Raw genomic sequence first — 57,498 nt, forward strand, 5'->3', positions numbered from 1 at the left:
ACCGCTGCAGCGTCGCAATGTCCCGCTCATTCACCGCAATCCGCCCCGTGGCCGCACTCAGATCCCGACGCACCGCATCCAGATCCGCCCGCCGAACCTCCGGCGGAGGCGGGGTCGGAATCGCCTCGATCCGCGCAATGATCCGAGCTACCACCATCGCCATCTCGTACCGCGTCAGAGGTTGATTCCCCTTGAACGTCCCGTCCGGATACCCCTCAATCAGACCCTTCGCCGCCAACTCCGCAATCGCGTCGTACGCCCAGTGGTTCGTCGGTACGTCCGCAAAGGGCTGGGCCCAAAGCGCACCTCCCCCGACCCCGGTGAGGAGGAGCCCCACCAGCGCCGCGACCCAGCAGATGCACCTGAGGAAACGGGCACGCATCGCCGATCCTCCTTCGTTGTTGGAGTCTTCACGAGCCCAGAAAACGGGGCGCGCCCCAGCACCGCGCGGCGCCGGGGCGCGCCCACTTCCTCAACTCCGCCGGGCTACCAGCTGGTGGAGATGTACGCGCCGTAGGTCTGGAACGTATTCGTCCCCGCAATTTGGGTATTCGCGTAGTACAGCATGAGGGGCGTCCGCGGCGCGATCTCCCAGCGGGCCCCAGCGAACCAGAGGTTCCAGCTCTGGCTCGTGCTCTTGATGCTGCCGAACTCGCCCGCGACCCACACGCCTACATTTTCGAAGAGCGTGAGATCAAGTCGGGCGCCGAAGGTGTTGAGGTCATCCCGGTTGCCGATGGTCACGAAGGGCCATCCGTACGCGGTGAAGTTCCCAGGAGTAAGCCCAGGAGCGGGAGCCGGGAGACGGTTGAAATCGTAGTTCTTGTACCACACAGTGATCACGGGGCTGAACGTCTCGATTCCAGCCATCTGGGCCAGGTTCAACGTGAGATCCGCATAGAGGTAGTTCCCCTGCTGCGCCAGGGTGGTATTGTCGTAGAATGCATACTCGGCCCGTAGTCTCAAGCCGGGAGCGAGGGATGCCACCAGATCCGCACTGTAGCCCTGGCCCTGCTGGGTTGTCCCTAAGACGTTCCGGTCCCACCGACCGTTCACGCCCAGAGTCCAGCCCGGCAGGAAATCGAAGGACAGGCGGCCTCCGTACACGGTGGGACCGAAGGCGTTGGTGGGGTCCGCAAACTGGGTGAGGGCCAGGAAGCGGAAGGGGCCAAGACTCCCCGTCAGGCTCACGCCGGTACGGTGTGCAGCATCGTAGCTAGGCTCACTCAGGAGGAGCCCCACCACTCCGCCGAGGGTCAACCGATCCCGGCCGGCCCGGAGGGTAAGGCCTTCCCATCCGAGCAGGTTCCGAACCTCGAGATAGCCCAGATCGAAGTCTAAGACGAACTGATTCCCGGTGTTGGAGAACCACCGGGGCCGGATGAACACACTCACGTCCGGGGCCACGGTGCCCGTGAACTGCAGGCGGAACCGCGGCCAGATGGGGATGGAGTTGGTGCCCGCAAGCTGGTTCACCACGTACCACGCGTCAAACAGCCCCGTCACCCGGGTGTTGTCCAGGCGGGCCCGCAGGGCCTGCAACTCCTCCTCCAGCGCCGTCACCCGCACCCCCAACGCCTGCAACTCCGCCCGAAACTCGTTCACCAACCGCTGCAGCGTCGCAATGTCCCGCTCATTCACCGCAATCCGCCCCGTGGCCGCACTCAGATCCCGACGCACCGCATCCAGATCCGCCCGCCGAACCTCCGGCGGAGGCGGGGTCGGAATCGCCTCAATCCGCGCAATGATCCGAGCTACCACCATCGCCATCTCGTACCGCGTCAGAGGTTGATTCCCCTTGAACGTCCCGTCCGGATACCCCTCAATCAGACCCTTCGCCGCCAACTCCGCAATCGCGTCGTACGCCCAGTGGTTCGTCGGTACGTCCGCAAAGGGCTGGCTGAAGCCAGGGGCGACGAGGGCCAGGACAAGCGCCAGAACCACTGCACCCGCGGTCTTCCTCGTCATGTAGGACCCCTCCATGTTCCGGAGTTTGGTCAGGACCGGGGCTTGCAGGGCCGGTCGCGCCGCAGAGTCTTCCGGTTTCCTCCCACGGCGAACCCGACACATCCCAAGCCCCAGGACACCCCTCCGGCGGCGTGCTGGCGCAGCTCCAACCTCACCCCCTTCCCTGCCTTCCGCCCTTGTCCGGAGAAGCCGGTGCCCGTTCTCAAGATTACATTCCGAATCTTCGCGCCGTCAAATGGATTTCCTCCTCCCCGCCCCCAAAAACCGCTCCGCGAGGAGGACTGCCACGTAGTCATCGTAGGGCCGGTCGGGCACCCGGAGGAAGGAGGGGAGCAGCCGGCGCCAGCCCCGGGGCGGGTGATCCTGGAGGTAGCGGGCCCGGGCCAGTAGGGTTGTTCCCTGTTCGGAGACCTGCACCACCCGCCGTCCCAACCGCTCCGCGAGGGCCGTGACCTCCCGAGCCCCCGTCTGGTCCCCCACCACCACCACCTCTACCCCGTAGCGCGTCACGAGCTCCCCCAACCGGCCCTCCAGGTCCTCCCGGGGCACCACCTCCCGGTGGAGGACCCGTTCCTCGCTGCACACCGCGATCCCGCACTTGCCCCGACCCGGGTCCACCGCGAGGACCACCACGTCACGGCTCCACCCGGAAGGTCACCCAGACCACGTAGTACGCGGGGATGGGCGTCCCGTCCTGCCGGGCGGGCTCGAAGTGCCAGGTCTTCAGGGCCTCGAGGGCCGCCCGGTCCAGTTCCGGAACCCCGGAGGAGACCAGGATCTCCACGGATCCCACGGTCCCGTCCGCTCGGACCAGCAGCTTCAGCCGCACCCGGCCCTCCGGCAAGAGCAGGGCGGCCTCCGAGGTGAGTTCGGACCGCCGGACGGAAACCTCGAAGGTACCCGGGTAGGTGGGGTGGGGCCTGAGAAGGGGCCGAGGAGGAGTAAGGACCGGAGGGGAGGGCTCCGAAGCGGGAGGGAGTTCCGTGGGGGATGGGGAAGGAACCGGCTCGGGTGTCATGGGCTGCGCGGGGGAAGCGGGCCCGGGCGTCTCGGAGGGGGGTTCGAGGACCCTTATGGGTGGGGATTCCCGGGCCAGGTCCGGACGGGAGGTCTCGCCACCGTTGGCCGGTGCCCCGACCTTGGCCGCCGCAGGGCTCGGAGGTCCCTCGGAAGGCCCCGTGGGATGCGGGATGGATGGGGCCTGCTTCGTGGGGAGGGCCTGCCCGGCCCGCCCACGGGGCTGAGACGTCCGGTTCTCCGAGGATTCCCGGGCGCGGACACGGGGCCGGGGGCGGTGAGAAGTCAGAGGGGGAAGCGGCTTGGGGGTCCGGCGCTCCTCTGGACTCCGGATCCCGGGGACGAAGGCCTCCCCTTTCAGGTCTCCTTCCTCCTCCGCGGTGGGGCCCTCGAGACGGACCTGTGATCGCGCCGAGGGCTGCGGGGGCGGGGATTGCCGGGCCCCGGAGCACCCCACGCCTAACAGGAGGAGGAGCGCGAGGAGGGCAACCCGACGCATCAGAAGCTCCCGGAGAACCGCACGTACACGGACCGCCCGGGCGCGGGATATCCCCGCAGGGTCTCGTAGCGGGTATCGAGGAGGTTATCCAACCCCGCCTGTACGGTCCAGCCGGAGATCCGCATCTCGTACCGGAGGTCCAGGTTGAGGTAGGCGGGGAGCACTACCCGGGCCGGGGGGGATACGGAGTAGTCCAGATCCCCGCGCTCCCCCACGTAGCGGGCCACCAGGGCCACGGAGCGGTTCTCGGCCAGGGCATAGCGAAGGGCCAGGTTCGCGGTCCACGTGGGCAGACGCAGGAGCGCAAGACCTGTGGTACGGTCCAGCCCATCCGACCAGGTGAGGTTTCCGAGCACCGACCACCGATCCCCGAGCCGTCCCACCGCCTCCGCGGAGAGTCCGGTGATGCGGGCGGAGCCCACGTTCTGCGGGGGACAACCGCCCGCGATGAGATCCTGGGCGTCCGTGTAGAAGCCGTTGAGCCGCGCCACGAACCCCTCCCGCACCTCCGCCTCCACCCCCAGGTCCGCGGACCATGCGCTCTCGGGCTTCAAGAGGGGGTCGCTGCACCCCGGGAAGAACCGCTCCCCGAAGGTGGGACCCCGGAAGGTGCGGCCCAGGCCACCCCGAATCCGTACGCGGGGGCTCAGGAAGTGCACGAATCCGAGTCTCGGGTTGAGCTGAGCGCCCCAGGTGGAGTGCAGGTCGAGGCGGGCGCCGAGGCCCAGGAGCGTCCGGCCTCCCAGGGGAAGGTCGTACTGCGCGTAGCCCGAGAGGGTGGAGTCTTCCACGCGGTAGCCGCCGAAGGTGTCCTGGTAACGGTAGCCCGATCCCTGCCACTCCGCGCCCACCGTGAGGAGGGCTCCCGAGCTCAGGCGCAGCACCCGCTGCCAGTTCGCGCCGTACGCGTTTCCTTGGGCATCGGATCCGTACCCGGGAGAGGTGTACGCGAATCCTTCCCCGTACCACCACAAGCGGATCAGGTGCTCCGGCAGGCTCGGGTCTCCCCGTCGCCACGTGAGGCCCAGCACCGTGCGCCGATCGGACTGCCGGTCGGAGGGCGTGGGCATGAAGGAGGGTCCGGGAAGGCCGTAGCGGCCGTCCGTGTGGTGGAGACCGAGCTCCAAGCGGGTCTCCGAACCCCGGGAGAGGAAGAGCCGTCCGGTGAGGGTGAGGCGCTGCGCATCGCCGTTGGGCAGGAATCCGCCCGTGGTGAGGAGTTCGGCTCCAAGGCCGTACCGAAAGGCTTCAGAACCCCCTCCCACGCTCAGGCGGGCCTGCGCGGTGCGGAAGCTCCCGTAGCCGCCGGAGATCTGCGCGCGTTCGGGTCTCCGGGTGATGACGTGGATCACGCCTCCCAGGGCCCCGCTCCCCCACAGGGCGGAGTACGGGCCCCGCAGGACCTCGATGCGTTCCACCTCCCCGAGGGAGAGGGTGGCGAGGTTCACCCCGAACTGAGCGGTGGGGTTGAGGGGGACGCCATCTAGGAGCACCAGGACCTGGAGAGGGCTGGTGCCCCGGATGCTGGGCTGGAGCAAACCGCCCGGCCCCCCGTAGTTTTCCCGGACATACATCTCCGCCAGCAACCGCAGGGCCTCGCCCACGGTCACGAACCCGAGCCTTCGCAGCTCCTCGCCCTGCAACACCGTCACGTACGCAGGGGTACTGACCACGGGTTGGGGCCGGCGCCCGGCCACCACCACCTCCTCGCCCTCAAAGACGGGTGGGACCTGGGCCGGAGCGGGCAGGGCAAAAACGGACGCGAGCAGAAGGGAAAGCGAAAAGCTCAGGAGAAGAGGGCAAGCACGCACGAGCCCACCTCCACTTAACCCCCGAAGGGGGTGGGTCTGCGCGCGGGCAGGTCTTCTGGCTCCGGATCCTCACCTCGCCCGCCCTTCCCAGGCCGGCGGCTTACACCCACCCGGCCCAGTGGGTTTTCATGGGCTTAGCTCCCCGGTTACAGCGGCGGGAACCGCGCCGGACTCGGGGCCCAGGCCCCTGCACCGGACTTCCCTTGGCCCGCGCGGTCCCAGGATAGCGCGCTCCTTGTGGTCCTGTCCACCGTAGACCAATGGGCGGGGACTCACGGAGGCGTCCGCCCGAGCTCGAACCCAAGCCAGAGCGGGCCTTCCGTGAAGGCGTCCCGGAGCACCACCACGCGCACTCGGGTGGGCACCCCGCGGCGGAGGATCTGGTCCGTGATCCGCCGACCCGAGTCCCCGTCCACCACCACGTAGGGAGGGCCGTTCACGCGGGCCTGCGGGGCGCTCAGGATGCGGCTGCGGCCAGGCGGTCCCGCCCGCTGCGTCGCCACCTGCACCAGGGCCAGCAGGACGTCCCGCACCTGCTCCCGCGGACCGGGAGGGACAACACCCTCCCCCAGGACCTGCCCCTTCCGGAACACGAGCTCATTGTTGACCAGCTGCACGGCCACGGGCACCGGCTCTCCCGCGAGCACGTTCTTGGTGCTGACGATGCGGACCACCACCTCCTGCCGACGGCGCCGGATGAGGCGCTCGATGGCCTCCCAGGAGATCCCCGGCTCGAACGGCACGATCACGTTTCCGTTCGCATCGGGTCCTGCTCCCTGACCCGTGGCGAACTCCACGGCCCGCTGACGCAGCCGGAAGAAGGCTTCCCGAACCTCGGAAGGGCTGAGGCGGCCGTCCAGCACCTCCCGGGCGAGCTCCTGGTCGCTGAGCACGGCGATGGTCCCCCCTTCCAGCCGGGCGATCTCCCGCCGCAACTCCTCCGCGCGTCCCTCGAGCTGGCTCACCGTCTCCCGAAGCCGGAACAGGGCCGTGCGGGCGTCCCGGGAGAGCCCCAGGACGGTTCCCACGGTGAGGAGGTGGATGAGCATCCCGGTGAGCACCGTCACGATGTGGGCCGTGGTCCGGGGACGCAGTCCCCACAGGCTCAGGCGCTGCTTGCCGACCCGGCGGCCCACCACGTTCCCCACGTAGGCGATGAGGCCGCTGATGAGGAGCAACAGGGGCAGGAAGAGGTAGCCGATCTCCATCTCCATCCAGCATACCGCACACCGCCCCCGAGGAGGTGGAGCCCGCTCCCAGGAGTGATAGACTTAGAGGTGGTATGCCGTTTACCGTCCGGGACTTCCCCAGTTTGATCCGGGCCCTGGAGAGGGCGCCGGAGTGGAAAGCCGAGCTGCGCCGTCTGCTGCTCACCGAGGAGCTGCTGCACCTACCGGAGTTGGTGCGGGAGATCGCCCGTCACGTGGCAGAGCTCGGCGCGGCCCAACTCCGGACCCAGGAGCACCTCGCCAGACTCGGAGAGGCCCAGATCCGAACCGAGGAGCGCCTCGCCAGACTCGGAGAGGCCCAGATCCGAACCGAGGAGCGCCTCGCCAGACTCGAAGAGGCCCAACTCCGGACCCAGGAGCACCTCGCCAGACTCGGAGAGGCCCAGATCCGAACCGAGGAGCGCCTCGCCAGACTCGAAGAGGCTCAGATCCGAACCGAGGAGCGCCTCGCCAGACTCGAAGAGGCGGTGGAGGAGCTGGTTCGCACTCAGACCCGGATGGCCCGTCAGCTGGAGGCGATGCAGCGGACCCAGGACCGATTCGCCCAGGTGGTGGGAGCCACCGCCGAGGCCCGCATGCGGCCCGTGGTGCGGGCATGGCTGGAATCCCGGGGGCTTCGGATCCTGGATCCCATCCTGGCTTGGTCCCTCAATGGGCTGACGGAGTTGGACGGAGTGACCCGGGCGCAGGGACCCGGTGGGGTGGTGTGGGTACTCGTTTCCGCGAAGGCTCGGGTTACCCCCGGAGACGTCTCCGACCTTGCGAGTACCCTGAGGAGGCCTGAGGTTCAGGGACGGCTGCAGGCGGAGGGGATCTGCGGGGAAACTTGGCCGGTGGTGTTCGGGTTAACCGCGGAGCGGAGGGTCCTGGAGGAGGCCCGGCAACGGGGCGTAGGACTCCTGATCGAGGGTGAGGGCGAGGTCGTCCCCCCTCAGCCTCTGGTGCTCTGAGACCGGGAGGAAACGCACCGCGGGGTAGGCTTTCCCGCGGGCTTCTCCAGCACCAGGTGATTCCCCACCTGCCGCACCACCCGCAGGCCGGAAAACAACCCTGGATCGTAGAACCGCTCCGGCACCACCACCACGGCCCGCCGGCGGGAGGGGACCGCGCAGAGCATCTCCCGGAGCGAGGCTCCATCTTCCGCGTACCGCCAGTGCAGGCCGCTGTACGTGATGAGGCTGTTGGTGGTCCGGTAGCCGATCCGAACATCCCCGGGCCGCACCACCGAGGCCACGGTCCGTCCCAATTCCGGGCCATGGCGGTAGCGATCCACCTGGGGCAGGGTGATGCCGGTGGCGAGGGCGAAGAACAGCAGGCTGCTCCCGCCGAGGGCCAACACCGCGGGCCCGGCAGAACCGCGCAGGCCCAGCCATGACGCGATCCCCCCGCCCACCACCAGCGCACCCACGGGCGGGATCAGGGCGGGAACCAGGGTTCGGGTCTGGAAGGGATAGAGCAGGAACCCGTAGATCGCCACCGCGGCCGTGAACAGCGCGCACAGGCCGAGGAGAAGCCTCCACCCGTCCCGCAGCGCCCCCTCCTCTTCCCCGAACACCCCGGCTTCCAGCACCCGACCGATGAGGATGGCCGCCGAGGGGTACAGGCCCAGCACGTAGTTCGGGAGCTTCGTGCCCGCCAGGGAGAAAAAGGCAAACCCGAAGCCGAGCCACGTGAGGAGGAAGAGCGGACGGGGGTCCGTCCGTGCCCGCACGGCCTCCGAGCAGGCTCTCACCAAAAAGGCGGTCCACGGCACGAGACCCAGGATGAGCACCGGCACGTAGTACCACACCGGGCCGCTCTGCCCTTCCACCACGCCCACATACCGGTTCAGGGTGTAGTAGCCGAGTGCGGTGCGCAGGAAGGGCTCTCCGTGCAGAACGGCCTGCACCGCGTACCACCCGCATCCCAGCACCGCATAGCTCAGGAGTCCGGGGAACCACGGAACCTCCCGCAGGCGACCGAGCTCCCGGCGGAGCGCCAGGAACAGGAGCCCCACCGCGCCCGGCACCACCGCGGCCACGAACCCCTTCGTGAGAGTCCCCAGGCCCGCGGCCACGAAGGCCAGCAGATACGCTCCGCGCTCCCCACGCGCGTACCCGCGCCAGAAGCCGAAGAGGGAGAGGAGCATCCAGAGCACGAGGAGGGGGTCGAAGACCGCCAGCCGCGCCTGCGCCCACCACTGGAGGGTGGTGGCAAGCACGAAGGCCGACAGGAGGCCGCAGCCGGGGCCGAAGAGCTCCCGGCCGAGCAGCCCGGTGACCCCCACCCCGAGCGCGCCCGGTACCGCGGACCAGAACCGGGCCACGAACTCGGTCACCCCGAGCCACTTCCCGGTGGCGGCCAGCAGCCAGAAGTAAAGGGGCGGATGCACGAACCACGGCTCCCCGTTCCAGTGGAGGGTAATCCAGTCCCCGGTCCGCAGGATTTCCCGGGCGATGCCCGCGTACTTCGCCTCGTCCTGATCCCAGAACGGGGAACTCCCCAGGCGCCAGAACAGGAGGACCAAGGAGAGGACGACCCCCGCGTGGAGCGCGCGCCTCACCGCCTGCGCCACAGGAGAACGACCCCACACCCCCCGGCCACCAGATTCGGAAGCCAGGCTGCGAGGGTTGGCGGGAGGTAGCCCGCCTGTCCCAGGAGGGTGCTGGCGGTGGTGAGGACGTAATAGCCGATGAGCGCCAGCACCACGATCCCGAAGGCGATCCCCCGGCCGCCCCGTGGGTGCACCAGACCCAGGGGAAAACCCAGGAGGGCGAAGGCGAAGGGGGTACCCAGCAGTGCGTACTTCCCGGCCAGATCCACTTCCAGCGGTCGGGTGGGCTGTCCCTCCCGTGCGAGCCGTCGTAGTTCCTGCCGGATCTCCTGGATGCTCATCTCCAGCACCGTCCTCTCGGGGGGAGCCACCTCCTGGGGAGAGCGGGCAAGGCGCAGCCGCAGCACCTCGAACCCGCTGAACAGGCCCCCGTCCTCCAGCACCACCATGCGGCCGCGGTGGAAGGTCCACCCCTCCGGTCCCCAGGTGGCGCGCTTCGCTTCGATCACCCGCACGAGCCGCCCGTCCCGGTGCTGCTGCACGGTCACCCGCTCCAACGTCCCGGAGGAGAGGTCGAGCTTGCGGGCGAAGACCACCACCTCGCTTCCGTCCTGCGTCCGGTCCCGGAACAGCACGTTCCACCGGACGTCTGGCACGAGGGGGCTTCCCACGGCCCGGGCCCAGGCCCGCCGGTACCGCAGTTCAGCCCAGGGCACCACGCCTTCTCCCAGGCCGTAGCTCGCCGCGCTCACCAGCGCGGCCACCAGAACGCCCGGCAGGAGGACGCGCTCGGGGGGGATCCCCCCCGTCTGCATGGCCTCAATCTCCCTTCCCTCCGCCAGGCGCCCGTAGCCCAGGACGGTGCCGAAGAGCACCGCCATGGGAAGGGCGAACCCCAGGAGCGCGGGAAGGCGGTAAGCCACCAGCTGAGCGAAGACTCCGGGGGGCAACCCGTACTGCACCGCGGACCGGGTGACGAAGAAGAAGTGGTTGGCCACGAGCAGGGTGGTGAACACCCCGATCCCGAACAGGACCGCGCCCAGCACCTCCCGGCCCACGTACCGGTCGAGCAGACACATCCCTCACATCTGGAAGCGCTCGCCCAGGTAGAACCGCCGCACCTCCTCGCTGGCCGCGAGGGCATCCGCGGTCCCCTCGAACAGGACCTTTCCCTCGTACAGGATGGTGGAGCGATCCGTGATGGCAAGCGTCTCCCGTACGTTGTGATCGCTGATGAGGACCCCGATCCCCTGGGCCCGAAGAGTCGCGATGATGTCCTGGAGCTCCTGGATGGACTTCGGGTCCACTCCCGTAAACGGTTCGTCCAGCAGCAGGAACCGGGGGCGGGTGGCGAGAGCCCGGGCGATCTCCACCCGTCGCCGCTCCCCACCTGAGAGGGTATAGGCGGGCTGGTGGCGGAGGTGCGCGATGTGCATGGCCTCCAGGAGCTCCTCCACCCGCGCCTTCCGCTCCGCCCGGGGGATTCCGTGCTGCTCCAGGATGAGCTCGATGTTCTCCACCGGGGTGAGCTTGCGGAAGACGGAGGGCTCCTGCGCGAGGTAATGGATGCCCGCCCGGGCCCGGAGGTGCACGGGGAGGTGCGTGATGCGGGCCGTGCCGAGGTACACCTCACCCGCGTTGGGGCGAACGAGGCCCACGATCATGTAGAAACAGGTAGTCTTGCCCGCGCCGTTGGGGCCCAGCAACCCCACCACCTCACCCGGCCGGACCACGAGGCTTACCCCGTCCACCACCGTGCGGGCACCGTAGCGCTTCACCAGCCCCGTGGCCCGCAGGGCGGTTCCATCCGGATCCCACCTCCCGGGCTCATGGACGGACGACAACCCGGGCCCTCCCCACGGTCCGTAGGCTTCCCTCCCTGTACGCGTACCACACCTCCGGCGCGACCAGACGATCCCCGTCCCGCACCACCTCCACCCCGCCCCGCAGGACCGCCACCCCTTCCGGAACCCGGGCCTCCAGCTCCTGGGCGGTGGCCGTAATCCGGCCGTCCGCGATCCGCACCCCACCTGCGGCGTAGAGAACGCGGTTCCGGAGGTCGGCCCGGAGGAGCCCCGCGCGGAGGCCGATGCCCCCCACCTGGGCCTCCGGATGCCCGCGGGCCACCGCCTCCCCAGCACCCCAGTCCACGGAGAGGGTCTGGGCTGAGAGGCGCACGTCCCCGTAGCTCCCCCGGACCCCGCCCGCGGCTTCTGCCCGCTGCGCCCGGAGATCCGCCTGGAGGTACGGGGCCTGCACGGTCACGGTTCCCGCCTCGACCTCCCGGGTCACCGTCACGTCCCCCTCCGCTTCCAGCCGCTGGGCGTCCAGGTGGTAGTCGAGCCGGCGGGCGGTCAGGCGTTCCACGGGGCGGAGCAGCTCCACCCCTCCTTCTGCGGTCACCCTCCGCCGGTTCCGATCGTAGCGGATGCGGGGAGCCCGTACCTCCGCGTCTTGCCGCCGGACCCGGACGGGATCCCCGAGGAGCTGCCAGATCCCCGCCTCGTCGTCCAGGTCCGCCACCCGCGCATCCAGCACCTCAATGATCCCTTGTGCGGCGACGGGTATCGCGGCGAGCAGGATCCCGAGGAGCAGAAGGATCCTCACGGTTCCTCCACCGCCTCCAGGCGCACGTTGCCCACCAGCCGTGCCCGCCGCAATCCCACGTCGGCCACGAGCCGATCCCCCCGACCCTGGAGGCGCTCCCACCGCAGCTGCACCCCTTCCGCCTGGATCTGACCCCCCTCGTACACCGCCCGGGCCGCCCGCAGCCAGCGGTCCCGGGACACCACGATCTCCACGGAGCCCACGAGGGCCACGCGTCCCGTTCGGAAGGCGTACTCCCCGCGCTGGGCGCGGAACTGCACGGGACGTCCGTCCTGGGCGAAGAACACCCCGCGCGGCTGCACGAAGGCCGCCACCCCCGTCCGCTCCTCCACGGTTACGGATGCGGCCACGAGCTGCCACACCCTCCGACCCCGGGCGTCCACGCCCACGATCCAGCCCTCCTCCAGTTCCAGCCCCGGCGGAGGCGCGGACCCCAGAAGACCGGGCAACCCCACCACGAGGCTCAGGGAGGACAAGAGCCCGAGAACCCAGCTGCGGCGCAGGCGGAACCGGTCCATGCTCCGATCCTACCCCATCCCGCGGGCCCGGGCGAGCACCTCCCGGGCGGATCGCTCCAGGGCACCGGGCGGCCCGAGCCGCTCCCGCAGCGTCCCGAGCGCCTGCCGCATCCGGCCGGCGTGCTCCGGATCCAGGAGTCGGAGGAGCTCCTCCGCGAGGGCCTGTGGGGTCGCCCGCTCCTGCAGCATCTCCCGGACCACCTCGGTGCCCGCGAGGATGTTGGGGAGGGAGATCCAGGGGGTGGTGGCGATGCGACGGGCGATCCAGGCGGTGGCCCTGGAGATCCGATACGCGACCGCCATGGGAGTCCCCAGGATCAGGGCCTCCAGGGTGGCGGTCCCGCTTGCCACCAGGGCGGCGTCCGCGGCGGCCAGGAGGTCGTGGGTGCCATGGGAGACCACGGGGATGTCCGCCGCGTGTCGGGCAATGATCCGCTCCAGGGAATCCGCGGCCCGGGCGATGACGGCCTGGAGGCCCGGCACCCGCACCCGGGCGATCTGGACGGCTCCCACCATGGCGGGGAGCAGGGCGTGGATCTCCTGGGCACGGCTTCCGGGGAGCAGGGCCACGAGGGGACGGGCGGTATCCAGACCCAGGAGGGCGCAGAGTTCCTCCCTAGATCGCTCCGGACGCACCCAGTCCAGGGCGGGGTGACCGGTAAAGACCACGTCCGCGCCCGCGGCCCGGTACAGCTCGGCTTCGAAGGGGAAGGGCGCCAGCACCCGGACGGGGAGGCGGGCGAGCTTGTCGGCGCGGCTGATCCGGCGGCCGTAGGCCATGGGCGGGAAGTAGTACACGGTGGGGAAGAGGGGACTCAGCCGCCGGGCCACCGCGAAGTTGAAGCCGGGGAAGTCCACCAGCACCAGCACGTCCGGACGCTCCCGCCGGATCAGCCGCAGCACCCGCCGAAGCCTTCCCGCGAAGACCGGAACGCGCAGGTAGCTCTCCAGGTACCCGATGACGCCCCAGTCGGAGGTGTCGAGCACCACCCGGACCCCCGCGTGGCGCATCCGCTCCCCTCCCCCGCCCACCACCTCCACACCGGGCTCGAGGAGGCGCAGGGCACGGGTCAGGTGGGCCGCCGCCACATCCCCGGAGACCTCCCCTGCGAGGAGAAAGACCTTCACAGGCCCACGAGGGCAACCCCCGCCCTCGTGGCCCGGACCACCAGGGAAGTCCGTTCCAGGAGGAGGGTCCGGCCCGCCTCCACTCCCAGGGCCGTGACGCCGGCCCGCTGGAGGAGGGCGATGGTCCGGGGGCCGATGGCGGGGAGGTCAAACCGAGGGTCCTGATCGGGACGGCTCGCCTTCACCACCACCGCCTCGGGCCCGAAGACCCGCAGGCGTCGGATCATGCCGTCCGTCCCCTCCGCGGCTTCCACCGCCAGAACCACGCCGTCCCGTACCGCCACCGCCTGCCCGATGCCGCGCGCTGCCACGGTGCGGGCCAGCTCTAACCCGCTCCGGAGGTCCGCCCACTCCCGCTCCGTGGGCGCCCGGCCGGCGATGGGGCCCCGAGGAGCCAACAGATCGGGCAGGAAGTGGGGTTGGGGGAGGACCTCGAACCCGTGGCGGTCGAGCAGTCCAGCTAGGGCCTTCCACAGGCCCGCATCCGTGCGATCAGGGGTCCGGCAGAGGATCTCCCGGGCGAGGGGGTCGAGGTGACCGGAGAGGACCCGGAGCTTATCCACCCGACCCGCCAGCACCAACTGGCGGACGCCGCCATCCGCCAGGGTTCTCAGAACCCGTTCCGCCTCCCCGGGAGAGACCAGGGCGTGCACGTGGCACCACCGCCGCAGCGCCCCCGGGCTTCCCGCCACCTGGACACAGACGACCCGATGTCCCCTTGCGCGGATGGCCCGGGCAAGGGCGATGGGAAGCTTCCCTTCTCCCGCGATGAGGCCCACGGATTCAGGCACGGCCTGCCTCCCGGCGGATGAGACCTCTGCGGGAGCGGAGGCTCTCACGGACGAAGGCCACCAGCTCCGCCACGAGCCCCTCCTCTCCCAGCTCCCGCACGATCTCCTCCACCGCGTGTGCAGGGGTGAGGCCCCGCCCGTAGAGGATCCGGTACGCGGACCACACCCGCTCGATCTCCTCCCGGGGAACTCCGGCCCGCAACAGGCCCACCCGGTTGAGGCCGCGCACCCGGGCAGGCACCCCGCTCGCGAGCAGGAAAGGGGGAAGGTCCTGCAGCAGGGCGCTCTTGCCGCCCACCATGGCGAGTCGCCCGATGCGCACGAACTGGTGGACGCCCGTAATCCCGCCGATCTGGACGCCATCCCCCACCTGCACATGCCCCGCGAGCCCGCTCCCCGTAACCACCACCACGTCGGACCCCAGGCGGCAGTTGTGGGCGATGTGGGCCGTGGACATGATGTAGTTCCGGTCCCCGATCACCGTGGCCGCCTCCGGCCCTGTGGCCCGGGCGATCTGCACATATTCGCGGACCACGTTGTCGTCGCCCAGGATGGCGAAGCTGCGCTCCCCGCGAAAGGCACGGTCCTGGGGCTCGCATCCGATGACGGCGCCCGTGTAGATGCGGTTTCGCCGCCCGATGCGGGTCCCGGAGTGCAGGACCACGTGCGGCCCGATGGCGGTCCCCTCCCCCACCTCCACGTCCGCCTCGATGATGGCGTACGGGCCCACCCGCACCCCCGGGGCGAGTCGGGCCCGGGGATCCACGAGGGCGGTGGGATGGATGTGGACCGCCTGGGCGGCTTCCCTCATGGATCCTGCACCCGGGTTTCCTCCAACTGGGTGGACGGAACCCGGGGCGTGCGCCCGAGGGAGAAGGTCAGCACCCCGGTCGCCGCCACCTCGTCGCCGACCCGCGCCGTCCCCCGCACCCGGATGAGCCGTCCCCGGATCCACTCCAGGGAGATCTCCAGGAGGAGCTGGTCCCCGGGCAGGACGGGGCGGCGGAAGCGGAGATCGTCGATGGCCGCGAAGTAGGCCTTCTCCTGTCGCAGCCCCACCCGGTGGAACACCAGGATCCCCGCGGCTTGAGCCAGGGCTTCCACGATGAGCACGCCGGGCATCACGGGCGCGCCGGGCAGGTGTCCGGTGAAGTACTCCTCGTTGATGGTCACGTTCTTGAGGGCCACGATGCGCCCCGCCTCCGGGTCCATCTCCAGCACCCGGTCCACCAGGAGGAAGGGGTAGCGGTGGGGAAGGGTGGCCAGGATCTCCTGGATGTCAAATCTCATCGTTTCCTCCGGCCTTCAGGCCATGCGGCCGCGAGATATGGTACACGGTACATCCCCCTCCGGCTAGCCCGAGCTCCGCTGGATGGCCCGGGCAAGGCGCAGGTGAAGCGCGTGCCCTCCGCCCACACACACCACATGGGCGACCAGCCGCTCCCCGAGGAGCGCGAGATCCCCGAGCAGGTCCAGGATCTTGTGCCGGGCGGGCTCGTCCGGGAACCGCGGCAGGTTGAGGAACCGGCCGCCCTCGAGCACGAGGGTGTTGTCGAGGCTGGCTCCCCGCGCGAGACCCTTCTCGTAAAGGGCCTCCGCGTCCTCCAGGTATCCCCACGTGCGGGCAGGGGCGATCTCCGACACGAAGCGCTCCGGGGTGACCACCAGCCCGTACGCGCAGGCCTCCCGGCCCCGGAGGGGCACCACGTAGGTCACCCGCAGATGGGCGTCCGGAAACGCCGCGGCGAACGCCTCACCTTCCCGGACCCACACCGGTTCCGCCAACCGGCGCTCGGGCACCTCCTCCGGCAGCTCCCGGGTTCCAGCCTCCCGGAGCAGCTCCACGAACGGCAGGGCGCTGCCGTCCCCCGCGGGGACCTCCGGCCCCTCCACCACCACCCGGAGGGCGGTAACGCCCAGGGTCCACACCGCGGCGAGGAGGTGCTCCACGGTCCGCACGCCGCCCACCGCCACGCCGCGGGCCGTGTGGGAAACCGCATCCAGCCGACAGGGAATCTCCCGATCCCCCACCAGGAGCCGGATGCCCGGCCTCTCCGAGGGGAGCAACCGCAGGTGGGCGGGTTCTCCCGTATGGATGCCGAGGCCGGAGTACACCACGGGCTTCGCGATGGTCCGGTGCCTCCTCATGGCCTCAGGAAGAGGTGAAGGGGAAGATAGGAACCCGCAGAGGGCACGGTGAGGAGCGTCACCGTGCTGCTCCCCGCCGGGGGGAGCGGTACCGTGAGCAGGTCCCGCGCGCGGCCCGCGGCCAGGTACGAGAGGTCCAGGAGCTGTCCGTTCGCCACGAACGCGGCGTACGCGGGACCGCCCGCGGCCCGCACCGCAACCCGTGCCTCCCTGGCCTCCGGGCCGGGGTTGGTGAGTTCCAGGAGGAGTCGATAGAGGACCCCGTAATCGCCCACCAGGACCGCCTCCGTGAAGAGGTCTCGGAGAGCCCGGCTCGCGCCCACCTCCACGGTCTCTGAAGCGCCCACGGCAAGCCGCCGACGTACCTCCAGCACGGGATGCGCGAACACCCCGCGGGGATGGCCAGTGGGTTCGGGCTCCAGATCGGGCAGGGGGGCCGGGTCCAGCACGTACGAAGGCCGGAGGCCCACGCGGATCTCCAGCCCCTCTCCCTCCAGGAGCTGTGCCTGGAGGAGTCCCGAGACCACGAAGCCCACGGGGAGATGTTGGGTCCAGAAGGTGAAGGCGCTGTGGGGAGGGAGTTCCAGCACGTAGCCGCCTCCTGAGGCCACCAGCTGCAGAAACCTCCTGGCCGCCGCGTGCCCCGCGGCCATGGTGTCGTGCCACGGCCGAGGAGCGGCCACCTGGAGGTGGATCCGCGCAGGCTGGGGCCCGGGGTTTTTGAGGCGCACGAGGACCACCATCCCGCGACCCGTGGCGTTCTGGTGGTGGTAAAGCAGGCGCACCGCCTCCCCGGGGCCGAGCCGCTCGGCGAGCAATAGACCGGGAGACCGCAGCCGCTCCGGGTTGTTGCTCACCACCAGCCGCTTGGGATCGGAAAGCGGGAGGAGAAGGTTGAGGAGGCGCACCCAAACGGTCCGCGCGAGGGGAGCCCCGGAGGGGTGCCGCGCCTCCACCCGGACGGGAAGAACCACCTCCTCCCCGGGCTCCAGGAGGGGAACCCCGGGGAGCCGGATCTCCACCGTGGCTCCCGGGAGGCGCCGGACGGTCTGTTCCAACCGCCGTGCGATGGCTTCCCGGATCACCTCCGCATCCGCGGGATTCCCCGTCACCTGAACCTCGAGGGATTCGGGGAGTTCCGCGGCGGGCGGACGGCCTAAACCCGGGAGCGCGAGCAGGAAAACCCCCAGCAGCGCGACGGAGACCCGCATGAGGGGGATCAGGGGGTTTCCCGCTCGCGGCGCATCCGCCGCACCATCTCCCGCAGCAGGGCGCTCTCCCGCAGCACCTCCCGGTGGGGCCGGGCGGGGAACCCGGAGACCACCGCCCCCGGCGGCACGTCCTTCGTCACCCCGGAAAGTGCCAGGACCACCGCCCCCCGGCCGATCCGCACGTGGTCCCCCACCCCCACCTGCCCCGCGATCACCACGTCGTCCTCGACCACCGTGCTCCCCGCGATCCCCGTCTGCGCCGCGATGAGGCACCGCCGGCCGATGCGCACGTTGTGGGCGATCTGGACCAGGTTGTCGATCTTGGTGCCCGCGCCTATCCGGGTCTCGCCCAGGGTGGCGCGGTCAATGGTCGTGCCGGCTCCCACCTCCACGTCGTCCTCCAACACCACGATGCCCACCTGCGGGATCTTGCGGGGTCCTTGCGGCTCGCGGACGAAGCCGAAACCGTCCGAGCCCAGCACCGCGCCGCTGTGCACGATGACCCGGTCTCCCACCACGCACCGCTCTCCCACCACCACGTGGGGATAGAGGATGCAACGGGAGCCCACGCGCGCGTGAGGGCCGATGTACACATGGGGGTAGAGGATGGAGTGCGCCCCGATGCGGGCGCCCTCCTCGATCACCGCGTAGGCGCCCACCGCTACCCCTTCTGCCAGCTCCGCGGTGGCCGCGATGGCCGCGGTGGGATGAACGCCCGAGGGGTGGATCCGCGTCGGGCCCAGGGCCTCCAGCAGGATGGCCAGGGCCTGGCGGGGCTCAGGGACCACCACGGCGGGGAGGTCTTGGGGAGCCGCTTGGGACACCACCGCGGAGGCCCCCCGGGCCCGCGCGGTCTCCAAGGCCCGGGGGGTATAGCACACCACCACCGCGCCCGGCCCGGCCTCCTCCGGGGCCGCCACCCGGTCGATCTCCACGGAGCCATCTCCTACCAGGACTCCGTCCACCAGCGCCGCGAGCTCCTCCAGCCGCATGGCCGCTCACTTCAGTCGCTCGATGACCTGATCCGTAAGGTCACGCACGTTCCCGGAGTACACCCCGGACTTCACCAGCACGATCCGCACCCGCTCCCGCCGAGCCACCTCCGCCACCACCTCCCGGACCCGCCGGTTGAGGCGGTCCTCCAGTTCCTGCTTGAGGCGCTGGAGCTCCAGCAGATAGGCCTGGCGCTGCTGCTCCAGGGCCTGAGGGCTCAGCCGAGCTGCGGCCGCCGCGAGTTCCGCGGCCATCAGCTTCTCCCGGTCGTTGAGCTCCTTCTGGTAGCTGAGGGCCAACACGCTCTCGTTGAGAATGCGCTGGGTGTCCACCACGCCGACCGCGGGTCCCCCGCAGCCCGAGAGGGCCAGAACGAAGAGCGCGAGCACCACCGCCTTCCGCATTGTTTCCTTACCTCCGCCGAAGCCGCTGCAGCACCTCGTCCGTGATGTCGAGCCCTCCGGGGGCAGAGAGGTGCCGCACGAGCACCACGTCCAGCTTGCGCTCCAGGGCCACGGCCGCGACCTCCACCCGCACCTCCGCCAGGAGGGTCGCCTCCAGGTTCTGCTGCTGTGCCCGCAGCTCCTGAACCTGCCGCGCGAGCCGCTCCACCCGCAGCCGTTCTTCCTCCAGGTACCGTTCCTGGGCCCGGCGGCCGAGCTCCTCCAGGGCCCGCCGGGCCTCTTCCACCGCGGTCCGTTCAGCCTTGCGGGCCTCCTCCACCGCCTGCTGGATCTCCCGCCGGGCCCGCTCCCGGGCCTGTTGATTCAGGGTCTCCTGGTAGGCCTGCAAAAGCTCCCGGAAACGCCGCTCCCGCTCCCGGGCGGCCTCCGCCAGCTGCTCCTGGAGTTCCCGCTCCCGCGCGGCGATCCGCTGCCGGGCCTGAACCTCCAAGGCCTGGGCGTAGGCCTGGAGCTCCGCGTTGGCCTGCTGCCGGATCTCTTCCAGGTACGCTTCGAACTGCCTGCGCTGCTCCTTCTGGAACTCCTGGACCTTCTGGTCCCGCTCCCGCTGCAGGCGCTCGTACTCCGCCACGAGCCGATCCACCTCCTCGCGGCTACCGGGCTGCGCCACCTCCAGCTTGAGACGGAGGTTTAGGAGGCGATCCCGGTAGACCCGGGCGGTCTCCTCCTCGTAGGCCCGGGTGGCGGCCTCCAACTCCTTGCGGCGCTCCTCCACCTTCGCCTCCAGCGCGGCCTGCATCTCCCGCTGGCGGGCCGTGAGCTGGGCCTGCTGTTCGGCCTTTACCTGCTCGGCGAACCGGTTCAGCTCCGCCCGGGCGTTGTCCTGGAGGACCCGCATCTCCGCTTGGAAGGCGGAGCGCAGCTGCGCGGCGTGGGCTTCCAGCTGCCGCTGCGTCTCCGTCCGGATGCGCTCCTGGATCTCCCGCACCCGCCGCTCCAGGGCCTGCTGGATCCGTGCGGTGGAGGAGGGGATCGTCGGAGGGCTGAGCCGCGGAGGCACGGGCGGCGTTCGCAGCTCGGCCTCCAGCTCCAGGATGCGCCGGCGCAGCTGTGCCAGCTCCTGCCCCCGCGGATGGGCCTGCAGGACCCGATCCAGGTCCACCGTGCCGATCCGCACCGCCCGGAGCACCGGCAGAGCGGAGGGAGAGGGAGACGCCGCAGGGCGCGGGGATGCGGGCGCGCATCCCAGGAGCAGAAGGCTCAGCGCGCAAACCGGACCCAGGGCTTTCCCCATCACTTCGCTGCTTTGAGTTCCTTGATCACCGCGTCCGTCAGGTCCGTCCCGCCGTAGAGGACCACGGTCTTGTTGAGCACCACGGAGATCCCGTTCGCCCGGGCCACCTTCTCCACGGCCGCCCGAATGTCCCGGTCCAGGCTCGTCAGCAGCTCCGCCTGCTTGCGCAGGATCTGTTCCTGGACCTCCCGGAGGATGCGCTGCTGCTCCGCCGCGGGCTTCCCCTGGGCTTGCTTTCGGGCCTCCGTCATCTTCGCACGCGCGAACTGGTTCAGGGCCTCCTCCGCGGAGGCCTTGCGGGGGTGCGCGTCCAGGGCCCGCTGCATGTCCACATACCCGATGACCACGGACTGGCTGAACCCCACGGACCCGGAAGCGCCGACCCCCCAAGCCACTCCCGCCAGGGCCACCACCGCCGCCGCCGCGATCAGCAGGGCTTGCGTCCTGCGTTCCATGGCTCCCTCCTGCGTTCGCCTTCGAGAAAAGCCCTCCGCATGGTATCACAGAGGGTCTGGCCCCCCTAGAAGGGGTTGCCGAACTGAAGCCACGTCTGCGTCTGCCCTCCCGGACCGATGGCGTAGTCAATCCGGATGGGCCCGAGGGGCGACTGCACCAGCACCCCCGCCCCGTACGAGAGCTGGGGCTGCTCCAAAAGCCCGAATCCGGAAGCGGCCACGCCTCCCGCGTCCACGAAAACGGCCAGGGTCACGGACTCCAAGCCAGGCGCGAAGACCCGGAGAGGCAGCCGGTACTCCAAGCTGGCCAAGGTCATGCTCTGCCCCCGCAGGGCGCCGATGGGAAGACCCCGCACGCTCTGAGGACCGCCCACGAGGTACTGCTCCTGCAGCGGGAGGTTCCCCGCGGAAACCCCGGCGCGGACCCTTCCCACGAGGGTCCCCTGCCAGACGGGAACGTAGTGCACGTACTCCGCGAGGAGCTTCCCGAACTCGAAGTCCCCTCCCAGCAGCCGCGTCCCGTAGTCCAAAAAGGCGGAGGCATTCTGTCCGCGGGTCGCCGCGAAGGGACGGTCCCGGCTGTCATAGGTGGCCTCCACCCGGAAGGCGTGCACGAGCCCGCGGGAGAACTGGATCTTTGACCCGTCCCCTTCCAAAACGACGAAGTCCCCCCGGTCGGTTCTGAGTCCCAGGGAGAGGCTCAGGGCATCCGTGAGCCGGCGGCTGAGGGAGACGCTGCCTCCCTCCAGCAGCTGGAGGTACCGCACCCCTAGGACCCGGTCGTCGAACAGCTGCGCGGTGTCGTGCAGCTCCAGGGAGAGGGCCTGTCCTCGCATCCCGAACCAGGGATCCCGGTACTGGATGAGGAGGTTCTCCGTGGGCAGCCCGGAAAGGAGGCTCGCCTCTTGGCCGGTCAGGGAGGTGAGGTTGCGCTCGTAGCTGAGGGCCACGGAGCGCCCCATGCCGTGGAGGTTGCGCTCCGTGTACTGAACCCGGCCCAGGAAGCCCGCCTGCGGGCTGTAGCCGACCCCTCCCCCGACCTCCCGACTCGGACGCTCCTCCACCTCGATCACCAGAACCACCTTGTCCGGATCAGACCCCGGCTGGGGGTTGGCCCGGACGTTCTCGAAAAGTCCCGTGGCGAACACCTCCTGCAGATCCCGCTGGACCCGGGGGAGGTGGAAGAGGTCATTCTCCCGCACCTGGAGGACCCGTTGGACCACCACGGGCCGGGTGCGCCGGAGCCCTCGGACCTCGACGCGTTCCACCCGCCCTTCCCGGATCTCCACCCGCAGCACCCCTTCCCGGAACTCCACGTCCGCCACCCGCACCAGGGGATACCCCCGGTCCTGGTAGAGCTTCTCCACGTTGCGGGCCCCCGTCCGCAGATCCACGGTGTTGAGGACCCTCCCCTCCTGCACCCCCAGGGCTTCCCGGATCTCCTCCGTGGAGACCGCGGTGTTCCCCGTAATCTCCACCCGCTGCACCACGGGGTTCTCCACCACCAAGAACACCACCACTACCCCTTCCGGGACCGGCTGGATCCGGACCAGGACGTCCGCGAACCAGCCGCTTCCGAGGATCTGCTCCACGTCCTGCCGGATCCGGTCTCGGTCCAGCAGCTCCCCTGCACGGGATCCGATGCGGCCGAACACCACCTCCGGCGGGATCCTCTGGAGCCCCTGCACCTGGATGTCCACGATGCGCTGCGGCCCCTCGGGGGTGGGCCCTGGGCTCGGAGCAGGCTCGGGAGCCTGCGCGTCCAGCCGCGGGTTCAGGGCCAGCGTCGCCACGAGGGCCGTGAGGAGCGGGATGTTGCGTACGCGGAACCGCAAGCGTGCCCTCCTGTCCGGGGATCTGATCCGCCTTTCCAGGTTCCCACCGTTCCGAACCTACCACACGAATCGGCTCCGGAGGAACACGAGCCAGATGTTCCGGGTATCGTAAGTCAGGGTGAGGGCCAGATTGGGACTGAACCGGTACTCCAGGGACCAGATGAACTGCAGGGGATCCGTGAAGGTGGTGGTGAGGGCCAGGTAGAGGTTCTGCAGGAGAAGTCCCCCCACCCGCAACCGCAGGGGGCGCTCGGAGTCGTACTCGATGCGCAGCTCCTCCAATCCCAGAGCCCGTCGCACCCGGGCCGCGAACTCGCCCAGCACCAAGCGGCTCAACTGCTGCCGAAGCAGTTCCTCCACGTCCCCCCGAACCGCGGACGGAAGGCCAACTTCCCCGGCCAGGAGGGCCCCGAGCCGTTCAGGAGGAAGGGGGGGATCGCTGGTCAGCTGGACCTGCAGGTCTCCCGGCGGGCCCTCGAGGTTGGCGAACACCGTGACGCCTTGGACCTCCGTCCGGGCGCGGGCGGAGACAAAGGGCGTGGTCCCCCGGAAGCGCTGAAACTGGGCGGAGGCGGACTCCACTCGGAAGGTACGGCCCAGGGCGGTGAACTCCCCGTCCCTTCCCGTCACCGTACCCTCCAGCTCCGGCCGGGCGGGACTGCCCGCGAGGTGCAGCCGGCCCGAGACCGCGAGGCGCACCGGTCCTGCCACCGCGAAGAGTCCCTCCCCGGCCACGAGCTCCAGATCCAACCGCAGGGGGACAAAACCGGTCCTCCCGGGGACACCCCCGCCCTCCGCCATGGGGAGGATCACCTCTCCGGCCCGCAGGGTCACGCGGCCGCCGAGCCGGGGCTGTTGTACGGGGCCCTCCAGCAGCAGCCGCGCATCCACAAGTCCCCGGTAGACCGGGGTCTGCATCCGTGCCTGAGAAGCCGTAAGGGAGAGATGGACCTGGTCGGGGCGGAGGGCCTGGAAGGCGAGCTCCCCGCTTGCCTCAACCACTCCCTCCCCTAGCCGGCCGTGCAGGTCCTCCAGCCGGGCGACCTGCCCATCGAACCGGATCCTCCCCGAGACCCCTTCCAGGGCAGGACGGAAGGCTCGGAACTGCACCCTGCCATCCGCAACCCCTGCCTCCCCCTCCCAACGGGGGGAATCCGGGGTTCCCGAGACTCGGAGGTGCGCGGTGAGGACTCCGGAGGCCGCCTCCACCAGGTGCGGGAACCAGAGATGCAAAATGCCCAGATCAACCCGGTCCGTGCTCGCCTCGAGGGAAAGGGGCCGGGAAGGGTCCACCCGGAGCGAGCCGGACCGCAGGGGAAGCCGTCCCGCGGCTCGGGCCCGGTATCCGCTTTTCTCCGCCAGCACCTGCTCCAGTACGAGCTCCCCCTCCCGGTAATAGGCCTGCCCCAGGACCCGATCCACCTGCACCCCCGCAATTCCCACCTCTCGGGCCTCCAGGGAGAGCCCGGCCACTGGTTCCTGCCGGGTCCCTGACAGCTGCAGGGTGAAGTCCAGGGTGCCGAGGAGTGGGGTACGGATTCCCGTAAGCGCTCGGAGGGCCTCCAGCTCGATCCCTTCCCCGCTGAGCTCGATGTCCGTCTCGCCCGTGAGGTTGAACGTCCCCTGAGCCCGGATGACACCCTGTCTGGCTTCGAGTTCCAGGGATCGGACGGTTACCGCGCGACCCTGCAGTTGGAGTTCCCCCGCGGCCCTCCGGATGGGATATCCGCCAAGGTGGCCGTCCACGAGGGCGAGGGCCAAGGTCGCGGTGAGGTCCTCCATGGGGCCCCGGAGCGTGAGCCGGCCGGTGAGATCGCCGTCGGCGGAAAGAGGGCTACGGCTGAGGCGCAGGAGCGTCCCGAGCCGTCCGGACTCCGTCCGGAGCTGGAGGTCGAGCGTGGGGATCTCTTCGAGGCGAACCGTCCCCTCCAGGGTATACCGTTCGGAGCCCCGGGCCATCTCCAGGGGCCCCAGGGCGAGTACGCCCGGTCGCCACGAGACCACCCCCCCCGCGGTACCGAACCGCAAGCCGTTGAGGGCCAGATCCCGGGAGCGAACCTCCGCGGACACCACGGGCTGCCGCGGCGTCCCCCGGACGGTTCCCACGAGATCCACGCTTCCCTGCACCTGGATGGACGGCACGCGGAGCGCCCCCACTTCCTCCAGCCGGAGCCCGTGCAACGAGAAGTCCAGCTCCACCTGCTCCGGTCCCACCTGTCCGGCGAGGCGCAGATCTCCCCGATCCGTCTCCGCCTGTAGGTCCTCGATCGCCAGCCGGGCCGCCTCCCACCGGACATGCGCCCGGGCAGCCCGCACCCGCTCCCCGGCCACGGCAGCGTCTCGGAGGCGGAGGACGCCCTCTACCCTGGGATGCCGGGTGGTCCCCCAGACCCGCACCACACCCGAGACCTCACCCGTTACCGGAACCGGGAGCTCCAGGAACCGACCGAGCCGGCCTACCTCGGCCCCTTCCGTCCGCACGAGGAGATCGAGGCGCCCCTCTCCTCCCAAACCGACTTCCCCCTCCATGCGGTAAACGTCCTCCCCGTCCCGCACCGAGACCCCGCGCAGCTGGAGCGTCCGACGCGTGAACACGAGCCCTGCCACGCCTTCCTGGAAGCGGATGGGTCCCATCTTCCCCCCCTCCACCCGCACCCGCCCCTCTCCCCGGGGATCCACCACCGTACCCCCGATCCGGCCTGCGAAGTCCAACCTCCCCTCTACGGGGACCTTCAGGCCCAACAGGGTCCCCACGCGGGAGAGGGGGACGTTCCTGGTCACCGCGAAGAGGTCCAGGGTCCCCGCGGTGGACACGGTCCCCTGCACCCCAAGCCACGCCTCCCCGAGGTCAGCCGTGGCCGCTCCCAGCCTCAGCCTTCCCTCTCCGTAGGCGAAGGCCGCGTCAAGCCCGCGGAAGGGGACGCCGAACGCCTCCCCAGGTCCCGTGCGCAGCGCCCCCTGGACCCACACGCCCTCCGGCCCCCCCATGGCGAGGAGGATGCCCGTGGCGCGGAACCGGATGGGGGCCTCCAGGCCCAGGGTCCGGACCACCTCCGCGGGAACGTCCCGGAGGGAAGCCGCCAGCACGAAGCGCGGACCCGAGGGGTCCAGGAGAAAATCTCCCCGCACGACCCCGCCGGAGAGGGAGACGCGGAGATCCGAGAGCGCCACGAGCCCGGAGTCGTAGGCGAAGCGGGATTCCACGGCTTGCAGGGACTGCTCCGCCACCACGAGGGAAGGGGACCGGAAATGCCCGGTGAGGCGCAGGGCCTCTGGGGGGCCTACTAGGCGCACCCGACCACCGAGCCGGCCCCGGACGGGCAACGGGGTCGGCAATAGGCGCCGCAGGAGGCGGGTATCCAACTCCCTGGCGAGGACGTCCAAATCCAGGAAGCCCCCGCCTGCCAACGACGCCTCGCCCCGCACGGTGGCCACCCCCCCACCGACCCCCACCCGGAGCCCCTGGAGCTCCAGCCTGGAGGTGGTGAGCCGGACGGGACCGTCCGCGACGATCCGGATGCCCTCGGGGAGGAAGGAAAGGCTCAGCGCCCGGAGCCGGAGGCTCCCACTCCAGTCCGTGCGGCCACCTCCGCCCCTGTACAGCCGCACGGAACCGGAGACGTACCCTCCCTCCCACCGCACCCTGGGATGGGGCACGAGATAGGCTCCCCACGGGCGCGCGGGGACCTCCTCCGCCCGCACTTCCAGGTCCAGGGCGCCCGCATCCCCGCGGATCCAACCCCTTGTCTCCACGGACGCGGGCTGCCGGGCAAGGGCCCGCCCGCGGAGGGAGAGCCGCACCAGGGGGAAGTCCTGCAGGAGGAATTCTCCGGACAGATCCTCCAGGGAGGCCCGGAAGGCAGGACGCCGGGAGGTGTCGAGGAGGTGCACCCGTCCCCCTCGGATGGCTACGGTTCCGGTGAAGGCCGGTTGCGCCGGGCCCGCGGGAGGCGCCCGGAGGAACAGGTCCTCGAGGTTCCACCGACCCCTCTGATCCCGCTCCAGCAGGAGGAAAGGCCGTGTCAGGACGACCCGGCGCACCGCGGGCAGAACCCTCCGGGGACCCCACAGGAGGTCCTGGAGGAGGGCGTGCGGATCGAACTCCACGGTGACGCGGGGGATCTCCAGGAAGACGCCTTCCCGCAAGCTCCGACCGCGGGCCACCCGGACCTTCTCTGCCACCACCCCGTGCCAGGGAATCCCCCGGAGGGAGCGGATCCTCACCTCCCGCCGGAGCGCTTGAGCCAGGGCACGCTCCGCGGCGTCCCGGACCGCTTCCTCCAAGGCGCCGCTGCGCACCAGGTAGACCCCGCTCCCGACCAGACCGAGGAACCCCGCACCGAGAAGGAACCCGATCCCGAGCAGGAGGCGTCGCATGAACGCCCGCGTGGGAGGTCCCTCACTCCACCACGATGGGGATCACCACCTCGCCCCGCACCACCCAGTCCGTGGGCAGGATCTCTCCCGCGAACGCATCGAAGTAGATGAAGCGCTTGGCGGGATCGTCGGAGGGCGGGATCCCCGCGGGGATCAGCTGGAGGAGCACGTCCGTGTTGCGCCCGAAGCGCTCGAAGAACTCCAGTTCCTGATCTAGGCTGTCGAACCGCGTGGGCTGCGGTTCTCCCGCGGTCCTGCTCAGCAGAAGGCTTGTGGGATCCACGGTCTCCCGGGAGCTGCCGGCGCTGCCGGCCACCAGGAGGGCCGGGCCCTTTGGGAAGTTCTCGGGGACCTGGATCTCCACCACCCGGGTGCGCTCCTCCTCCTGGAAGGGCCGCAGGCGGATCCGCACCCGGAGCCTTCCGCCCTGCGGAACCGTCCGGCTCTCCGCCTGTACCTCCACCACGGAGGCGATGCGGGGCCGGCGGGTAAGCACCACCTCCACGGAGAGGTCTACGGGCTCCAGGGGAGCGAACTCGTTGTGGAACAGGATGCGGACCGCCTCCACCACGTCCAGCACCGCGGCGGCGGCCACATCCCGGGCGCTGTAGACCCGGTTCGTGCGCTCCAGAAGCCTCGGGAGCCCCTGCGCCCGGGCCGTGATCCGCACCTCTGCGGTCCCTCCTCCGGAGGCGTCCCACGCCCGCTCGATGCCGGAGAGCACCACCGTGGGGATGAAGGCCTGGGCGAGGTCCCGGCGGCGGACCATGTGGGTTCCCAGCCTGACGCTGCGACCTCCATCCTGATCCACCACCCGGACCACCACGTTGAACACCCGGGGGAGGCGTCCCAGCTCCCCACCGATGCCGGCCGCGCGATCCTGCGTCACCGTGCCGACCGCGCTCCCGAGATCCCCTTCCTTGAAGGACATCTCCAGGCCTCGCACCACCGTGTGGATGTAGGCGGTGGTGAGCAGGTACGCGCTCTCCCCCGAGCCCAGCATCTGGTGGCCGAAGGCGAGGAATTGCGGGCCGCGCCGGTACGTGAGGGTCCCAAAGGTGACGAAGTTCACGTCTCCCCGGGCCAAGGCCACGCCCACCGCGCTCCCGGGAACGAGGGGCGCTTCCGGGAACCGGCCGATCCCTCCGTAGCCCTGGACGGGGACCACGGGAAGGCTGCGGAGGGAGGCCCGCAGGAGGCGGAAGGCCCGCTCGCCGAGCCCGGAGGCCACGAGGGGGGTTGCCACGGGTGCGAAGGCGGGGATCCCCGTACGGGCGGAAGCCGCCCGGCCGGAGGCCACATCCCGGGCGATGAGGACCCGATCCACGATGCGGGCTTCTAGCTGCAGCGGCCGATCCAACCGTGCAAGGCCGGGACGGCCCTCGGAACGCCGCCCTGCCTCCAGGATTTCCAGCATCCGCTCGATGGGCGTGAATAGCCCCAGGTTCTTGTCCGGTCCCGCGAACACGTAGCTGTAGGAAAGCGCGCCCGCGAGCCGGCCCCCGATGTACATGGGGCTTCCGCTCATCCCCGCCGCCACCCCGCCCGCCTGCTCGATCACGGGCCCGTAAGCCCGGAAGAGCACGAGGCGCCCCGAAGGTCCGTCCGTGGTCCCCAGGACCTCGAAGGGGAACTCCTCCACCCGCGTGCCCCGGATCACCGTCCGGCCCACCCCCCGCATCCCGGGCCGGATCTCCGCAAGCCGCATGAACTCCTCCTGCCCCGCGGCAAGGGTGCCAGGGAGGGCGAGGATCACGGCCACCAGCACCCACCCGCATCTCTTCATCCGATCGACCCTCCAGCTCCCTCAAGATGCCCCCGGAGCGCTCCTCCGCGGTGGCTCCATGCCATCACGGGCCTCTCGGTGCGGAGGTCACCGCGGCGCGAGGCGCACCACGGGATCGCCGATCTGGATCCGCTGTCCTGCGCGTACCAGGACCTCTGCCACCACCCCGTCCCGGGGAGCGCGCGCCGCCACCTCCCGGGGCTTGGTGCTGGTGCGGACGTAGACCAGCGGATCCCCCTCCCTCACCCGCTCTCCCGCGGAGACGACTTCCACCACCACGCCGCCGATGGTGGCCCGTACGAGGTCCGGATCCGGGGAGGGGAGGGAAGCCGCGTCCGTCAGCCGGGCCCAGCCCGGGATCCCCAAAATCAACGCCAAAACCGCCGCGCGCCGCATGGCCCTCTCCTCCGTCAACGGACCTCCCGGGTCGCCGGTTCCCCCGCGAGCGGGGAGGCGGGGTCGAAGGGCTCCGGAAGGCGGTCCGAAAGCCCGAAGTGCACCCGCAGGATCTGGCGGATGCGCACCGCGGCCCGGCCGTCCCCGTAGGGATTGGTGGCATTCGCCATCCGGGCGTGAGCCTCGGGGTCCCGAAGCAGCCGGCTCGCCTCCTCCACGATGCGGTCCGGATCCGTTCCCACCAACTTCGCAACTCCCGCCTCGATCCCCTCCGGCCGCTCCGTGGTCTCCCGGAGCACGAGGACGGGGGTGCCGAAGGTGGGAGCCTCCTCCTGCACCCCTCCCGAGTCCGTGAGGATGAGGTAGGCCCGGCGCTCCAGGGCCACGAAGGGGCCGTAGTCCGGAGGATCCAGGAGGTGCACCCGAGCCAGATCCCGGAGCTCGCGGAACGCCACCTCCCGGACCACGGGATTCCGGTGCACGGGGAAGACCACCTCCACGTCCTCAAACCGCTCCACGAGGACGCGTACCGCCGCACAGATGCGCCGGAGGGGCTCCCCCCAGTTCTCCCGGCGGTGGGCGGTGACCAGGATCATGCGGGCATCCGGGCGCACGGGCAGCCCGGGATCGGGGGAGGGGTCCCGCGTGGTGATCCACCGGAGGGCATCGATCACCGTGTTGCCCGTCACGTGGATGCGATGGGCCTCCACCCCCTCCCGGAGCAGGTTCTGGCGGGCGATGGGCGTGGGGGCGAAGTGGAGGTCCGCCAGAACCCCGGCCATGCGACGGTACATCTCCTCGGGGAAGGGGTGGTACTTGTTGCGGGTGCGCAACCCCGCCTCCACGTGGGCGACGGGCACCCGGTGGTAGAAGGCCGCGAGGGCCCCGCAGAAGCTGGGGGCCGCATCCCCCTGCACCAGCACCATCTCGGGCCGCACCCGGCGGATGCACGCGTCCAGACCCTCCAGGGTACGGGCGGTGACCTCCGTGAGGGTCTGACGGGGCCGCATCACGTTGAGGTCCACGTCCGGGGTGAGGTGAAAGAGTCGCAGAACCTGGTCCAGCATCTCCCGGTGCTGGGCGGTGGCCACCAGGACGGGGGCGAAGGCGGGATCTGCCCGCAGCTCGAGGACCACGGGCGCCATCTTCACCGCATCCGGTCGGGTGCCCACCACCACGAGGAGAGGAATCGGCCGCATCCGCTAGGTTCGGGAGACCTCGGATCCGCGGGTCGGCGTGCGGTGCAGGAGTCCCAGCCGCCAGGCAGAGACCCAGAGGCTACCCCCCAAAACGAGGGCCAGCAGGACGGAGATCTCGGGCCGCACGCTCCCCGCGATCCACAAGGCGAGGACGGCGAGGAGCGCGGAAAGCCCGTACAGCAGGAACACCGTCTGGCGCTGCGAGAGTCCCCGGTCCAGAAGCCGGTGATGGAGGTGTTCCCGATCTGGCTGGAACACCGGTACCCCCTTGCGCACCCGTCGCACTATGGCCAAGGCGGTGTCGAGAATGGGAATCCCCATGGCCACGAGCGGGACCGCCAGGCTGATCACGGTGAGAGTCTTGAACATCCCCACCACGGAGATGGCGCCCAGGAGGTAGCCCAGCAGCAGGGCTCCCCCGTCGCCCATGATCACCCGGGCGGGGTTGAAGTTGTAGCGCAGAAAGCCCACGCAGCTTCCGACCACCGCGGCGCACAGCACCGGGATCCCCGGCCCGCTCCGCAGGGCCGTGGCCGCGGCGAAGAAGGTGGCCGCCACGATGGCCGCGATCCCTGCCGCGAGCCCATCCACCCCGTCGATGGAGTTCATGGCGATGGCCGCGGACCCCACCCAGGCCACGGTGAACAGCTGGCCCAGCACCCCGAGGGGCACCAGCTTCCCGGTGAGCGGGTTGGTGAGGAAGGGGGTGGTGACGCCGAAGAGCACAGGGATGGCGGCCGCGAGATAGATCAGGGGGAACTTGGTGCGGCCCGGAAGCTGCCGGAGGTCGTCCACCACCCCCAGGGCGGTGATCGCCACGGCCCCCAGGACCACGCCCAACAGCCGCCCGTCCACGGGGCCATAGGGGATCGCCAGCACGAAATGCTTCGGCTCCCGCACCAGGGCGATGGGGCCCGGAAGGGGCAGGGTGAGGAGCGCGGAGAGGAAGATCCCGCAGAAGAGGGCGACCCCGCCCAGGCGCGGGAGGGGCCTGCGGTTGATGCGCCGGCCGCCCGGGTAATCCACGGCTCCCGTGCGGCGGGCGATCCAGCGGGCGGTGGGCGTGGTCCAGTAGGTGACGAACCAAGCGACCACGGCGCTCACCACGTACGGCGGGATGAACATGCTCCCTCCTAAAGGATCACCTCCGCGGGCTGCGGCTCCTCCAACAGCTCGCTCACGGAGGTGTTCTCGTGGATGCTCAGGATGGCTTCCGCCACCAGGCGGGCGATGGAGATCACCCGGATCTTCTCGATGCGCTTGTGGGGCGGGATGGGGATGGAGTCCGTGACCACCAGCTCCCGGATGGGACTCGCCTGGATGCGATCCACCGCGGGATCCGAGAGCACGGGGTGGGTGCAGCAGGCATAGATCTCCGCCACCCCGCGACGGACCAACGCCTCCGCGGCGGCCACGAGGGTTCCCGCGGTGTCCACGATGTCGTCGACCAGGATGGCGGTGCGCCGGTACACCTTCCCGATCACGTGTACGATCTCGCTCACCTGGTTGGGCTGTTCCCGGCGCTTATCGCAGACCGCCACGGGAGCCCCGATGGCCCGGGCGAAGTCCCGGGCCCGCTTGAGGCCCCCGATGTCGGGGGAGACCACCACCACGTTGGCTAGGCCCTTGCGGAGGAAGTAGTCCGCGAAGAGGTTGCGGGCGGTGAGGTGGTCGAGGGGGATGTCGAAAAAGCCCCCCACCTGCCCCGCGTGAAGATCCACGCAGAGGATGTGGTCCGCGCCCGCCCGCACAAGGAGGTTCGCCACCAGCTTCGCGGAGATGGGTTCCCGGGGGCCCAGCTTCCGGTCCTGGCGGGCGTACCCGAAGTAAGGGATCACCGCCGTGATGCGACGGGCGGAGGCCCGCCGCAGGGCGTCCAGAATTACCAGGGCCTCCACCAGGTTCTCGTTCACGGGTGGGCAGGTGGGCTGGAGGAGGAAGCAGTCCCGCCCCCGCACGCTCTCGTCGATCCGCACCCGGACCTCCCCGTCCGGAAAGCGGGAGACCACCATCTCCGCGAGCGGCACGTCGAGGTGCGCGGCCACCCTGCGGGCCAGGGCCACGTTCGCGGTACCGGCGAAGAGCTTGGGGGGGTCCTGCCTCATCTTTCCGACTTCGGTTTCACGGTACGGATCACCCGCGCGGGAACACCCACCGCCACCGCGCCCGGCGGGAGGTCGTGGGTCACCACCGTCCCGGCTCCCGTCACCGCCCCCGCACCCACCCGCACCGGGGCCTGGAGCATGGTATCGCTTCCGATGAAGGCGCCGTCCTCGATCACCGTCTGCTGCTTTCCAGCTACACCATACCGCAGATTGCAGGTCACCGTCCCTGCCCCGATGTTCACCTCCCGCCCGACCTGGGCATCCCCCAGATAGGAGACATGGTGGACCTTCGTGCGATCCCCGATCCGCGCGTTCTTCAGCTCCGCGAAGTTCCCCACTTCCACGCCCCGGCCCAGCACACACCCGGGCCGCAGGTGCGCGTACGGACCGACCCGGGAGCCCTCCCCGATCTCGCTGTGCTCCACCACGGACCACCACACCCGGACCCCGTCTCCCAGGCGGGCGGAGATGAGGTGCGCTCCCGGACCGAGGGTGCACCCCTGTCCTATCACGGTCTCCCCCTCGATCACGGTGAACGGGTGGATCACGGTGTCCGGGCCGATCCGGGCCCGGGGGTCCACGTAGGTGGTGGCGGGGTCTATGACCGTGACCCCGGACGCCATCAGTTCCTCAAGGACCCTCCGGCGCAGCGCCGCCTCCGCCTGGGCGAGCTCCTTCCTCGTATTGATGCCCATAACCTCCTCCCCCCCTTCCACCCGCAGGATCCCCACCCGGCTTCCTCCCTCCCGAAGAAGCCGGAAGGCGTCGGTGAGATAATACTCCCCCTGGGCGTTGTCCGCACGGAGGTGGGGCAAGACCTCCCGTAACCCCCTCGCCTCGAAGCACCCGACCCCCGTATTCACCTCCTGGACGGCCCGCTCCTCCGGTGCCGCATCCGCCTCCTCCACGATCCGGTCAAAGGCACCATCCGAACTCCGGATCACCCGGCCGTAGCCCCTGGGGTCCGGAAGCAGGGTGCTCACCAGGGTGGCCGCGTTGCCCTCCGCCCGGTGTCGTTCCAGGAGCAGCCGGAAGACCTCCGTGCGTACGAGGGGGGTGTCCCCGTAGACCACGATCACGGGGCCCTCGAACCCCTCCAGGTGGGGCAGGGCGCAGGCCACCGCATGTCCCGTGCCGAGGGGATGGGCCTGAACCGCCACGGACACTTCCTCCGGGAGCGCCGCCCGCACAAGCTCCGCGCCCTCGCCCACCACCACCACGAGGGGGCCTTGCACCACGGGCCGCAGGGCTTCGAGGACATAGAGGACCATGGGGCGGCCGCAGAGCGGGTGGAGGACCTTGGGGAGCCGGGAGCGCATGCGCTTGCCCTTCCCCGCGGCCAGGACCACCGCCGCCACACTCATGTCCAACCTTCCGTATTGACCGCCGGAGATCCGGCCGGTAAGGTTTTGGTGGCCTCGCCGGGCGCGGGGCTGAGGGGAGTAACCGGCGGCGGCTTACGGCGTGGTGCCGAAGCCGGCGTGGTCCGATCGTCAGGACGGCGGCCGAGGTGGTCGCCCGGTCGGGCCTGTGGTGCGGCTGCACGGTGAGACCTCCGGCGTTGCTGCCGGAGGTCTTTTGTTTTGCGCCCTCTATCCGGCAGGCGGAGCGGGGAGATGAACATCGAGACGATCCTGTGGGTCGTGTTCCACGTGGTGGTGGCGGGAATGCTGGCCGTGGACCTGGGGGTGTTCCAGCGCACCCCCCACAAGCTCTCCCTGCGGGAGGCGGTGGCATGGAGCGTGGTGTGGATCGTGGCCGCCCTCTTCTTCAACGCGGGCGTTTGGGTTCTGGAAGGACCCCAGCGGGGGATGGAATGGCTCACCGCCTACCTCGTGGAGAAAGCCCTGAGCGTGGACAACCTCTTCGTCTTCCTCGTTATCTTCACATATTTCGGGGTGCCCGGCCACCTCCAGCCCCGGGTGCTTCTGTGGGGGGTGCTGGGCGCGGTGGTGATGCGGGCCACCCTCATCGTCGCGGGCGTGACCCTGGTGCACCTCTTCCACTGGATCCTGTACTTCTTCGGGGCCCTGCTGGTCTACACCGGCTGGAAGCTCCTCCGACACCGGGACGACGAGCCCGTGGACCCCTCCCGGAACCGGGTCCTGCACCTGGTGCGGCGGTACTTCCCCGTGACGGAGGACTACGGCCGGGGCCGGTTCTTCGAACGGCGGGACGGGAGGGTGTGGGCCACCCCCCTCTTCCTCGTGGTGGCGGTGGTGGAGAGTACCGATCTGATGTTCGCCATCGACTCCATTCCCGCGGTGCTGGCCATCACCCACGACCTGTTCATCGCCTACACCTCCAACATCTTCGCCATCCTGGGCCTGCGGGCGCTCTTCTTCGCCCTGGCCGGGATCATGGAGATGTTCCGGTACCTGAAGTACGGGCTCTCCGTGGTCCTCATGTTCATCGGCGTGAAGATGCTCATCGCGGATCTCTACAAGATCCCCATCGGGGTCTCCCTGGGCGTGGTGGCCACCATCCTGGCCGGCAGCGTGCTCGCCTCCCGTCTGATCCCGGCGCCGGAAGCGCCGGAGCCCCCGGCCTCCTCTCCGGAGTAGTCGAAGCCCATGGTTCCGCGGGGTTGTGAGGCGCGGTAAGATGGGAATGTGAGCCGGATCGCCATCACCCTGGAGATCGTGGACACGGGAGAGGACCTAGGGGCCCTACCCTGCCTTTTCTCCCTGGAGATCGGGGGGCAGCCCGTCCTGCTGCTCGGGGAGTGCGCGCGGTCCCAGGGGATCCCCTCCCACGACGCCTCCTACGGGACCTACTCCCTCTTCGAGGCCACTCAGGGTCTCCTCCTCACCCTCCTGGCGGACCATCATCCCGTCCTGGACCCCGAAGACCCCTACGCGGCCCCCCTCTTCGTGGCGGAGTGCGGCATGGACTGCTGCGGATACCACGACCTCGGCATCTACCACCGGGGTGGGGCCATCGTGGTGGAGGTTCCAGAACGGGGCCAGCGCTACACCGTGGAGGCCGCGGAGTACGCGGCGGCGGTGATGTCCGCGGTCCGGGGATTCCTGCAGCTGGCATTGGGGGAGAAGCGGCTGCGGGACGATGAGGCCTGGCACCTGTACGATCACCTCGCGTGGCTGGTGCGGCGCGTGGCCCACGACGGGCCTGTGTCCATCCGCCAAGTGTGTCGCAAGTTCCTCGACGAGGCAGAAGAACAGATCCAGCAGGCCACTCAGCCCGTACAGGCCGTGCAGGGGACTCACTGAACGCTTACCGCTCGTACCAGATGGCCTGCGGCCGGAGGTTGCGCTGGATTCCCAGCTGCGTGGCCATGCGGTTGGTCCATGCCACGAACCCGTCGATGATCTCCAGGCACTCCTCCTCCACCTCTTCCGGGCTCAGGGGACCGTATTGCAGGCGGGCCAGCATGTCGCCGATGGCGCTGCAGAAGGCGCTGATGTCGTCCAGCAGCTCCCGTCCGATCCGAAGGCCCTGCAGGCTCATCCCCGTAGGACGGCGGGCCCCGTCCCCGGAAAGCCGCCGGCGCTGCTGCGTGGCCCACTCGTTCAGTTCGTCCAGTACGAAGTACGCGTCCTCCGGCCCCCGTTCCATCACCAGGGTCACGAACCCCTGGCAGGCCCGCCAGGTCTGATGGATGATCCCCGCGAGATACCGCTTGTCCTGAGCCTCCAGCTTCGGCGGCATGCTCCCTCTCCCTCATGGAGGACTTCGACCCGCCCGGCCGGCCTCCTCCCAACCGCGCGGACAGCGAGACCAGGGTACAACGGCCAGCGAGGTCCGTCCAGGCGGCCTCCGCCACCGCACGCGGTAGATGCCTCCCCGGTCCTGCTCCGGATCCCGAACGAGGAACGGATCATCCAGGCGGTGAAAGAGGTCCTTGCGAAACGCCTGGTGGCCTAGATCCCACTCCCCAAAGCCGGGGCAGTCGGCCTAGGTCGAGTTCCGCAGGAACTCCAGGAGCCCTCGACAGCACGCCTCGATGAGGCGATACGTTCCCTCGAAGTCCCCGGTGACCCGGGGGTCCGGAATGTCCTCCGGAGTGCCCGGAGGCCCGAACGCCGACAGCAGTCGCAGCCTCCCCTCCGTGCCCGGGGGCGCCATGGCCCGCAGGACCTCCAGATTCGCGCGGTCCACGGCCACCACGAGGTCGTGCGCGCGGAGGTCCTCCGGCGTGACCAGGCGTGCCCGGTGATCCGTCCGCAGCCCGTGCCGCTCCAGGACCGCCAGGGTTGGAGGAGGAGGTGGATCCCCCACCCGGTAGTCCATGGTCCCCGCGGAGTCCACCTCGCACGGGATCTCCGCCTCCCTGCAGAGGGCCCGGAAGATGGCCTCCGCCATGGGAGACCGAGCCATGTTCGCGGTGCAGACGAACAGGATCCTCATCTCCGTGCCCCCTCCAGGCAGAAGACCGTCACCACCGCACCCCAGATGAGGGCTGCCAATGCCAGGTGCACGGAGACCACCGCGGGATGCAGCAGGAACCACTTGTTGAGGGCGCCCACCAGGATCTGGAGCCCGTAGAGGGCGGCGGCAAGGTGTGCGGCCCTCCGGGGTCCGGGAGTGAGGGATCGGGTGCGCCTCACGAGCCCCGCCAAGAGCACAAGTCCCACGAGGGCGAGCACCCGGTGGGTGAAGTGCACGTGCACCCCTGGAAGCGGGGGCGGGAGGATCCGTCCCCGGCACAGGGGCCAGTCCGGGCAGGCGAGTCCCGCGGCACTCGCCCCCACGTACCCACCCAGGAGGATGAGGAGATAGAGCGTTCCGAGCACCAGGAGGATGTACGGCCGGAGACCTCCGCCCCGCGCCACAACCCCGGAGGCCCGGAAGGCGAGAGCCAGCAGGACGGCGAGCACCAGAAGCGCCAGTCCCAAGTGCACCACCACGGTCCAATCCTCAAGCCCGCTCAGGACCACGACGCCTCCCACGAGCCCCTGCACCGCCACAAGCGCCAGGGCCGTCCACGCAAGCGGACGAAGACCGGGTGGCTCCGGAAGGCGGTGGGCCCAGACGACGGCTCCCGCGGTCAGCAGGCCCACGCCGCTCGCCACGAGCCGGTGGGCGTACTCCAGGAGCACCCTGGGCTGTGGCGGCGGGATGATCCGACCGTGGCAGAGGGGCCAGTCCGGACACGCGTCCCCGGAGCCCGTGGTCCGCACGACGCCGCCCAGGACGATGAGGGCATACGTGAGGCCCACCAGGACCGCCGCGTACCGGGCGAACGCCCTCGCGCGTGGGATGGGCATCGGTCTTGCGCTCTGTGCGCCTCTCGGACAAACTGGACACGAACCGCCCTCATTCTACCGGAGGAGAGCGTGATCGCACACGGGGAATTGCCGAGAAGCGGCCGCCACATCTTCGGAGTGGGATTCGCTGCGACCGCCACCACCCTGCTCGTCTCCCTCTTCACGGTCCTGTGGGGATTGGGGCGCGCCGTCATGCATCCGGAGGCCACGGATTTCCTCACCCGGTGGTTCCTGGGTCTGTGGGACAACCTGGTGCTGGACCGCACACGGGCGGCCTTCAGCTGGTCCCTGGTGGCGTTTGCCCTCACGGGGATCCTCTACGCGTACCTCTACGCCCTCGCCTTCGGCCCCGTGTTCTACCGGGCGGAGGCCCTGGCCGCGCGGCCTTGGCTGTGCGGATTGCTCTTCGCGCCCGTCCCGTGGCTCCTGACCCTGTTCGTGACCTTGCCGCTTGTGGGTGCAGGGTTTCTGGGAAGTGCCCTCGCCTCCGGCGGGTTTGTCTGGCTAGCGCTCCTGGCCCATCTCCTGCACGGTCTATTGCTGGGCATCTGGTTTGACGCCACGGCCCGGCCGGGCTAGGTCTCCTCTAAGAGCTCCAGGCTCAACCGCTCAAGGCGATCCGGGGTGAACCCGAGCCGCTCCGCGATCACCGGGTAGGGCGCGGAGGCCCCGAACCGGTCCAGGGCCACGATCCGACCCCGGCAGCCCACGTATCGCTCCCACCCGAGGGGACTTGCCGCCTCTACCGCGATGCGGCGCGCCACGTGCGGAGGCAGCACGGCCTCCCGATACTCCCGGGGTTGGGTATCGAACAGCTCCCAGCACGGGAGGCTGACCACCCGGGCCCGGATGCCCCGGCGTACCAACCGCTCGTACACTTCCACGCACAGCGCAACCTCGGATCCGCTGGCGAGGAGGATGAGTTCCGGAGGGCCCTCCCCGGAGTCCGCCAACACGTATCCTCCCCGGCGCAGGCCGCTTGCGGGCGCGTACCGGGCGCGGTCGAGGGTCGGGACCGGTTGCCGGGTGAGCACCAGAGCCACGGGGCCCGCGGTGTGCTCCATGGCCACCCGCCAGGCCTCCACGGTTTCGCCCGCGTCCGCGGGCCGGATCACGAGGAGGTTGGGGATGGCCCGGAGGGAAGGGAGGTGCTCCACGGGCTGATGGGTGGGGCCATCCTCGCCCACGAAGACCGAGTCGTGCGTGAAGACGTAGATGACGGGAAGCTCGCTCAGGGCTGCGAGCCGGATCGGGGGACGCATGTAGTCGCTGAACACGAGGAAGGTGGCCGCGAAGGGGCGCACCCCGCCGTGGGCCGCAAGCCCGTTCGCGATCGCACCCATGGCGTGCTCCCGGACTCCGAAGTGCAGGTTGCGGCCGCGGTAGTCCACGGGGCCGCCGCTACGGCCCTGAGGATCCCCGATGCGGCGCGCGGGGCTCTGGAAATCCCCAAGCCCCCTCATGGCGGTGTTGGTGGAGGGGTTGAGATCCGCGGAGCCGCCCACCAACCACGGCACGCGCGGCGCGATGGCATTGAGGATCCGCCCGCTGGCCGCACGGGTGGCGAGGTGCTCTCCCGCCGGGAAAGCGGGCAACTCCCGGTCCCATCCTTCGGGAAGCTCGTGACGGTGCGCGCGGTGCCAGAGGGCGGCGAGATCCGGGTAGGCCTGGGCCCATGCCTCGAAGGTCCGTCGCCACTCCGCCTCCCACCGCTCTCCCCGCTCCACCGCCTTCCGGAAATGCCGCAGTGCCTCTTCCGGGACCGTGAAGGGCTCCTCATAGGGCCAGCCCAGGTTCCGCTTGGTGATCCGGACCCCTTCCTCTCCCAGGGGTGTTCCGTGGACCTCATAGGACCCCTCTTTGGGGCTCCCGTAGCCAATCCGGGTGTGGATCAGGATCAGGGAGGGCCGATCCAGCTCCTCCCGGGCCGCGCGGATGGACGCCTCGATGGCTTCGAGATCGTTGCCGTCCGGGACGTCCTGCACGTGCCATCCGTACGCCTCGAACCGCTTCGCCACCTCCTCCGTGAAGGAAAGGTCCGTGCTCTCGCTCAGGGTCACCCGGTTGCAATCGTACAGGTAGACGAGCTTGCCGAGCCGTAGGTGCCCCGCGAGGCTGGCGGCCTCCGCGGCCACCCCTTCCATGAGGTCGCCGTCCGAGACCATGGCGTACACGTAGTGATCCACGATCTCGTACCCGGGACGGTTGAACACCGCGGCGAGGTGGCGCTCCGCGATGGCCATGCCCACCCCGTTCCCGAAGCCCTGCCCGAGCGGCCCTGTGGTCACCTCCACGCCCGGGGTGAGGCGACGCTCCGGGTGTCCCGGGGTGCGGCTTCCCCACTGCCGGAAATTCCGGAGATCCTCCAGGGAGAGATCGTAGCCCGTGAGGTATAAGAGGGCGTAGAGGAGCATGGAGGCGTGGCCCGCGGAGAGCACGAACCGATCGCGGTCGGGCCAGTCCGGGTTCTTCGGGTTGTGCTTCAGGAATTTCGTCCACAGGACATAGGCAGCGGGCGCGAACCCCAGCACCGCCCCCGGGTGTCCGGAGTTGGCCCGCTGGATGGCGTCGAGGGCCAACGTTCGGATGGTGTTGATGCACAGCTCGTCCAGCGCCCGGTCCTCCATCCCCGCCTCCTGGACCGTACTCACCCCTCCACGATAGCAGGAGCTCTCCGGATCCGGAACGAAAGCCGCAAACCATGGCCGGTTTTTCGGAACCCGACCTGAACTGGGAAGCGGCCACGGAATCGGAACTGCGGGCACGGTTTGGCCCACCCACCCCGGAGCGGGTGGAGACCTTGAAGGACCTCCTGGACCGCCTCGCACACCGTGCCCCCGGAATGGCCCTGCGCGGCGCCCGCATCCTGGTGGCGTACGCGGCGTCCGGGGATGCCGCCTGCCGGGCGCTGGCCCAACTCGCCCTCGCCAATGCCCTCCTGTGGACGGACCGGATCCGGGAAGCCGTATCGGCCTACGACAAGGCGCGGATGTACGCGGAGGAGGCCGCGGATCCGGTGCTCGGAGCCCGGTGCGGGATCGGGAAGATGGGAGCCCTCTTCCTCCAGGGACGCACGGAGGAGGCCCTCGCCCTGGCGGACGCCATCGAGCCGGTGCTGGCCGCGGCGGATCAACCGCTCCTCCTGGCCCGCGTCCTCAGCCAGCGGGCCACCGTTCTCAAGCACCGGGGAGACCTGGAAGGGGCCGCGGGCGCCTACGCCCGGGCCATCGCCCTCCTGCGGGGCGTGGAGGGGGGTGCTCTGGACCTGACCATCGCCCTCCACAACCTCGCCCTCGGCCTCCTGCGCCTCGGCCGGGGAGAAGAGGCTCTCCAGCGGCTGGAGGAGGCCCGAGAGGCTGCCCGGGAGGCCCGCAGCACCCTCTGGGAGGCCCGGGTTGCGGCCGCGGTCGGAGAGCTGGACACCCATCTGGGCCGGTATGCCCGGGCCATCGCCGCCTTCGAGCAGGCCGCGGAGCTGTACGAGCGGGTCGGGGTAGCCGCCACCGCGGCCATGTACCGGTTGCGGGCGGTAGAAAGCTGGCTGTACCTGGGCCGGTGGGAACGGGTGGAGCAGGAGGCCGGCGCGCTGGCGAAGGATCTCCATGCTCGGGGGTTTGCGGCGGAGGCCGCGCGGGCCCGCTATCTCCTGGCCCTGGCTTACCGGCAGGCCGGGCGATGGACGGAGGCGGAGGCGCTGCTGCGCCAAGCGACTTCCTCCTTTGCAAGCTCCCAGCGCACCCTGTGGTGGGCCGCCGGGCTCGCGGAACTGGCCGCCCTCCTCCTCCGCAGGGGAGCGGTGGAAGAGGCGGCGTCTCTCCTGCAGGAGGTGCGCGCCGAGGGTGCCCCGCAGGACACCATCGGGTTCCTGCGCGTCCTCCTGGTGGAGGCGGACCTGTACGCGGCACGGGGAGACCTGTCCGCGGCGGAGCGGGCCGCCCGAACAGCCCTGCGCGTCGGCCGGCGGCTTCGCCTGCCGTGGGCCTGTGCCCTCGCCCACCGCCGGCTCGCCCGGCTGAGCCCCTCGCCGGCGCGGCGGAGGGCTCATCTCCTAAGCGGGATCCTCCATGCCCACCGCCTTCTCGCGGCGGTTCCCGCGGACCTGCGGTGGAGCACCTACCGAGAGTTCCAGCAGCTGTACGGGGAAGGCCTGCGGGCCCTGGTGGAGGCGGGACAGCCGGAGCGAGCCTGGGCGGTGGCGCAGGGCATGAAGGCCCAGGGCATGGCCCAACTCCTCACCCGAGACCCCACGGCCCATCTGCGCGCCCGCTCCGCGTCCGAGGAGTCCCTCGTCGAGGAGCTGCGGCGCGTGCATACCCAGTACCGCGTCCTCGCCTCCAGACCCCTTGACCCATCCGTGGACCCCGCAGCCCTCAGGGCCCTGGAGCGTCGGGTCCACGAGCTCGCGGAACGGCTCGCGGTCCACGGCACGGCCCTGGACGAGGCGGTCCTCCTGGGCTTCCCGCGTCCCCCGGAGCGGCCGTCCCTCGATCCCGAAACGGCCCTGGTGGAGTACGTGGCAACCCACGACGAGCTCCTCGCGTTCTGCCTGCGGGACCGGCGTGTTCGGAGCTTCCGGGACCTGGCGCCTTTGCCGGAAGTTCACCGACTCGCCCGCTGGCTCGGGCTTGGCCTGCACGCGTACGCCTCCGGCCACCTGAAACCGCAGGAGGCGCTTGCACAGATCACCCGGGTCCTCCGGGACCTCTACGCCCTCCTCCTACGGCCTATGGAGCCCGATCTGACGGGGTGCCGGCGGCTCATCCTCGCCCCGAGCGGTCCCCTGTTCGGGCTCCCCTTCCATGCCTTCCCCCGGGGGGACCGGTGTGTGTGGGAGGATTGGGAGGTGAGTTACATCCCCGCGGGCTCCCTCCTTCCCCTCCTGGACCGCCGGATCCCCGGCCGGGGACGTGCGGTGCTCTTCGCGAGCACCCACGGTGGTCGGCTCCCGCAGACCGTGGAGGAGGTGGCGCGGGTCGCCCGCTGGATCCCCGCCCGGGTGATCCGGGAGCCCACGCGCGAGGTTTTCCTGGCGGAGCTCCGCACTTGCGCGCTCATTCACTTCGCGGGCCACTGCGTGTTCCGGCACGAGGCACCGCTGCTGTCCGCCCTCCACCTCGCGGACGGTCCCCTCACCCTGCTGGACCTCCTGGAGGTGCCCGCACGGGCAGATCTCGTGGTGCTCAGCGGCTGCAGCACCGGAGTCCACGCGGTGCTCCCGGGGGACGAGTTCTTCGGGTTCGCGCGGGCCTGGCTCCGAGCCGGGGCCCGGGGGCTGGTGCTTTCTCTATGGCCAGCGGAGGACCAGTCCACGTGCCAGCTCATGGAGGTCTTCTACCGGGAACTCCTGCGCGGCGCACCTCCCCCCGCGGCCCTGCGGACCGCGGCGCTCCAGGTGCGGGAGGGGTTCCCCCATCCCCTGCACTGGGCCGGATTCCTCTTCATGGGCTCTCCGAAACTCCGGCTGCAATCCGTTGAATTTCCGGAGACTCCAGGGAGGAGGGGAGGAGAATGAACGGCCGCTGGCGGTATCTCGACGCGCACGTCCTCTTCGCGGGTCCCGCGGAGATCCTCTCCGCGCTGGAACGGGATCACCCGGTTCGATGCATCGCGTGCAAGACCACCCCTCGGCACGCTCTCGTCCCGCTCCGGGAGGGCCGCACCACCCGATGGGCCCGGGTCCCGATCCCCTCCTTTTCCATCTCCCCCTCCGGCTGGACCCTCCAGAGTTACGTGGTCGAACCGGACGACCTTCCCCCGCGCGACCTCCTGCGCCGGTTGCTCCGCGCCCGCGGCCCCCTGGACGCCCCCCTCCTTGGTTCCCTGGACTTCGAGGCGCGCGGCCAGGTGGACGGGGTGCACGGGAGTCCTACCCCGGATCAGGCCATCCGGATGCCGGAGGCCACGGAGGCGGAGTTCCGCACGCAGGTGGCCTTCGAGCGCATCGGGTTGCTGCGCATGGAGCGGGCATCGCACCGACCGCGGGGAGCCGGGGTGACCGTGGTCATCCTGGACAGCGCCCCGGACCTGTACCGGGACGAGCCGGCCTTCGACGCGGGGCTCGTGGACGTGTACGTGGAGTGGCCCCACCGCCTCCCCGAAGACCTGCCCGCGCTGCGCACCGTAGAGGAGGTCGAGGAGGAGGGGTGCGGGCTCACCGAGCGCCGGCGGTACCGGGCCTCCTCCCCCCTCGTGGCCGGTGCGGACGAGATGGTCCGGTACCGGGCGCACCACGGGGTGATGATCGCCTCCCTCGTGCGCCGCATCGCACCGGAAGCGAACATCGTGCTCGTGCGGTTGCTGAACGGGGCGCTCGGGACCCTGACGGGGGACCTCATCGAGGCCATGCGCTGGGTGCGCCACCTGCGCCGGGTGCCCCATCCCTCCGGCCCGCGCCCCCTGGTGTACGGAAGCCTGGTGTACAACCTGAGCCTGGGCGTGGATCGGTCACAGCCGGAAAGCGTGCAGTCCTGTGTCCTGCTGTGGGCCACGGACGAGGCCGCCCGGGCAGGCGCGGTCCTCGTGTGTGCCGCGGGCAACCTCTCCGAAGGACGCCCGGAGAACTGCCTTGAGCCCGCGGCCTACGGGCACTTCGGGGATACCCTGATCGCCCGTACCCAGGTGATCCCCGTGGCCGCCAGCAGCTACGCATCCCCGGAGCGCTACGCGTGGTTCAGCAACGAGGCCCACTTCGCGGCGCCCGGCGAGGACCTCATCCTGGATTGCGGCGCGGAGGTGGCGGGAGCCCGGTATGTACGGTGGTCGGGGACTTCCTTCTCCTCTGCCCTGGTTACAGGAATCGTGGCCCTGCACCTCAGCGCGGGCCTTCCCCCGTACGAGGTCAAGCAGCGTCTGTGGGAGGATGCCCGTCATCCCCGATCCTGGGACGGCGTGCACCTGGTGCAGACGGGTGTGTAGGACCGCCGTCAGCAGCCGGCCTTCACTCCCGTGTGAACGATCCGGGCATCCTTGATCGTAGAGGAAAAACGGAGGTGAGACGGTGCGCAAGATGGGCGTACTCCTCCTGGTGTTGGTCCTGATGGCAGGGGCTTGGGCATGGAGGCCGGCCCGGGCGGCCCCTGCCCCCGCGGATCGATTCGTCTGCCGGGATCCCGCGATCCGTTCCCAGATCGAGGCGGTCTACGACCGACACCGTACCAACCTGCGCAATGCCCGGCTGCGGGTGGAGGACGAGCGATATGCCCTGCGGCGGCTGCTGCTCTCCCCACAGGCCACCCGGCAGCAGGTGGAGGCCCAGGCTGCGCGTCTGGCGGAGGCCCAGACGGCCCTGCAGCGGGCCCGGCTTAGCTTCCTCCTCGACCTCCGGGAGGGCATCCCCGCGGATCGCCGGGAACAGGTTCTGCGCTGCGTGCTGGGGCCTGGGCGGGGATTCCGACGGTAGTCGCCCCCCAGGCGGGCAGCCGTGATCTCCACCGGGCCATGCCGGGGCCCGATCGGATGAGGCCATCCGCCCCTTGACAGGAAAGGGGTCATCGCTCTAGCCTGCTTTTAGGGCCGCGACGCCCACCACAGGGTGGGCGTCGCTTTGCTTTTTGGGGGGTATAAAACCCTGGTGGCCACGTTCTTCGTCCCCCTACGGATTCTGGGCGGGTGCCTCGATCTATACCGCGTACAACCGCTGGATATGGCAGGCCGTGAAAGACGTGGGAGGTGAGGGCGGTGACGTGGGAAGCGTGGTTGGGGGTGGCGGCCTTCCTGGTGCTGTTCACCCTCTGGTCGTTTCTGCCCAGCAGGTTCCTGAGGCGCACGAGGGGAACCGCAGCGGAGACCCAAGCCAACGTTCCACCTGCCCCGCCGCCCGCACCGCCGGCCCGGGCGAGCTGGAACTGGGCTGGAGCGGGGGTGGAACTGCGACTGCTGCGCAATCCCGCCTTCGGTCACGGCGCCGATCCGAGGACGGTTCCCCGGTACTTCTACACGGTGCGCCTCGGCGGAGACGGGGAGGCACGCCTGCCCGTGTACTGGGACCCGCGGCCAGTGGCCTCCGACCCCCTCGTGCGGGAGGTGTACCGGGTGCGGGTGGCAGGGCGCTCCCTGGAGGCCGGTAACCTCCACCTGCTCGGCGAGGAGGTCCGCGCCGCCGTGGGGCGTCTTGTGGCCGCCGGGGGCCTGCCGCGGTTCTGGCTGGTGAACGGTACTTCCGCCGTCCCCGTGTACCGCGCCGGCGAGGTCTACGTGGCCCCCACGGACGGCCCGAGGCTTTGGGGGACCGACCTCGCACAGCTTCGGGCTCGGTATGCGCACTACGTGGCCTCCTGCAACGGGGGGGAGTGCGGGCCGGTGACCGTGGCTCTGCTGTCGCCGCAGGACCTGGACGTACATCTCCCGGAGGCGATCCTGGTGGGCCCTGCGCTCTGGATCCCGGTGTTTGCCACCGAGGGGCAGATGGTCGCCTTCGGCCCCGGAACAACCACCTGGTCGGCGCCGCAGGAGCCCGCGGGCATCCTGCCCCTGTGGGAGCTCGTGGCTTGCGAGCTCACCGCCTCGGGTCGCTTGACCATGCCCGCGGCCCTGTGGGCGATGGAGCTGTCGGAGACCTGCTGCCGCGGGCTTCTGAAGGCCGGCGAACCCACGGGGTTGATGCTGCGCTTTACCCGGTTCACCGGGCAAGGGGTAAGCCGCACGGCGCTACCGGTGCATCGCTGGCGCCACCTGTACTTCGCCAGCTGCCAGGAGGGCGCTTGCCTGCACATCGCCCCGGACTCGGAGACCCTGCGGGAGTCCCTCTCCGCGCACCTGACGGAGACGGGACTGGTTCGGGGAGTACAGGACGTGGCGCTGGAGGAAGGGAACGGGCCTGAACTCGGAGACGGCGTCCGAACGGGAGTGCCCAGGTTGAGTCTCGTCGCGTCGAACGCATAGGGGGTGAGGGAGGTGTCCTGGGTGTGGTGGGTGGTCGTCGCGGCGGCGATCGTGGCTGCCGCGGTGGTGTGGGCGGTGCGCTACACCAAGGTGGGCCCCAACGAGGTCCTGATCATCTCCGGCCGACGGCGAACCGTCACCGGCCCGGACGGCCGGCGCAGGGTCGTGGGCTACCGGCTCGTGCACGGGGGCGGCACCTTCGTCTGGCCCATCAAGGAGAAGGTGCAGCGCATGTCGCTGGAGCTCATGACCCTGGAGGTCCGCACCCCGGAGGTGTACACGGTGAACGCCATCCCCGTGACCGTGGACGGGGTTGCCCAGGTGAAGATCCGCGGCGACGAGGACAGCATCGCCATCGCCGCGGAGCAGTTCCTCTCCCGCTCCCGGGAGGACGTGATGCGGACCGTCCTACAGACCCTGGAGGGCCACATGCGGGCGGTGCTGGGGACCATGACCGTGGAGGACATCTACCGGGGCCGCCAGGAGCTGGCCCGGCGGGTCCGGGAGGCGGCCAGCGAGGACCTGCACAAGATGGGCATGGAGATCGTGTCCCTCACGATCCGCAACGTGACGGATACCCAGGGCTACCTGGAGGCCCTGGCCCGGCCCCGCATCGCCCAGGTGAAGCGGGACGCGGTCAAGGGCGAGGCGGAGGCAGAGAAAGAGGCCCAGCAGGCCCGCTTCCAGGCGGAGACCGCCATCGCCCAGGCCCAGCGGGACATGGAGTTGAAGAAGGCGGAGTACGAGGCGGAGGTCAAGGCCAAGCGCGCGGAGGCGGACCTGAGCTACGACCTCCACCGCTACCGGATCGCCCAGCAGGTGAAGGCGGAGGAGATCCAGGTGGGGATCGTGGAGCGGGAGAAGCTTGTGGAGCTAGAGGAGCGGGAGGTGGCGCGCAAGGAGAAGGAACTGCTGGCCACGGTCCTCAAGCCCGCCCAGGTGGAGCGCCAGCGGACCGAGGTGCTGGCGGAGGCGGAACGCTACCGGCTGGAGGCGGAGGGCCTGGGCCGGGCGGAGGAGATCAAGGCCCGCGGCGCCGCGGAGGCGGAGGTGATCCGTCTCAAGGGTCTCGCGGAGGCGGAGGCCATGCGCAGGAAGGCGGAGTCCTGGAGCCAGTACAACGAGGCTGCGGTCATCGAGCTCATCGTGCGGGTGCTGCCCGAGCTGGCCCGGGCGGTCTCCGAGCCCCTCGCCAAGACCGAACGCATCGTGGTGGTGAACGCGGACGCGGCGGGGTCGGGGGTGTCCCGCGTCCCCGCGGACGTGGCCCGGGTGGTGGCGCAGCTGCCCACCCTCGTGGAGTCCCTCACCGGGGTGAAGCTGGAGCAGCTGCTGGAGCGCATCCCGAACCTCCGGGACCGGCCGGACCGGTCCCCGGAGTCCGCGCCCACCGCACCGCAGCCGTAGGGAGGGATGGCCGTGGCAACGGTCCGTCAGAGGGTCCGCGAGCAACCCCTTACCACCCCCGAGGACGTCCTGGACCTGTGCGAACGCCGCGGGATCCAGATGGTGGACCTGCGGTTCACGGACCTGGTGGGCGCCTGGCAGCACTTCTCCCTGCCCGTGGAGGAGCTGTCGGAGGACCTGTTCACCGACGGCGTGGGCTTCGATGGGAGCAGCATCCGCGGGTTCCAGGAAATCCACGAGAGCGACATGATCCTGATCCCGGACCCGCGCACCGCCCGGGTGGATCCCATGTGCAAGACGCCCACCCTGATCCTGGTGTGCGACGTGTACGACCCGGTGACCCGGGAGCGATACAGCCGGGACCCCCGCGGGGTCGCGCAGCGGGCGGAGGAGTACCTGGTCCGCACCGGGATCGCCACCACCAGCTACTGGGGGCCGGAGCTGGAATTCTTCGTATTTGACGACGTGCGGTTTGATCAGAATGTGCACTGCGGCTACTACTTCGTGGACTCCGCGGAGGGCGCGTGGAACACGGGGCGCGACGAGCGGCCCAATCTGGGCTACAAGCCGCGTTACAAGGAGGGCTACTTCCCCGTCCCCCCCACGGACAGCCTCCAGGAGTTCCGGTCACAGCTCGTGCGGAAGATGCGGGAGGCCGGGGTGGAGGTAGAGGTCCACCACCACGAGGTGGCCACCGCGGGCCAGTGCGAGATCGACATGCGGTTTTCCACCCTCACGGACATGGCCGACCGCGTCCAGGTGTACAAGTACCTGGTGAAGACCTTCGCCCGGGAACACCTGAAGACCGCCACCTTCATGCCCAAGCCCCTCTTCGGGGACAACGGCAGCGGCATGCACACCCACCAGAGCCTGTGGCACGAGGGCCGCAACCTGTTCTACGACCCGCGCGGCTACGCGCAGCTCAGCGAGCTCGCCCTGTACTACATCGGGGGGCTGCTCAAGCACTCCCCCGCTCTGCTGGCCTTCTGCGCGCCCACCACCAACTCGTACCGCCGCCTGGTGCCGGGCTACGAGGCACCCGTGAACCTCGTGTACTCCCAGCGGAACCGCAGCGCCGCCATCCGCATCCCCCTGTACTCCACCAACCCGAAGTCCAAGCGGATCGAGTACCGGCCGCCCGACCCGAGCTGCAACCCCTACCTGGCCTTCGCGGCCATGCTGATGGCGGGCCTGGACGGCATCCTGAACCGCATCGACCCGGGACCGCCCATGGACGTGGACCTGTACGAGCTGCCGCCCGAGGAGGCCAGGCACGTGCGCCAGGTCCCCGGCTCCCTGGAGGAATCCCTGCGGGCCCTGGAGGAGGACCACGCGTTCCTGCTCCGGGGCGGGGTGTTCACCGAGGACCTGATCGAGACGTGGATCGCGTACAAGCGCAAGCGGGAGGTGGACTACATCCGCCTGCGGCCGCACCCGTCGGAGTTCTACCTGTACTACGACGTGTGAACGTCTTCAGGGCCGCGGTACGGGGGTGAGGGCGCCGAGGGCGAACTGGGAGTACACGAGGTATCCCCCCGCGGCCACCATGCCCAGAGCCCCCACGGTCCGCAGGTGCGGGATCCACCCGCGTGCCCACCGAAGGACCGCGCCCTTCCCCGCGACCACGGCCATGGAGACCCCGATCAAGACCGCACCCATGCCGAGTCCGTACGCGGTAAAGACCACGAGCCCCTCCACCGGGCCGCCCGCCGCGAGGGCCTGGGCCACCACCACGAGGAAGAGGGGGAGGGTGCATCCCAGGGAAGCGATCCCGTAGGCTGCCCCGAACAGGACAAACCCTGACTCGGAGCGGCCCCGGTGGAGCACCTCCTCCACCGGTAGCCGCACCGAGAACGAGGGGCGCACCAACATGGCCACGCCCGCGGCCGCTACCGCAGCACCGATGCCGACTGCGGCCAGGGGCACGAACCGCAGGAGCGCGTGTCCTGCCGCGGAGAGAAGCCCTCCGAGCGCCGCGAACACCCCGAGCACGCCCACCGTCATCCCTCCCCCGGCCCGGATGCCCGCGCGCACGTTGCCCGTCGAGCCGTCCTCCCGGCCCACGAAGTACGCGAGGTACGCGGGAAGCAAGGCGAACCCGCAGGGGTTGAGACAAGCGGCCGCACCGGCCAGGAACGCGAATCCGATGAGCGCATCCATCGGCGGATCTCAGCGTCGGATGCCCACCGCCCCGAGGGCCCGGCGCCAGGTCTCGTCGGTGGCCGGGTAGACGTCTGTCCACCGGATCACCCCCTGGGGGTCGAGGAGGAATTTCGTGTCGAGGAACCGCACCCGGTACTTCAGGACCATCCGATCCCGATCCGGGGCGTAGAACCAGCTTCGGGGGAACCCGTAGCGATCGCGGTAGGCCCGCAGGTCCGCTTCCGTCTCTCTGGGGTCCACGAACACCACCAGCACCCGGAACAGGTCTTCACCCACCTCCTGCTGAAATCGGCGCAGCTGCCGAAGCCCCTCCACGCACGGCAGGCACCAGGTGGCGGTGAAGAAGAGCAAACCGGGTTTTCCGCCCGCGAGCAGGGCGGCCCGTGTCACCACCCGGCCCGTGATGTCCACCACTCGGAAATCCGGGGCCGTATCGCCGGGGCGCGTGCCCTCCACGCCGGTGGGGACGATCGCTGTGGCCGTCCGCACCCGCGCCGAATTCCACACCGCCGCCGCGATGAGGACCGCGGCGGCAGCGAGGAGGGCCGGGAGGGCTCTCGAGTGCCAACGGATTTTTCCTCCGTCCATCCCGTTTCTCCTCCGTGGGACGGTTTCACCGCGGAAGCCGGCAGACACCCACGCACCCCCATTGCGGAAGGGTCAGGAGGAGCAGAACCCCCCACACGACGACGATCAGCACCGCCACGAGCTCCCCCGCGCCGACAGGCATCGGGTCAACCGCCCGCCCCGGCCCCAGGACCCAGCTCCGCCAAGCGTGCCACAGGGCTCTCACCGGCTCACCCGCCACAGCCAGAACCGGTCGGGCAAAGCCGACTGTGGGTCCAACGAACCCAGGACGGCCAGGGTCCCGCCGGCCAGCGCCCTTGGAACGCGCACGAGATACATTCGGAATATCGTATTCTACGTTACTTGCGTATCCCCGGTGCTGTCAAGCAATCCCAATATTGCCGTCCATGTGGCCCGCTCGCGTGCTACGATACGGAAAGCCGTAACTCGACTGGGGAGGTACCTCATGGCGGACGCGTTCGATCTCGTCATCCTGGGATCCGGGTCCACCGCATTCGCCGCCGCCCTGCGCGCCCAGGAGCTGGGCAGGACCGTGGCCATGACGGAGTCGCGGACGCTCGGGGGCACGTGCGTCAACCGCGGATGTCTGCCGAGCAAGAACCTCATCGAGGCCGCGAGGGTTTACCGGGAAGCGGCGCACCCACGTTTTCCCGGTCTGCGTTCCAGAGGGGTGGACCTGGACTTCGCAACCCTGGTGGCCCAGAAGGACGAGCTCACCGCGGACTACCGGGAGAAGAGGTACCGGGCCATCGTGCGGGAGTCGGATCGAATCCGGGTGTACGAGGGGCACGCGCGGTTTGCCCCGGATGGAGCCGTGGAGGTGGACGGCCGGAAGTTGCGCGGCCAGCACTACCTGATCGCCACCGGCTCCAGGCCGGCTGTCCCACCCGTGGAGGGGCTCGACCGTGTTCCCTTCCTCACCTCGGACCTTTTGACCTCCGGCGAAGCGGAAGAACTGCGGGAACTCCCGGGCTCCCTGGTGATTCTGGGGGGCGGCTACATCGCCCTCGAGCTCGGGCAGATGTTCGCCCGGTTCGGCGTGGAGGTCACCCTGCTCGAACGCAGCCGCCGGGTGTTGCCGGCCTACGAGCCCGAGGTCTCCCTCGCGGTCACGAAGTTCCTTACGGAGGAAGGGGTTCGGGTGGTCACCGAGGTCACCCCTCGGACCGTTCGCCAGGTGGGCGATCAGGTGGAGGTCCTGGCAGACCGGGGAGGCCACCCCTTCGCAGTCCGGGCCGAGCGCCTCCTCGTGGCCGCGGGCCGCCTGCCCAACACGGACGGGCTGGGGCTGGAGCATGTGGGCGTGCGCACGGACGACCGAGGATTCGTGGCCGTGGACGAGTACTTGCGGACCACAGCGCCTAACGTGTGGGCGGCGGGCGACGTGATCGGCCGGTACACGGGCGCCCAGATGGCCACCCCGGTAGGCGCCCACGACGGGGTCCTGGTGGCGATGAACGCGTTCTCGGGCGAGCTTCGCAAGGTGGACCACACCGTCGCACGAACCCTCGCTTGAGGAGGTACAGCACGGGCTCGAACCGTGTGGGGTCCAGAAGGAGGGTTCCCCTGGGGACGGCGTACGGCACCGCGAGGCGATCTACAGCATTCAGTTCCTCCACGGACAGATGCCGGAAGAGGTTGATCTGGCTTAAGTACGTGGCCTTGTCCACCACCGCCATGATACCGCCTACCTGACCCTTTCAGGCGCCCCGCCACGTGGGTGGCGCGGTCACCGGCGCCGGGCAGTTCACCACGAACACCTCCCCCTTGGTATCCGGAGTGCCCGGCCACCTCTTGAGGCGCCCAGCGGCCTCCTCCGCCAGGATCTCCCGCTCGGTGCGGAGCACCTTGGGCCGTGCGCCCTCGTTCCACGTGAACGTGTAGTGGTCCCAGAACGGGCTCCAGATGGCGTCTCCCGGATTCGAGTCGAATACGGAAGGCTGAAAGCCCATGGGTCCGGGCCCCTGGATGCCGTTCCCGAACACCAGGATCTTGGCCGTGGCCCCCGCCTGGGTCAGCAGCCCCGCCTTCGGGGAGGCGGCCACGCGCATCATGGGGGCCATGGGGGCCGCGGAGGTGTCCGTGACGATGTACCAGTGGTTGGGGAAGCATTGGTGCAGCTTGAACGTGACCTCCCGCCGGTTCACGTCTGGATCCTCCAGGAGCTGGCCCTGGCCCAGGTACTGCCTGCGCTGCCGGTCCACCGGGAGCTGCCCGTCCGGCCACCGCACCACGGGGTAGTTCACCACCACCTGGGTGGCCTCGACTTCCACCTGTCCTGCGCTCTGTGCATCCCGCACCTGCTCCACGGACCGTAGGAGCCGCGGCGAAGTCTTCCACGTCACCCGGTGGATCCGGTAGGCGGGCGTGAAGTCGTCCCGCCCCGGCACCGTGCTCACCACCGGCAGCTGTCCCGGCGCTCCCTGCGCGAACAGGTAGTAGTCTCCCGTGGCCTCCCGCCGCAGGGCCAGGGCGAGTTTGGGCACGAACACCAGACCCCGCGCCTGGGCAAAGGCCTGGTCCGACGCGTCGGTCCGGATGTGGTACGCGAGCTTGCCGTCGAAGAACACCGGGTGAAGCCGGAAGGTCACGAACCCGAACAGGCCCTTCCAGCCCTGGGGCCGCGTGGAGAACCGCAGCACGTCGCCCACGTTCTTTCGGGTTGCGGGCGCGGCCAGGACTGCAGGCACGATGCGCTCGCCGGCCACAAGTCCGGCCCCCGCCAGTGCGGACCACCGGAGAAACTGCCTTCGGGTCAACCGCTCTTCCATGCTCCTCCCCCCTCCTCGGTTTGTTCTTCTACCCGCGGTCACCGGGAGTCGGCCTCGGGAACACTCCGCCCGTGGGCCGTCCTGAGGATGCCCATGGCAAAGTGCACCACAGCCCCCAGAGTGCTCGCGGTCAGGCCCTCGGGGAGGAACATAGTCCCGAGCACCGCCATCATGTTCATGCGCGGCATTCCCATCGCCGGCGCCATGGCCATCAGGACGGTCATCGCCGCCGTGCCCGCCAACCCGCTCCACGCCGCCGGCCCCCACTGCACCGGAGCACCTCCTCGTTCGGCCTCACCGGCATCGTGGCGCGCCCGCCGCAGTGGGTCTGTAAGCTGCCTCACAGAACCCTGCTGCGGGCGAGGTACCGTGGTTCCAGAATCTGGTCAGGAGGTGGCTTGCTGTGGCAGAGAGCCAGAGGTACGTGGTGTTCGTCCACGCGGGCCCCCAGGAGCTGGCACGGGCCCTGCACGCACTCCTGTACGCCCGGGAGCTCACCCGCGCCGGGATCCCGGCCAAGATCGTGTTCGACGGGGCCGGCACCGTCTGGCTGCAGCAGTTCAGCGATCCCCAGCACAAATACCACGGCTTGTTCCGGGAGGTGCTGGAAGCGGGCCTCGTGGACGCCGCCTGTGCATACTGCGCCCGAGCGTTCAACGTGGTGGACGCGGTGCGGGCCACAGGCGTCCCTCTGGTAGACACCGCGGACGGCCACCCCAGCCTCGCCAGCTACGTCCAACAGGGCTGGATCCCGCTCACGCTATAATGACGGGCGGGTGTCCGAACCGGCAGAGGAGGATGACGTGCAAGGTCCAGGCGCGTACGAGGTGACCTTCGAGGCAGAAGCCCGGGCTCTGGAAGGGATGCGCAAGGTGGCCGTCACGCGGGTGACCCGCCCAGGGGGGCCCGCGGAGGCCTACACCCTGGTGAGTGACGAAGGACCGCACCTGGACGGGGAGGGAAGTGCCCCCACCCCGCTCACGTACTTCGTCGCCGGGGTTGCCTTCTGAATCCTCACCCAGCTCTCGCGGTCCGCGAGAGACCTGAAGGTGCCGGTGGAGGACGCCCGGGCCACGGTCACCGCTCGTTTCCGCCGGACCGGATCCGTGCTGCAGGAGACGGCCCGGGGAGAGTGCGTGGGCTTCACCATCCACTTGAGCGTCCGCTCTGGCGCCGACCCGGAGGTGGTGCGGCGCGTGCTCCAGACCGCACACGCCACCTGTTACACAGAGGCCTGCCTGCGCGCGGAGGTCCCCGTCGAGATCCACCACGAGGTGAACGGCGTGCCCGTTCCTTAGGAGCCCATCCGGGGACCCTGCCAGCCCGACTCGAGCACCCGCAGTACCTCTTCCATGGCTTCCTCAGCACCACGGGCAAGCGCGTCCGCGCTCCTCCGCTGCAGTCACCCCGGAGTGCTCCGGGTACTGCGCCGAGTTGGCCGCCGCCTCCACCGCCCGGCCCCGGAGGGCCAGGAGCAGCAACGCCACCAGCTTCGCCCCGCAGCACGCTGCGAGAAGCCCGAAAGCTCCCAGTCCCGCAACCCACTCCACGGTCCACCCCTCGCTAGCCCGCGCAGCAGCTCAGCCGGGCCGGATCCTTCTCGAAGGCCTGCGCCGTCAGCTTGAGCCCCTCCACGAGGGTCAGGTACGGGAACACGAGCCGGCTCAAGCGCTGCACCGTGTAGCCTTCCCGGATGGCCAGCACCGCGGTCTGGATCACCTCCCCGGCTTCCGCGGCCAGCACGGAGGCACCCAGCAGCCGGTCGGTGCTGCGGTCCGCCACCAGCTTGATCAGCCCGCGCAGGTCGCGGGCCACCCGGGCCCGCGCCAGGTGCTCCAGGCCGAGGACCGCGGTCTTCACCTCGAACCCGCGTTCACGGGCCTGCGCTTCCGTCCACCCGGCACTGGCGACTTGAGGATCGGTGAAAGTGACCCTCGGGAGGGCTTCCAGGTCCAACGGGCGGTGGTTGCCGTTCAACGCGTTCTCCGCGGCCACGGTGCCCATGTGGGCCGCCACGTACACGAACATGGGGTCACCCGTGCAGTCCCCCGCGGCGTAGACGGAAGGGTTCGTGGTCTGGGCGTACTCGTTGACCCGAACCTCGCCCTTTGGGCCCAGTTCGACACCGGCCTCCTCCAGCCCCAGGCCCGCGGTGTTGGGACGACGTCCGGTGGCCACCAGCAACTGCTCGGCTTCCACCACCTCCTCACGCTCGCCTTCCGTGAAGGTCACCCGGTAGCGGCCGCCGACCCGCTCCACCCGGGAGATCCGCACACCCGGCCGGACGACCATCCCTTCATCCTCCAGGTAACGCCGCAAGGCTTCCCCGACCTCCGGTTCCTCAAGGGGTACGACCCGTGGGAGGGCCTCCAGCACCGTGACGTGAGTCCCCGCCCGCAGGTACGTCTGCGCGAGCTCCAGGCCCACCGCGCTCGCGCCGATCACCACCAGGGACCGCGGGAGTTCCTTCAGGTTCACGGCCTCGTTGCTGGTGAGGTACCCGCTTTCCTCCAGGCCGGGAATCGGGGGTGCCCAGGGTCGGGCTCCCGTGGCCAGCACGATCCGGTGCGGACGGAAGAGGGTCCCGTCCACCTGCACCGTGCCATCCGCGCGCAACCGAGCCTGCCCCGAGATGTACCGGATCCCCGGGTACGCCTCGAGCACGTCCGTGTACTTCTCGCGGCGCAGCTCGGTCACCAGCTCGTCCTTGTGGCGCACCACCTGGTGCCAGCGGAGGTTCCCCGCCGTGGTAGAGATCCCCTGGAAGCGGTGCAGGCTCGCCTGGTGATAGGCCTCCACCGCGCGGATGAGGGCCTTGCTGGGGATGCAGCCGACGTTCACGCAGGTGCCGCCCACCGTCCCGCGCTCCACCAGGACCACCCGGGCCCCCAGCTCCGCCCCGCGGATGGCAGCCGCAAACCCTGCAGACCCGCCACCCACCACCAGCAGGTCCACCGCCTCCGCCGGCCCGGCGCCACGCTCCTCCAGGTCCAGGACCCTGCGCTCCCGCACCGCGGCGCGGTAGCCGGCCTCCTGCACCGCCCGCACCAGCACCTCCGGCTGCACGGGGCCCGAGGCGACGACCCGCGCCCGCCGGGACTCCCACCCCGGTACCTGTACTGCCACCACCCCCGGGACGTGTTCCAGGGCCTCCCGGACGTGCTCCGCACACGCGTCACACGTCATGCCTTCTACGTCCAACACGAACTCCGCTCTCGCCTCCATAGAAACCCTCCCGTTCATTATATACTAAAATTCGTATAGTTATCTTACCTCGTTCGTCGGACCCGTCAAGCGAACTTCAGTCCTCCACGGGACAGGCCAGGGCCTGCTCCACGAGGTCCGCGAGGCGCGCTCGTGCCAGGGCCACGCACGAATCCGCCGCCCCGTAGTACAGCCACACCATTCCCTCGCGGGCCAGGGCACCGCACGTGAACACGATGTTGAACCCGTTCCCGACGCGCTCGTACGGAGCCTCCGGGCTGAGCACCGGGTGCGCACACCGGCTGGTCACACGAGCCGGGTTTTCCAAGTCCAGCAAGGCCACGCCCAGCCGGTAGTTGGGAACACCTGCCACCACCTTCACGCCGTGGTAGATCACCAGCCACCCCTCCGGGGTCTCCACGGGCACGGCCCCGGCCCCTACACGGGCCCCGTCCCACCAGGTGCCACCCCGTTCGGGGAGCACCAGTTGTGGCCTTCCCCAGAAGGCGAGGTCGGGAGACTCCGCGACCCATATGTGCTCCGCACCCCCGGACGAAGGCCGGTGCAGCAGCCACCACCGCCCACGGATGCGGCGGGGGAAGAGGGCCGCGTCCTTGTTGGGGGGTGGGAGGACGAGCCCCAGACGCCGGACGGAACGGAAGTCCCGGGTGGTGGCCAGCGCCACCGCGGGTCCGCTGGGACCCACGGCCACGTACGCGATCACCCACTCTCCCAGCTCCTCGACGAAGGTCACCCGGGGGTCCTCACAGCCCAGGGCTTCGTAGCGCTCGTCGCCCCCGTCCGGGGACAGGAGGGGCTCCGGGTCCACCCTCCAGCTGCCGATCCCGTCCGGGCTTCGGGCCACGTGGAGGCTGGACCGCCCGTCCGTCCCCTCCACCCGCAGGAGGAGCACCACCTCGCCCTCGACCTCCGCCACCCCGGGGTTGTAGACC

At 70.1% G+C, this 57,498-nt stretch carries 54 protein-coding genes and 1 riboswitch (1 of these 55 only partly in view); of the genes, 14 read left to right on the plus strand and 40 right to left on the minus strand.

The genetic code is table 11. The features are described from left to right. The 6 genes from QN206_11210 to QN206_11235 form a co-directional block, all read right to left on the minus strand. A partial coding sequence (locus QN206_11210; GenBank protein MDR7615373.1) for an S-layer homology domain-containing protein occupies positions 1-382 on the minus strand: 382 nt, incomplete at its 3' end. 104 nt (positions 383-486) lie between these two features. Continuing rightward, positions 487-1,968 carry an S-layer homology domain-containing protein gene (locus QN206_11215; protein ID MDR7615374.1) on the minus strand — a complete coding sequence of 494 codons (1,482 nt, stop codon included), beginning with the start codon at positions 1,966-1,968 and terminating at the stop codon, positions 487-489. Between the two features lie 231 nt (positions 1,969-2,199). Beyond that, positions 2,200-2,601, minus strand: coding sequence for a resolvase (locus QN206_11220; GenBank protein MDR7615375.1), 402 nt, complete (start codon positions 2,599-2,601; stop codon positions 2,200-2,202). A gap of 1 nt (position 2,602) precedes the next feature. Next, on the minus strand, positions 2,603-3,484 hold the full coding sequence (locus QN206_11225) for a TonB family protein (GenBank protein MDR7615376.1): 882 nt from the start codon (positions 3,482-3,484) through the stop codon (positions 2,603-2,605). Further along, positions 3,484-5,295: a TonB-dependent receptor gene (locus QN206_11230; protein MDR7615377.1), complete on the minus strand. Its 1,812-nt coding sequence runs from the start codon at positions 5,293-5,295 to the stop codon at positions 3,484-3,486. Before QN206_11230 ends, QN206_11225 begins: the two co-directional genes overlap by 1 nt. Before the next feature lie 48 nt (positions 5,296-5,343). Beyond that, positions 5,344-5,500, minus strand: a riboswitch (cobalamin riboswitch). 67 nt (positions 5,501-5,567) lie between these two features. Beyond that, positions 5,568-6,503, minus strand: a complete 936-nt coding sequence (locus tag QN206_11235) for a DUF3084 domain-containing protein (GenBank protein ID MDR7615378.1) — start codon at positions 6,501-6,503, stop codon at positions 5,568-5,570. Positions 6,504-6,577: 74 nt separating this feature from the next. On the opposite strand from QN206_11235, the gene QN206_11240 reads away from it, so the two are divergent. Then, positions 6,578-7,474, plus strand: coding sequence for a hypothetical protein (locus QN206_11240; GenBank protein MDR7615379.1), 897 nt, complete (start codon positions 6,578-6,580; stop codon positions 7,472-7,474). Here QN206_11240 and QN206_11245 read toward each other — a convergent pair. The 23 genes from QN206_11245 to glmU all read right to left on the minus strand — a co-directional run bounded on the left by QN206_11245 (position 7,456) and on the right by glmU (position 33,668). Next, complete coding sequence (locus QN206_11245) at positions 7,456-9,066, minus strand: glycosyltransferase family 39 protein (protein ID MDR7615380.1); 1,611 nt, start codon at positions 9,064-9,066, stop codon at positions 7,456-7,458. The two genes, QN206_11240 and QN206_11245, sit on opposite strands and share 19 nt — an antisense overlap. Then, on the minus strand, positions 9,063-10,136 hold the full coding sequence (locus QN206_11250; protein MDR7615381.1) for an LptF/LptG family permease: 1,074 nt from the start codon (positions 10,134-10,136) through the stop codon (positions 9,063-9,065). Before QN206_11250 ends, QN206_11245 begins: the two co-directional genes overlap by 4 nt. 3 nt (positions 10,137-10,139) lie before the next feature. Continuing rightward, on the minus strand, positions 10,140-10,901 hold the full coding sequence (gene lptB / locus QN206_11255; protein ID MDR7615382.1) for an LPS export ABC transporter ATP-binding protein: 762 nt from the start codon (positions 10,899-10,901) through the stop codon (positions 10,140-10,142). Continuing rightward, entirely contained in the window at positions 10,885-11,664 is a 780-nt protein-coding gene (locus QN206_11260) for a hypothetical protein (protein MDR7615383.1), read from the minus strand. Before QN206_11260 ends, lptB begins: the two co-directional genes overlap by 17 nt. Next, complete coding sequence (locus QN206_11265; protein MDR7615384.1) at positions 11,661-12,182, minus strand: hypothetical protein; 522 nt, start codon at positions 12,180-12,182, stop codon at positions 11,661-11,663. Before QN206_11265 ends, QN206_11260 begins: the two co-directional genes overlap by 4 nt. Before the next feature lie 9 nt (positions 12,183-12,191). Then, positions 12,192-13,310, minus strand: a complete 1,119-nt coding sequence (gene lpxB / locus QN206_11270) for a lipid-A-disaccharide synthase (GenBank protein ID MDR7615385.1) — start codon at positions 13,308-13,310, stop codon at positions 12,192-12,194. Next, a complete protein-coding gene (gene lpxI / locus QN206_11275; GenBank protein MDR7615386.1) occupies positions 13,307-14,101 on the minus strand; it encodes a UDP-2,3-diacylglucosamine diphosphatase LpxI in 795 nt (264 codons plus the stop codon). Before lpxI ends, lpxB begins: the two co-directional genes overlap by 4 nt. Continuing rightward, positions 14,094-14,912, minus strand: coding sequence for an acyl-ACP--UDP-N-acetylglucosamine O-acyltransferase (gene lpxA / locus QN206_11280; protein MDR7615387.1), 819 nt, complete (start codon positions 14,910-14,912; stop codon positions 14,094-14,096). The genes lpxI and lpxA overlap by 8 nt, the downstream gene beginning before the upstream one ends. After that, complete coding sequence (gene fabZ, locus QN206_11285; GenBank protein ID MDR7615388.1) at positions 14,909-15,391, minus strand: 3-hydroxyacyl-ACP dehydratase FabZ; 483 nt, start codon at positions 15,389-15,391, stop codon at positions 14,909-14,911. Before fabZ ends, lpxA begins: the two co-directional genes overlap by 4 nt. A 63-nt stretch (positions 15,392-15,454) precedes the next feature. Then, a complete protein-coding gene (locus QN206_11290; GenBank protein MDR7615389.1) occupies positions 15,455-16,249 on the minus strand; it encodes a UDP-3-O-acyl-N-acetylglucosamine deacetylase in 795 nt (264 codons plus the stop codon). Beyond that, complete coding sequence (locus tag QN206_11295; GenBank protein MDR7615390.1) at positions 16,246-17,460, minus strand: hypothetical protein; 1,215 nt, start codon at positions 17,458-17,460, stop codon at positions 16,246-16,248. Before QN206_11295 ends, QN206_11290 begins: the two co-directional genes overlap by 4 nt. A gap of 8 nt (positions 17,461-17,468) precedes the next feature. Next, positions 17,469-18,452, minus strand: coding sequence for a UDP-3-O-(3-hydroxymyristoyl)glucosamine N-acyltransferase (lpxD, locus tag QN206_11300; protein MDR7615391.1), 984 nt, complete (start codon positions 18,450-18,452; stop codon positions 17,469-17,471). A gap of 6 nt (positions 18,453-18,458) precedes the next feature. Continuing rightward, positions 18,459-18,857, minus strand: a complete 399-nt coding sequence (locus tag QN206_11305; protein MDR7615392.1) for an OmpH family outer membrane protein — start codon at positions 18,855-18,857, stop codon at positions 18,459-18,461. Between the two features lie 7 nt (positions 18,858-18,864). Further along, positions 18,865-20,034, minus strand: coding sequence for an OmpH family outer membrane protein (locus QN206_11310; protein ID MDR7615393.1), 1,170 nt, complete (start codon positions 20,032-20,034; stop codon positions 18,865-18,867). Between the two features lie 116 nt (positions 20,035-20,150). Next, complete coding sequence (locus tag QN206_11315) at positions 20,151-20,606, minus strand: OmpH family outer membrane protein (GenBank protein MDR7615394.1); 456 nt, start codon at positions 20,604-20,606, stop codon at positions 20,151-20,153. A gap of 65 nt (positions 20,607-20,671) precedes the next feature. After that, positions 20,672-22,441 (minus strand): FtsQ-type POTRA domain-containing protein, encoded by a 1,770-nt coding sequence (locus QN206_11320; GenBank protein MDR7615395.1) that lies wholly within the window; start codon positions 22,439-22,441, stop codon positions 20,672-20,674. Between the two features lie 57 nt (positions 22,442-22,498). Next, a complete protein-coding gene (locus QN206_11325; protein ID MDR7615396.1) occupies positions 22,499-26,818 on the minus strand; it encodes a translocation/assembly module TamB domain-containing protein in 4,320 nt (1,439 codons plus the stop codon). Between the two features lie 22 nt (positions 26,819-26,840). Continuing rightward, positions 26,841-28,604 (minus strand): hypothetical protein, encoded by a 1,764-nt coding sequence (locus tag QN206_11330; protein MDR7615397.1) that lies wholly within the window; start codon positions 28,602-28,604, stop codon positions 26,841-26,843. An 87-nt stretch (positions 28,605-28,691) separates the two neighbouring features. Further along, complete coding sequence (locus QN206_11335; protein ID MDR7615398.1) at positions 28,692-29,000, minus strand: biotin/lipoyl-containing protein; 309 nt, start codon at positions 28,998-29,000, stop codon at positions 28,692-28,694. A gap of 14 nt (positions 29,001-29,014) precedes the next feature. Beyond that, on the minus strand, positions 29,015-30,199 hold the full coding sequence (wecB, locus tag QN206_11340; GenBank protein ID MDR7615399.1) for a UDP-N-acetylglucosamine 2-epimerase (non-hydrolyzing): 1,185 nt from the start codon (positions 30,197-30,199) through the stop codon (positions 29,015-29,017). Positions 30,200-30,202: 3 nt separating this feature from the next. Next, on the minus strand, positions 30,203-31,324 hold the full coding sequence (locus tag QN206_11345) for an MraY family glycosyltransferase (GenBank protein MDR7615400.1): 1,122 nt from the start codon (positions 31,322-31,324) through the stop codon (positions 30,203-30,205). A gap of 8 nt (positions 31,325-31,332) precedes the next feature. Further along, positions 31,333-32,304, minus strand: a complete 972-nt coding sequence (locus QN206_11350; GenBank protein ID MDR7615401.1) for a ribose-phosphate pyrophosphokinase — start codon at positions 32,302-32,304, stop codon at positions 31,333-31,335. After that, positions 32,301-33,668 carry a bifunctional UDP-N-acetylglucosamine diphosphorylase/glucosamine-1-phosphate N-acetyltransferase GlmU gene (glmU, locus tag QN206_11355; GenBank protein MDR7615402.1) on the minus strand — a complete coding sequence of 456 codons (1,368 nt, stop codon included), beginning with the start codon at positions 33,666-33,668 and terminating at the stop codon, positions 32,301-32,303. The genes QN206_11350 and glmU overlap by 4 nt, the downstream gene beginning before the upstream one ends. Before the next feature lie 252 nt (positions 33,669-33,920). Here glmU and QN206_11360 point away from each other — a divergent pair, with 252 nt between their 5' ends. Then, positions 33,921-34,868 carry a TerC family protein gene (locus tag QN206_11360; protein ID MDR7615403.1) on the plus strand — a complete coding sequence of 316 codons (948 nt, stop codon included), beginning with the start codon at positions 33,921-33,923 and terminating at the stop codon, positions 34,866-34,868. A gap of 48 nt (positions 34,869-34,916) precedes the next feature. Then, entirely contained in the window at positions 34,917-35,534 is a 618-nt protein-coding gene (locus QN206_11365) for a hypothetical protein (protein ID MDR7615404.1), read from the plus strand. 4 nt (positions 35,535-35,538) lie between these two features. Here QN206_11365 and QN206_11370 read toward each other — a convergent pair whose 3' ends face one another. The 3 genes from QN206_11370 to QN206_11380 all read right to left on the minus strand — a co-directional run bounded on the left by QN206_11370 (position 35,539) and on the right by QN206_11380 (position 37,532). After that, positions 35,539-35,973 carry a hypothetical protein gene (locus QN206_11370; protein MDR7615405.1) on the minus strand — a complete coding sequence of 145 codons (435 nt, stop codon included), beginning with the start codon at positions 35,971-35,973 and terminating at the stop codon, positions 35,539-35,541. A gap of 246 nt (positions 35,974-36,219) precedes the next feature. Next, positions 36,220-36,672: a low molecular weight protein-tyrosine-phosphatase gene (locus QN206_11375; protein ID MDR7615406.1), complete on the minus strand. Its 453-nt coding sequence runs from the start codon at positions 36,670-36,672 to the stop codon at positions 36,220-36,222. Beyond that, positions 36,669-37,532 carry a COX15/CtaA family protein gene (locus tag QN206_11380; GenBank protein ID MDR7615407.1) on the minus strand — a complete coding sequence of 288 codons (864 nt, stop codon included), beginning with the start codon at positions 37,530-37,532 and terminating at the stop codon, positions 36,669-36,671. The genes QN206_11375 and QN206_11380 overlap by 4 nt, the downstream gene beginning before the upstream one ends. Positions 37,533-37,601: 69 nt before the next feature. Here QN206_11380 and QN206_11385 point away from each other — a divergent pair, with 69 nt between their 5' ends. After that, a complete protein-coding gene (locus QN206_11385; protein MDR7615408.1) occupies positions 37,602-38,111 on the plus strand; it encodes a hypothetical protein in 510 nt (169 codons plus the stop codon). Here the strand turns inward: QN206_11385 and tkt are convergent. Next, a complete protein-coding gene (gene tkt, locus QN206_11390; protein ID MDR7615409.1) occupies positions 38,108-40,159 on the minus strand; it encodes a transketolase in 2,052 nt (683 codons plus the stop codon). The genes QN206_11385 and tkt overlap by 4 nt on opposite strands. A gap of 74 nt (positions 40,160-40,233) precedes the next feature. Here tkt and QN206_11395 point away from each other — a divergent pair, with 74 nt between their 5' ends. The 6 genes from QN206_11395 (at position 40,234) to glnA (ending at position 49,286) form a co-directional block, all read left to right on the plus strand. After that, positions 40,234-43,044, plus strand: coding sequence for a CHAT domain-containing protein (locus QN206_11395; GenBank protein ID MDR7615410.1), 2,811 nt, complete (start codon positions 40,234-40,236; stop codon positions 43,042-43,044). Beyond that, the gene (locus QN206_11400; protein ID MDR7615411.1) at positions 43,041-44,447 is read left to right on the plus strand and encodes a S8/S53 family peptidase; all 1,407 of its coding nucleotides are present in this window, start codon (positions 43,041-43,043) and stop codon (positions 44,445-44,447) included. Before QN206_11395 ends, QN206_11400 begins: the two co-directional genes overlap by 4 nt. Positions 44,448-44,538: 91 nt before the next feature. Beyond that, positions 44,539-44,931 carry a periplasmic heavy metal sensor gene (locus QN206_11405; protein MDR7615412.1) on the plus strand — a complete coding sequence of 131 codons (393 nt, stop codon included), beginning with the start codon at positions 44,539-44,541 and terminating at the stop codon, positions 44,929-44,931. 278 nt (positions 44,932-45,209) lie between these two features. Then, a complete protein-coding gene (locus QN206_11410) occupies positions 45,210-46,412 on the plus strand; it encodes a hypothetical protein (GenBank protein ID MDR7615413.1) in 1,203 nt (400 codons plus the stop codon). A 21-nt stretch (positions 46,413-46,433) separates the two neighbouring features. After that, the gene (locus tag QN206_11415) at positions 46,434-47,819 is read left to right on the plus strand and encodes an SPFH domain-containing protein (protein MDR7615414.1); all 1,386 of its coding nucleotides are present in this window, start codon (positions 46,434-46,436) and stop codon (positions 47,817-47,819) included. Positions 47,820-47,825: 6 nt separating this feature from the next. After that, complete coding sequence (gene glnA, locus QN206_11420) at positions 47,826-49,286, plus strand: type I glutamate--ammonia ligase (protein ID MDR7615415.1); 1,461 nt, start codon at positions 47,826-47,828, stop codon at positions 49,284-49,286. 6 nt (positions 49,287-49,292) lie between these two features. Here the strand turns inward: glnA and QN206_11425 are convergent, their stop codons facing one another. Together QN206_11425 and QN206_11430 are read right to left on the minus strand one after the other, a co-directional pair. Then, the gene (locus QN206_11425) at positions 49,293-49,979 is read right to left on the minus strand and encodes a cytochrome c biogenesis protein CcdA (protein ID MDR7615416.1); all 687 of its coding nucleotides are present in this window, start codon (positions 49,977-49,979) and stop codon (positions 49,293-49,295) included. 9 nt (positions 49,980-49,988) lie between these two features. Continuing rightward, complete coding sequence (locus tag QN206_11430; GenBank protein MDR7615417.1) at positions 49,989-50,570, minus strand: TlpA disulfide reductase family protein; 582 nt, start codon at positions 50,568-50,570, stop codon at positions 49,989-49,991. A 445-nt stretch (positions 50,571-51,015) separates the two neighbouring features. Here QN206_11430 and QN206_11435 point away from each other — a divergent pair, with 445 nt between their 5' ends. After that, on the plus strand, positions 51,016-52,086 hold the full coding sequence (locus QN206_11435; protein ID MDR7615418.1) for an FAD-dependent oxidoreductase: 1,071 nt from the start codon (positions 51,016-51,018) through the stop codon (positions 52,084-52,086). A 184-nt stretch (positions 52,087-52,270) separates the two neighbouring features. On the opposite strand, the gene QN206_11440 is transcribed toward QN206_11435, so the two are convergent. Both QN206_11440 and QN206_11445 read right to left on the minus strand, forming a co-directional pair. Next, positions 52,271-53,341: a hypothetical protein gene (locus QN206_11440; GenBank protein ID MDR7615419.1), complete on the minus strand. Its 1,071-nt coding sequence runs from the start codon at positions 53,339-53,341 to the stop codon at positions 52,271-52,273. A gap of 38 nt (positions 53,342-53,379) precedes the next feature. Then, positions 53,380-53,613, minus strand: a complete 234-nt coding sequence (locus QN206_11445) for a hypothetical protein (GenBank protein ID MDR7615420.1) — start codon at positions 53,611-53,613, stop codon at positions 53,380-53,382. 131 nt (positions 53,614-53,744) lie between these two features. Between QN206_11445 and QN206_11450 the strand changes: the two genes are divergently transcribed. From QN206_11450 to QN206_11460, 3 genes are read left to right on the plus strand one after another with little or no spacing between them, the layout of a single operon-like run. Beyond that, positions 53,745-54,107, plus strand: a complete 363-nt coding sequence (locus QN206_11450; protein ID MDR7615421.1) for a hypothetical protein — start codon at positions 53,745-53,747, stop codon at positions 54,105-54,107. Between the two features lie 37 nt (positions 54,108-54,144). Then, positions 54,145-54,351 carry a hypothetical protein gene (locus QN206_11455; protein MDR7615422.1) on the plus strand — a complete coding sequence of 69 codons (207 nt, stop codon included), beginning with the start codon at positions 54,145-54,147 and terminating at the stop codon, positions 54,349-54,351. Beyond that, complete coding sequence (locus QN206_11460; protein ID MDR7615423.1) at positions 54,352-54,639, plus strand: hypothetical protein; 288 nt, start codon at positions 54,352-54,354, stop codon at positions 54,637-54,639. 63 nt (positions 54,640-54,702) lie between these two features. Here the strand turns inward: QN206_11460 and QN206_11465 are convergent, their stop codons facing one another. From QN206_11465 to QN206_11475, 3 genes are all read right to left on the minus strand, one after another. Then, the gene (locus tag QN206_11465) at positions 54,703-54,891 is read right to left on the minus strand and encodes a hypothetical protein (GenBank protein ID MDR7615424.1); all 189 of its coding nucleotides are present in this window, start codon (positions 54,889-54,891) and stop codon (positions 54,703-54,705) included. A 13-nt stretch (positions 54,892-54,904) separates the two neighbouring features. Further along, positions 54,905-56,566, minus strand: coding sequence for a mercury(II) reductase (merA, locus tag QN206_11470; GenBank protein ID MDR7615425.1), 1,662 nt, complete (start codon positions 56,564-56,566; stop codon positions 54,905-54,907). 76 nt (positions 56,567-56,642) lie between these two features. Beyond that, positions 56,643-57,498, minus strand: the 3' portion of a protein-coding gene (locus QN206_11475; GenBank protein ID MDR7615426.1) for a glycosidase. It continues 71 nt past the right edge of the window; the window shows 856 of its 927 coding nt (coding positions 72-927); its start codon lies off the right edge, out of view; its stop codon occupies positions 56,643-56,645.

The organism is Armatimonadota bacterium (assembly GCA_031460175.1).
Lineage (GTDB): Bacteria > Sysuimicrobiota > Sysuimicrobiia > Sysuimicrobiales > Sysuimicrobiaceae > Sysuimicrobium > Sysuimicrobium tengchongense.

Bases quoted from the DNA above. Each gene is read 5' to 3' on its own strand.
- lpxD (MDR7615391.1), bottom strand. From the start codon at position 18,452: ATGCGGCTGGAGGAGCTCGCGGCGCTGGTGGACGGAGTCCTGGTAGGA.
- QN206_11425 (MDR7615416.1), bottom strand. From the start codon at position 49,979: ATGGATGCGCTCATCGGATTCGCGTTCCTGGCCGGTGCGGCCGCTTGT.
- QN206_11295 (MDR7615390.1), bottom strand. From the start codon at position 17,460: ATGCGGGTCTCCGTCGCGCTGCTGGGGGTTTTCCTGCTCGCGCTCCCG.
- lpxA (MDR7615387.1), bottom strand. From the start codon at position 14,912: ATGAGGGAAGCCGCCCAGGCGGTCCACATCCATCCCACCGCCCTCGTG.
- QN206_11360 (MDR7615403.1), top strand. From the start codon at position 33,921: ATGAACATCGAGACGATCCTGTGGGTCGTGTTCCACGTGGTGGTGGCG.
- QN206_11215 (MDR7615374.1), bottom strand. From the start codon at position 1,968: ATGACGAGGAAGACCGCGGGTGCAGTGGTTCTGGCGCTTGTCCTGGCC.
- QN206_11225 (MDR7615376.1), bottom strand. From the start codon at position 3,484: ATGCGTCGGGTTGCCCTCCTCGCGCTCCTCCTCCTGTTAGGCGTGGGG.
- QN206_11290 (MDR7615389.1), bottom strand. From the start codon at position 16,249: ATGAGGAGGCACCGGACCATCGCGAAGCCCGTGGTGTACTCCGGCCTC.
- QN206_11235 (MDR7615378.1), bottom strand. From the start codon at position 6,503: ATGGAGATCGGCTACCTCTTCCTGCCCCTGTTGCTCCTCATCAGCGGC.
- QN206_11380 (MDR7615407.1), bottom strand. From the start codon at position 37,532: ATGCCCATCCCACGCGCGAGGGCGTTCGCCCGGTACGCGGCGGTCCTG.
- wecB (MDR7615399.1), bottom strand. From the start codon at position 30,199: ATGCGGCCGATTCCTCTCCTCGTGGTGGTGGGCACCCGACCGGATGCG.
- tkt (MDR7615409.1), bottom strand. From the start codon at position 40,159: ATGGAGGACCGGGCGCTGGACGAGCTGTGCATCAACACCATCCGAACG.
- QN206_11265 (MDR7615384.1), bottom strand. From the start codon at position 12,182: ATGGACCGGTTCCGCCTGCGCCGCAGCTGGGTTCTCGGGCTCTTGTCC.
- glmU (MDR7615402.1), bottom strand. From the start codon at position 33,668: ATGAGTGTGGCGGCGGTGGTCCTGGCCGCGGGGAAGGGCAAGCGCATG.
- QN206_11335 (MDR7615398.1), bottom strand. From the start codon at position 29,000: ATGCGGCGCGCGGCGGTTTTGGCGTTGATTTTGGGGATCCCGGGCTGG.
- QN206_11440 (MDR7615419.1), bottom strand. From the start codon at position 53,341: ATGGAAGAGCGGTTGACCCGAAGGCAGTTTCTCCGGTGGTCCGCACTG.
- QN206_11345 (MDR7615400.1), bottom strand. From the start codon at position 31,324: ATGTTCATCCCGCCGTACGTGGTGAGCGCCGTGGTCGCTTGGTTCGTC.
- QN206_11395 (MDR7615410.1), top strand. From the start codon at position 40,234: ATGGCCGGTTTTTCGGAACCCGACCTGAACTGGGAAGCGGCCACGGAA.
- merA (MDR7615425.1), bottom strand. From the start codon at position 56,566: ATGGAGGCGAGAGCGGAGTTCGTGTTGGACGTAGAAGGCATGACGTGT.
- glnA (MDR7615415.1), top strand. From the start codon at position 47,826: ATGGCCGTGGCAACGGTCCGTCAGAGGGTCCGCGAGCAACCCCTTACC.
- QN206_11350 (MDR7615401.1), bottom strand. From the start codon at position 32,304: ATGAGGCAGGACCCCCCCAAGCTCTTCGCCGGTACCGCGAACGTGGCC.
- QN206_11325 (MDR7615396.1), bottom strand. From the start codon at position 26,818: ATGCGACGCCTCCTGCTCGGGATCGGGTTCCTTCTCGGTGCGGGGTTC.
- QN206_11305 (MDR7615392.1), bottom strand. From the start codon at position 18,857: ATGCGGAAGGCGGTGGTGCTCGCGCTCTTCGTTCTGGCCCTCTCGGGC.
- QN206_11400 (MDR7615411.1), top strand. From the start codon at position 43,041: ATGAACGGCCGCTGGCGGTATCTCGACGCGCACGTCCTCTTCGCGGGT.
- QN206_11405 (MDR7615412.1), top strand. From the start codon at position 44,539: ATGGGCGTACTCCTCCTGGTGTTGGTCCTGATGGCAGGGGCTTGGGCA.
- QN206_11435 (MDR7615418.1), top strand. From the start codon at position 51,016: ATGGCGGACGCGTTCGATCTCGTCATCCTGGGATCCGGGTCCACCGCA.
- QN206_11330 (MDR7615397.1), bottom strand. From the start codon at position 28,604: ATGAAGAGATGCGGGTGGGTGCTGGTGGCCGTGATCCTCGCCCTCCCT.
- QN206_11315 (MDR7615394.1), bottom strand. From the start codon at position 20,606: ATGGAACGCAGGACGCAAGCCCTGCTGATCGCGGCGGCGGCGGTGGTG.
- QN206_11370 (MDR7615405.1), bottom strand. From the start codon at position 35,973: ATGCCGCCGAAGCTGGAGGCTCAGGACAAGCGGTATCTCGCGGGGATC.
- QN206_11430 (MDR7615417.1), bottom strand. From the start codon at position 50,570: ATGGACGGAGGAAAAATCCGTTGGCACTCGAGAGCCCTCCCGGCCCTC.
- QN206_11375 (MDR7615406.1), bottom strand. From the start codon at position 36,672: ATGAGGATCCTGTTCGTCTGCACCGCGAACATGGCTCGGTCTCCCATG.
- QN206_11250 (MDR7615381.1), bottom strand. From the start codon at position 10,136: ATGTGTCTGCTCGACCGGTACGTGGGCCGGGAGGTGCTGGGCGCGGTC.
- fabZ (MDR7615388.1), bottom strand. From the start codon at position 15,391: ATGAGATTTGACATCCAGGAGATCCTGGCCACCCTTCCCCACCGCTAC.
- QN206_11240 (MDR7615379.1), top strand. From the start codon at position 6,578: ATGCCGTTTACCGTCCGGGACTTCCCCAGTTTGATCCGGGCCCTGGAG.